This is a genomic window from Streptomyces sp. P17 (assembly GCF_032436805.1).
Lineage (GTDB): Bacteria > Actinomycetota > Actinomycetes > Streptomycetales > Streptomycetaceae > Streptomyces.
This window is the reverse complement of the sequence record NZ_JAVRBF010000043.1, coordinates 1-56,611: the sequence shown is the minus strand read 5'-3', so window position 1 is coordinate 56,611 and position 56,611 is coordinate 1. Positions and strand designations below refer to the sequence as shown.

56 protein-coding genes, 1 tRNA gene and 2 pseudogenes (1 of these 59 cut by a window edge) are annotated in these 56,611 nt (G+C 68.0%); 12 read left to right on the top strand and 47 right to left on the bottom strand.

The annotated features are described in order from the left end of the window. From atpD to RMT89_RS26230, 24 genes are all read right to left on the bottom strand, one after another. On the bottom strand, positions 1-386 hold the start of the coding sequence (gene atpD, locus RMT89_RS26345) for a F0F1 ATP synthase subunit beta (protein ID WP_315886264.1). It extends 1,051 nt beyond the left edge of the window; only the first 386 of its 1,437 coding nucleotides appear in the window; its start codon is at positions 384-386; its stop codon lies off the left edge, out of view. Then, positions 386-1,303 carry a F0F1 ATP synthase subunit gamma gene (locus RMT89_RS26340; protein WP_315886263.1) on the bottom strand — a complete coding sequence of 306 codons (918 nt, stop codon included), beginning with the start codon at positions 1,301-1,303 and terminating at the stop codon, positions 386-388. The genes atpD and RMT89_RS26340 overlap by 1 nt, the downstream gene beginning before the upstream one ends. Before the next feature lie 21 nt (positions 1,304-1,324). Next, positions 1,325-2,914 (bottom strand): F0F1 ATP synthase subunit alpha, encoded by a 1,590-nt coding sequence (gene atpA / locus RMT89_RS26335; RefSeq protein ID WP_315886262.1) that lies wholly within the window; start codon positions 2,912-2,914, stop codon positions 1,325-1,327. Between the two features lie 125 nt (positions 2,915-3,039). Further along, positions 3,040-3,855 (bottom strand): F0F1 ATP synthase subunit delta, encoded by an 816-nt coding sequence (locus RMT89_RS26330; protein ID WP_315886289.1) that lies wholly within the window; start codon positions 3,853-3,855, stop codon positions 3,040-3,042. 5 nt (positions 3,856-3,860) lie between these two features. Then, complete coding sequence (locus tag RMT89_RS26325) at positions 3,861-4,409, bottom strand: F0F1 ATP synthase subunit B (RefSeq protein WP_315886261.1); 549 nt, start codon at positions 4,407-4,409, stop codon at positions 3,861-3,863. Positions 4,410-4,447: 38 nt separating this feature from the next. Then, a complete protein-coding gene (locus tag RMT89_RS26320; protein ID WP_285510094.1) occupies positions 4,448-4,684 on the bottom strand; it encodes a F0F1 ATP synthase subunit C in 237 nt (78 codons plus the stop codon). 73 nt (positions 4,685-4,757) lie between these two features. Further along, on the bottom strand, positions 4,758-5,528 hold the full coding sequence (gene atpB / locus RMT89_RS26315; RefSeq protein ID WP_315886288.1) for a F0F1 ATP synthase subunit A: 771 nt from the start codon (positions 5,526-5,528) through the stop codon (positions 4,758-4,760). Positions 5,529-5,801: 273 nt separating this feature from the next. Beyond that, a complete protein-coding gene (locus RMT89_RS26310; RefSeq protein WP_315886260.1) occupies positions 5,802-6,239 on the bottom strand; it encodes a hypothetical protein in 438 nt (145 codons plus the stop codon). Positions 6,240-6,537: 298 nt separating this feature from the next. Then, a complete protein-coding gene (locus RMT89_RS26305; protein ID WP_315886259.1) occupies positions 6,538-7,869 on the bottom strand; it encodes an MraY family glycosyltransferase in 1,332 nt (443 codons plus the stop codon). 129 nt (positions 7,870-7,998) lie between these two features. Beyond that, the gene (glyA, locus tag RMT89_RS26300; protein WP_315886258.1) at positions 7,999-9,237 is read right to left on the bottom strand and encodes a serine hydroxymethyltransferase; all 1,239 of its coding nucleotides are present in this window, start codon (positions 9,235-9,237) and stop codon (positions 7,999-8,001) included. 66 nt (positions 9,238-9,303) lie between these two features. Next, positions 9,304-9,972 carry a protein-tyrosine-phosphatase gene (locus RMT89_RS26295; RefSeq protein WP_315886257.1) on the bottom strand — a complete coding sequence of 223 codons (669 nt, stop codon included), beginning with the start codon at positions 9,970-9,972 and terminating at the stop codon, positions 9,304-9,306. Next, positions 9,969-10,616, bottom strand: coding sequence for an L-threonylcarbamoyladenylate synthase (locus RMT89_RS26290; RefSeq protein ID WP_315886256.1), 648 nt, complete (start codon positions 10,614-10,616; stop codon positions 9,969-9,971). The genes RMT89_RS26295 and RMT89_RS26290 overlap by 4 nt, the downstream gene beginning before the upstream one ends. Before the next feature lie 48 nt (positions 10,617-10,664). Then, complete coding sequence (gene prmC, locus RMT89_RS26285; RefSeq protein WP_315886255.1) at positions 10,665-11,510, bottom strand: peptide chain release factor N(5)-glutamine methyltransferase; 846 nt, start codon at positions 11,508-11,510, stop codon at positions 10,665-10,667. 31 nt (positions 11,511-11,541) lie between these two features. Next, positions 11,542-12,618 (bottom strand): peptide chain release factor 1, encoded by a 1,077-nt coding sequence (gene prfA / locus RMT89_RS26280; protein WP_315886254.1) that lies wholly within the window; start codon positions 12,616-12,618, stop codon positions 11,542-11,544. Between the two features lie 103 nt (positions 12,619-12,721). Beyond that, positions 12,722-12,943 carry a 50S ribosomal protein L31 gene (rpmE, locus tag RMT89_RS26275; RefSeq protein ID WP_315886253.1) on the bottom strand — a complete coding sequence of 74 codons (222 nt, stop codon included), beginning with the start codon at positions 12,941-12,943 and terminating at the stop codon, positions 12,722-12,724. A gap of 137 nt (positions 12,944-13,080) precedes the next feature. After that, a complete protein-coding gene (locus tag RMT89_RS26270; RefSeq protein WP_315886252.1) occupies positions 13,081-14,220 on the bottom strand; it encodes an LCP family protein in 1,140 nt (379 codons plus the stop codon). A gap of 206 nt (positions 14,221-14,426) precedes the next feature. Further along, complete coding sequence (locus RMT89_RS26265; RefSeq protein WP_315886287.1) at positions 14,427-16,184, bottom strand: trypsin-like serine protease; 1,758 nt, start codon at positions 16,182-16,184, stop codon at positions 14,427-14,429. A 126-nt stretch (positions 16,185-16,310) separates the two neighbouring features. Next, a complete protein-coding gene (rho, locus tag RMT89_RS26260) occupies positions 16,311-18,344 on the bottom strand; it encodes a transcription termination factor Rho (protein ID WP_315886251.1) in 2,034 nt (677 codons plus the stop codon). Between the two features lie 402 nt (positions 18,345-18,746). Continuing rightward, on the bottom strand, positions 18,747-19,664 hold the full coding sequence (thrB, locus tag RMT89_RS26255; RefSeq protein WP_315886250.1) for a homoserine kinase: 918 nt from the start codon (positions 19,662-19,664) through the stop codon (positions 18,747-18,749). A 223-nt stretch (positions 19,665-19,887) separates the two neighbouring features. Beyond that, complete coding sequence (gene thrC / locus RMT89_RS26250) at positions 19,888-20,946, bottom strand: threonine synthase (protein ID WP_315886249.1); 1,059 nt, start codon at positions 20,944-20,946, stop codon at positions 19,888-19,890. A gap of 6 nt (positions 20,947-20,952) precedes the next feature. Then, positions 20,953-22,245, bottom strand: a complete 1,293-nt coding sequence (locus RMT89_RS26245) for a homoserine dehydrogenase (RefSeq protein WP_315886248.1) — start codon at positions 22,243-22,245, stop codon at positions 20,953-20,955. 144 nt (positions 22,246-22,389) lie between these two features. Further along, complete coding sequence (gene lysA, locus RMT89_RS26240) at positions 22,390-23,781, bottom strand: diaminopimelate decarboxylase (protein ID WP_315886247.1); 1,392 nt, start codon at positions 23,779-23,781, stop codon at positions 22,390-22,392. A gap of 16 nt (positions 23,782-23,797) precedes the next feature. After that, positions 23,798-25,099, bottom strand: coding sequence for an ArgS-related anticodon-binding protein NrtL (gene nrtL, locus RMT89_RS26235; RefSeq protein WP_315886246.1), 1,302 nt, complete (start codon positions 25,097-25,099; stop codon positions 23,798-23,800). 99 nt (positions 25,100-25,198) lie between these two features. Continuing rightward, complete coding sequence (locus RMT89_RS26230) at positions 25,199-25,651, bottom strand: response regulator (protein ID WP_399498486.1); 453 nt, start codon at positions 25,649-25,651, stop codon at positions 25,199-25,201. Between the two features lie 183 nt (positions 25,652-25,834). Here RMT89_RS26230 and RMT89_RS26225 point away from each other — a divergent pair. Continuing rightward, positions 25,835-25,906 (top strand) — tRNA-Arg (locus RMT89_RS26225). Between the two features lie 218 nt (positions 25,907-26,124). Here the strand turns inward: RMT89_RS26225 and RMT89_RS26220 are convergent. From RMT89_RS26220 to RMT89_RS26160, 13 genes and pseudogenes are all read right to left on the bottom strand, one after another. Continuing rightward, a complete protein-coding gene (locus tag RMT89_RS26220; RefSeq protein WP_315886244.1) occupies positions 26,125-27,498 on the bottom strand; it encodes a tyrosine-type recombinase/integrase in 1,374 nt (457 codons plus the stop codon). Further along, entirely contained in the window at positions 27,495-27,668 is a 174-nt protein-coding gene (locus RMT89_RS26215; RefSeq protein WP_315886286.1) for a helix-turn-helix domain-containing protein, read from the bottom strand. Before RMT89_RS26215 ends, RMT89_RS26220 begins: the two co-directional genes overlap by 4 nt. An 11-nt stretch (positions 27,669-27,679) precedes the next feature. Then, positions 27,680-29,010, bottom strand: a pseudogene (gene repSA, locus RMT89_RS26210) (replication initiator protein RepSA). A gap of 50 nt (positions 29,011-29,060) precedes the next feature. After that, positions 29,061-29,753: a DNA methylase gene (locus RMT89_RS26205; RefSeq protein WP_315886243.1), complete on the bottom strand. Its 693-nt coding sequence runs from the start codon at positions 29,751-29,753 to the stop codon at positions 29,061-29,063. Next, positions 29,750-29,941: a hypothetical protein gene (locus tag RMT89_RS26200; protein WP_315886242.1), complete on the bottom strand. Its 192-nt coding sequence runs from the start codon at positions 29,939-29,941 to the stop codon at positions 29,750-29,752. The genes RMT89_RS26205 and RMT89_RS26200 overlap by 4 nt, the downstream gene beginning before the upstream one ends. A gap of 93 nt (positions 29,942-30,034) precedes the next feature. Continuing rightward, on the bottom strand, positions 30,035-30,352 hold the full coding sequence (locus RMT89_RS26195; protein ID WP_315886241.1) for a SpdD-like protein: 318 nt from the start codon (positions 30,350-30,352) through the stop codon (positions 30,035-30,037). Positions 30,353-30,376: 24 nt separating this feature from the next. Further along, entirely contained in the window at positions 30,377-30,532 is a 156-nt protein-coding gene (locus RMT89_RS26190) for a hypothetical protein (protein WP_315886240.1), read from the bottom strand. A gap of 4 nt (positions 30,533-30,536) precedes the next feature. Then, positions 30,537-30,746 (bottom strand): mobile element transfer protein, encoded by a 210-nt coding sequence (locus RMT89_RS26185; RefSeq protein ID WP_315886239.1) that lies wholly within the window; start codon positions 30,744-30,746, stop codon positions 30,537-30,539. 20 nt (positions 30,747-30,766) lie between these two features. Continuing rightward, entirely contained in the window at positions 30,767-31,429 is a 663-nt protein-coding gene (locus RMT89_RS26180; RefSeq protein WP_315886238.1) for a DUF2637 domain-containing protein, read from the bottom strand. Positions 31,430-31,503: 74 nt separating this feature from the next. Continuing rightward, positions 31,504-31,674 (bottom strand): hypothetical protein, encoded by a 171-nt coding sequence (locus RMT89_RS26175; protein WP_315886237.1) that lies wholly within the window; start codon positions 31,672-31,674, stop codon positions 31,504-31,506. A 9-nt stretch (positions 31,675-31,683) separates the two neighbouring features. Continuing rightward, the gene (locus tag RMT89_RS26170; protein WP_315886236.1) at positions 31,684-31,869 is read right to left on the bottom strand and encodes a hypothetical protein; all 186 of its coding nucleotides are present in this window, start codon (positions 31,867-31,869) and stop codon (positions 31,684-31,686) included. A 96-nt stretch (positions 31,870-31,965) separates the two neighbouring features. Continuing rightward, the gene (locus RMT89_RS26165; protein WP_315886235.1) at positions 31,966-33,324 is read right to left on the bottom strand and encodes an FtsK/SpoIIIE domain-containing protein; all 1,359 of its coding nucleotides are present in this window, start codon (positions 33,322-33,324) and stop codon (positions 31,966-31,968) included. Between the two features lie 2 nt (positions 33,325-33,326). Continuing rightward, positions 33,327-33,686: a hypothetical protein gene (locus RMT89_RS26160; protein ID WP_315886234.1), complete on the bottom strand. Its 360-nt coding sequence runs from the start codon at positions 33,684-33,686 to the stop codon at positions 33,327-33,329. Between the two features lie 160 nt (positions 33,687-33,846). On the opposite strand from RMT89_RS26160, the gene RMT89_RS26155 reads away from it, so the two are divergent. Both RMT89_RS26155 and RMT89_RS26150 read left to right on the top strand, forming a co-directional pair. Continuing rightward, a complete protein-coding gene (locus tag RMT89_RS26155; RefSeq protein ID WP_315886233.1) occupies positions 33,847-34,578 on the top strand; it encodes an XRE family transcriptional regulator in 732 nt (243 codons plus the stop codon). A gap of 41 nt (positions 34,579-34,619) precedes the next feature. After that, entirely contained in the window at positions 34,620-35,090 is a 471-nt protein-coding gene (locus tag RMT89_RS26150; protein WP_315886232.1) for an NUDIX domain-containing protein, read from the top strand. Here RMT89_RS26150 and RMT89_RS26145 read toward each other — a convergent pair. From RMT89_RS26145 to RMT89_RS26130, 4 genes are all read right to left on the bottom strand, one after another. Then, entirely contained in the window at positions 35,078-35,638 is a 561-nt protein-coding gene (locus RMT89_RS26145) for an HD domain-containing protein (protein WP_315886231.1), read from the bottom strand. The two genes, RMT89_RS26150 and RMT89_RS26145, sit on opposite strands and share 13 nt — an antisense overlap. Positions 35,639-36,497: 859 nt before the next feature. Next, entirely contained in the window at positions 36,498-36,743 is a 246-nt protein-coding gene (locus RMT89_RS26140; RefSeq protein WP_315886230.1) for a hypothetical protein, read from the bottom strand. A 272-nt stretch (positions 36,744-37,015) separates the two neighbouring features. Then, positions 37,016-37,963 (bottom strand): hypothetical protein, encoded by a 948-nt coding sequence (locus RMT89_RS26135; RefSeq protein WP_315886229.1) that lies wholly within the window; start codon positions 37,961-37,963, stop codon positions 37,016-37,018. An 848-nt stretch (positions 37,964-38,811) separates the two neighbouring features. After that, the gene (locus RMT89_RS26130; RefSeq protein WP_315886228.1) at positions 38,812-39,660 is read right to left on the bottom strand and encodes a TIGR04255 family protein; all 849 of its coding nucleotides are present in this window, start codon (positions 39,658-39,660) and stop codon (positions 38,812-38,814) included. Between the two features lie 349 nt (positions 39,661-40,009). Here RMT89_RS26130 and RMT89_RS26125 point away from each other — a divergent pair, with 349 nt between their 5' ends. After that, a complete protein-coding gene (locus RMT89_RS26125) occupies positions 40,010-41,311 on the top strand; it encodes a restriction endonuclease (RefSeq protein WP_315886227.1) in 1,302 nt (433 codons plus the stop codon). Between the two features lie 934 nt (positions 41,312-42,245). On the opposite strand, the gene RMT89_RS26120 is transcribed toward RMT89_RS26125, so the two are convergent. Together RMT89_RS26120 and RMT89_RS26115 are read right to left on the bottom strand one after the other, a co-directional pair. Further along, positions 42,246-43,805: an ISKra4 family transposase gene (locus RMT89_RS26120; RefSeq protein ID WP_315886226.1), complete on the bottom strand. Its 1,560-nt coding sequence runs from the start codon at positions 43,803-43,805 to the stop codon at positions 42,246-42,248. 39 nt (positions 43,806-43,844) lie between these two features. Then, entirely contained in the window at positions 43,845-44,324 is a 480-nt protein-coding gene (locus RMT89_RS26115; protein WP_315886225.1) for a hypothetical protein, read from the bottom strand. A gap of 332 nt (positions 44,325-44,656) precedes the next feature. On the opposite strand from RMT89_RS26115, the gene RMT89_RS26110 reads away from it, so the two are divergent. The 5 genes from RMT89_RS26110 (at position 44,657) to RMT89_RS26090 (ending at position 48,358) form a co-directional block, all read left to right on the top strand. Further along, on the top strand, positions 44,657-44,860 hold the full coding sequence (locus tag RMT89_RS26110) for a hypothetical protein (RefSeq protein WP_315886224.1): 204 nt from the start codon (positions 44,657-44,659) through the stop codon (positions 44,858-44,860). Beyond that, entirely contained in the window at positions 44,857-45,282 is a 426-nt protein-coding gene (locus RMT89_RS26105; protein ID WP_315886223.1) for a PIN domain-containing protein, read from the top strand. Before RMT89_RS26110 ends, RMT89_RS26105 begins: the two co-directional genes overlap by 4 nt. Positions 45,283-45,673: 391 nt before the next feature. Continuing rightward, positions 45,674-45,937: a DUF4365 domain-containing protein gene (locus RMT89_RS26100; RefSeq protein WP_315886222.1), complete on the top strand. Its 264-nt coding sequence runs from the start codon at positions 45,674-45,676 to the stop codon at positions 45,935-45,937. A 182-nt stretch (positions 45,938-46,119) separates the two neighbouring features. After that, positions 46,120-47,403 (top strand): ISL3 family transposase, encoded by a 1,284-nt coding sequence (locus RMT89_RS26095; RefSeq protein ID WP_315886221.1) that lies wholly within the window; start codon positions 46,120-46,122, stop codon positions 47,401-47,403. Positions 47,404-47,554: 151 nt separating this feature from the next. Beyond that, on the top strand, positions 47,555-48,358 hold the full coding sequence (locus RMT89_RS26090) for a hypothetical protein (RefSeq protein WP_315886220.1): 804 nt from the start codon (positions 47,555-47,557) through the stop codon (positions 48,356-48,358). Positions 48,359-48,634: 276 nt separating this feature from the next. Here RMT89_RS26090 and RMT89_RS26085 read toward each other — a convergent pair whose 3' ends face one another. From RMT89_RS26085 to RMT89_RS26075, 3 genes are all read right to left on the bottom strand, one after another. Then, a complete protein-coding gene (locus RMT89_RS26085) occupies positions 48,635-50,095 on the bottom strand; it encodes an IS1380 family transposase (RefSeq protein ID WP_315886219.1) in 1,461 nt (486 codons plus the stop codon). 117 nt (positions 50,096-50,212) lie between these two features. Then, the gene (locus RMT89_RS46065; RefSeq protein WP_399498487.1) at positions 50,213-50,782 is read right to left on the bottom strand and encodes a DUF2637 domain-containing protein; all 570 of its coding nucleotides are present in this window, start codon (positions 50,780-50,782) and stop codon (positions 50,213-50,215) included. A 178-nt stretch (positions 50,783-50,960) separates the two neighbouring features. After that, a complete protein-coding gene (locus tag RMT89_RS26075) occupies positions 50,961-51,842 on the bottom strand; it encodes an arginase family protein (protein WP_315886217.1) in 882 nt (293 codons plus the stop codon). A gap of 280 nt (positions 51,843-52,122) precedes the next feature. On the opposite strand from RMT89_RS26075, the gene RMT89_RS26070 reads away from it, so the two are divergent. After that, positions 52,123-53,877: a beta-ketoacyl-[acyl-carrier-protein] synthase family protein gene (locus RMT89_RS26070; protein WP_315886216.1), complete on the top strand. Its 1,755-nt coding sequence runs from the start codon at positions 52,123-52,125 to the stop codon at positions 53,875-53,877. 107 nt (positions 53,878-53,984) lie between these two features. Here the strand turns inward: RMT89_RS26070 and RMT89_RS26065 are convergent, their stop codons facing one another. Further along, positions 53,985-55,055, bottom strand: coding sequence for a Ku protein (locus RMT89_RS26065; protein WP_315886215.1), 1,071 nt, complete (start codon positions 55,053-55,055; stop codon positions 53,985-53,987). Positions 55,056-55,118: 63 nt separating this feature from the next. Between RMT89_RS26065 and ligD the strand changes: the two genes are divergently transcribed. Both ligD and RMT89_RS26055 read left to right on the top strand, forming a co-directional pair. Continuing rightward, positions 55,119-56,006, top strand: a complete 888-nt coding sequence (gene ligD / locus RMT89_RS26060; RefSeq protein ID WP_315886214.1) for a non-homologous end-joining DNA ligase — start codon at positions 55,119-55,121, stop codon at positions 56,004-56,006. 108 nt (positions 56,007-56,114) lie between these two features. Next, a pseudogene (locus RMT89_RS26055) lies at positions 56,115-56,611 on the top strand (hypothetical protein); the annotation flags it as partial.

Below are 56,611 nucleotides of genomic sequence, written 5' to 3'. Positions count from 1 at the left end.
GGCGCCTTGCGGTGGATGGACCAGCGCTCGCCGTCGTAGGACTCGTCGACGTTCAGCACCTCACCGAGGGTGTTGAACACCTTGCCCTTGGTAAAGTCACCGACCGGGACGGTGATGCCCGCGCCGGTGTCGGTGACCGCGGACTGGCGGACCAGGCCGTCGGTGGGCTGCATGGAGATCGTCCGGACCAGGCCGTCACCCAGGTGCTGGGCGACCTCCAGGGTCAGGGTCTTCTTCTCGCCGGCGTTGGCCGGGTCGGCCACCTCGACGTGAAGGGCGTTGTAGATCTCGGGCATTGCGTCGACGGGGAACTCCACGTCGACGACCGGGCCGATGACCCGGGCGACGCGGCCCGTGGCAGCGGCCGTCTCAACTGTCGTCGTCATTACCTGTCACTCCCCGCGGTCGCGTCGGCCAGTGCTGCAGAGCCACCGACGATCTCGCTGATTTCCTGGGTGATTTCGGCCTGGCGGGCCGCGTTGGCAAGCCGGGAGAGGTTCTCGATGAGATCTCCGGCGTTGTCGGTGGCCGACTTCATCGCGCGCCGCGTGGCGGCGTGCTTGGAGGCGGCCGACTGGAGGAGCGCGTTGTAGATACGGCTCTCCACATAGCGCGGCAGCAGGGCGTCGAGGACGTCCTCCGCCGAGGGCTCGAAGTCGTACAGCGGAAGGATCTCGCCCTTCGGCGCCGCCTCCTTCGCGACCTCTTCGAGGCTGAGGGGCAGCAGACGGTCGCCGAGCGCCGTCTGCGTCATCATCGAGACGAACTCGGTGAAGACGATGTGGAGCTCGTCCACGCCGCCGTCGGCCGTGTCCTTCTCGATGGCCTCGATGAGCGGTGCCGCGACCTTCTTGGCGTCCGCGTACGTCGGCTCGTCGGTGAAGCCCGTCCACGACTCCGAGACCTTGCGCTCACGGAAGTTGTAGTGGGCGAGCCCGCGCCGTCCGACGATGTACGTGTCGACCTGCTTGCCCTCGCGCTCAAGGCGCTCGGTCAGCTGCTCCGCCGCCTTGATGGCGTTGGAGTTGAAGGCACCGGCGAGGCCACGGTCGCTGGTCAGCAGCAGTACCGCGGACCGGGTGACCGTCTCGGCCTGCGTGGTCAGCGGGTGCTTGGTGTTCGACCCCGTGCCGACCGCCGTGACCGCGCGGGTCAGTTCCTGCGCGTACGGCGTGGACGCCGCCACCTTGCGCTGCGCCTTGACGACGCGCGAGGCGGCGATCATCTCCATCGCCTTGGTGATCTTCTTGGTCGCGGTGACGGATCGGATGCGACGCTTGTAGACCCGGAGCTGGGCTCCCATGAGTCAGGTCCCTTCCTTACGTCACTTGGCGGCGGCCGGAGCGTCCTCGCCGAGAAGCCTGCCGTCCGAGGTCTCGAACTGCTTCTTGAAGTCGGCGATCGCGTCGGCAACAGCGGTGAGGGTGTCGTCCGACATCTTGCCGCCCTCCTTGATGGAGGTCATGAGGCCCTGCTCCTTGCGGTGCAGGTACTCCAGCAGCTCCTTCTCGAAGCGGCGGACGTCGACGACCGGCACGTCGTCCATCTTGCCGGTGGTACCGGCCCAGACGGAGACGACCTGGTCCTCGGTGGACATCGGCTGGTACTGAGCCTGCTTGAGCAGCTCGACCATGCGCTGACCGCGCTCCAGCTGCGCCTTCGACGCGGCGTCCAGGTCGGAACCGAAGGCGGCGAACGCCTCCAGCTCACGGAACTGGGCGAGGTCGACACGCAGACGGCCGGAAACCTGCTTCATCGCCTTGTGCTGCGCGGAACCACCGACTCGGGAGACGGAGATACCGACGTTCAGCGCGGGGCGCTGACCGGCGTTGAACAGGTCCGACTCCAGGAAGCACTGGCCGTCGGTGATGGAGATGACGTTGGTCGGGATGAACGCCGAGACGTCGTTGGCCTTGGTCTCGACGATCGGGAGGCCCGTCATCGAACCGGCGCCCATGTCGTCGGAGAGCTTCGCGCAGCGCTCCAGCAGACGGGAGTGCAGGTAGAAGACGTCACCCGGGTAGGCCTCACGGCCCGGCGGGCGGCGCAGCAGCAGCGACACGGCGCGGTAGGCGTCGGCCTGCTTCGACAGGTCGTCGAAGATGATGAGGACGTGCTTGCCCTCGTACATCCACTGCTGACCGATGGCCGAACCGGTGTACGGCGCCAGGTACTTGAAGCCGGCCGGGTCGGACGCCGGGGCGGCGACGATGGTCGTGTACTCCAGCGCGCCGTTCTCCTCCAGCGCGCGGCGGACCGACGCGATCGTCGAGCCCTTCTGGCCGATGGCGACGTAGATGCAGCGGACCTGCTTGTTCGGGTCGCCGGTGCGCCAGTTGTCGCGCTGGTTGATGATCGTGTCGACGGCCAGGGCGGTCTTGCCGGTCTGGCGGTCACCGATGACCAGCTGACGCTGGCCACGGCCGATCGGGGTCATCGCGTCGACGGCCTTGTAGCCGGTCTCCATCGGCTCGTGCACCGACTTGCGCTGCATGACCGTGGGGGCCTGCAGCTCCAGGGCGCGGCGACCGGACGTCTCGACCTCGCCGAGGCCGTCGATCGGGGTGCCGAGGGGGTCGACGACACGGCCGAGGTAGCCCTCGCCGACGGCCACGGAGAGAACCTCACCGGTACGCGTGACCGGCTGTCCCTCCTCGATGCCGCTGAACTCACCGAGGACGATGGCGCCGATCTCGCGCTCTTCCAGGTTGAGCGCGAGGCCGAGGGTGCCGTCCTCGAACTTCAGCAGTTCGTTGGCCATGGCCGAGGGAAGACCCTCGACCTTCGCGATGCCGTCGCCGGCAAGGGTGACCGTACCGACCTCCTCGCGCGAGGCCGCGTCCGGCTTGTACGACTGGACAAACGTCTCCAGCGCGTCCCGGATCTCCTCCGGCCGGATCGTGAGCTCCGCCATCTGGGTTCCCTGCTCTCCTTGTTGGGCCCGAAGTTTCACTTGGGGGTCTGGGGGCGACCCCCAGGATTCTTCATGTACGGCCCAACCAGGGCCGTCGTAAGTACGTACTGCTTATGAAGTTGCTGCTAGCTCGCCATGCGGCGGCCGGCGTCCTCGATGCGGTCGGCGAGGGAGCCGTTGATGACCTCGTCACCGACCTGCACCCGGATCCCGCCGAGGACCTCGGGGTCCACGTCGAGGTTCAGGTGCATCTGACGGCCGTAGAGCTTCGCCAGCGCGGCGCCGAGGCGCTGCTTCTGGCCGTCGCTCAGCGGCACCGCGGAGGTGACCACGGCGACCATGCGGTCCCGGCGCTCGGCTGCGAGCTTGGACAGGGACTCAAGGCCCGACTCCAGGCTACGTCCACGCGGCGCGGTCACAAGGCGCGTCACCAGACGCTCGGTGGCCGCATCGGCCCGACCGCCGAGCAGGCTGCGCAGCAGCTCGCCCTTGGCCGCCTTGGTGGCGGAGCGGTTGGTCAGCGCGGCACGCAGCTCGGTGTTCGAGGTGACGATCCGGCCGAACCGGAAGAGCTCGTCCTCGACGTTGTCGAGCGTGCCCGCCCGCTGCGCGGCGGTGAGGTCGGCGGTGTCCGCCAGCTGCTCCAGCGCGTCCACCAGGTCGCGGGTCTGCGACCAGCGGGAGCGCACCAGACCGGCCAGCAGGTCGACGGTCTCGCCGCCGACCTGGCCGCCGAGCAGCCGCTGGGCCAGCTCGGCCTTGGCCTCACCGGCCTGCGCCGGGTCGGTCAGGACCCGACGCAGCGACACCTCGCGGTCGAGCAGCGCGGTGACGGCCGCCAGCTCGCCGGCGAGCTGCGCCGCGTCCACGGACGTGTTGTCCGTCAGCGCGTCGAGACGCTCACGTGCGGCTGCCAGGGCCTCGCGGCTCGCTCCGTGCATACCCGTCATCGGGTCGCCTCGGCCTTCTCCTCAAGTTCGTCGAGGAAGCGGTCGATGACACGGCTCTGGCGGGCGTGGTCCTCAAGGGACTCGCCGACGAGCTTGCCGGCCAGGTCGGTGGCGAGCTTGCCGACGTCCTGGCGCAGCGCGGACGCGGCGGCCTTGCGGTCGGCGTCGATCTGGGAGTGACCCGCGGCGACGATCTCCTCGCGCTGCCGCTGGCCTTCCGCACGCATCTCGGCGATGAGAGCGGCACCCTGCTCCTGCGCCTCCTGGCGCAGACGCGCGGCCTCGTGCCGGGCCTCTTGGAGCTGTGCCTTGTACTGCTCAAGGACGCTCTGGGCCTCGACCTTCATGGCCTCGGCCTCTTCGATACCGCCTTCGATCGCCGCGCGGCGCTCCTCCAGAACCTTGTTGATGTTCGGAAGCAGCTTCTTCCAGAAGAAGAAGAACACGATGGCGAAGGCGATGGTGCCGACGAGCAGCTCGGGGCCGGGCGGGACGAGCGGGCTCTGCTCCTCCTCGGCCGCCAGCTGTACCAGGTTGGCGATCACATCAGTGCCTTTCGTCGATTCGTGTCAGTAAGGGTTGATCACTTACCGAACACGAACGGCATAACGATGCCGATGAGGGCGAGAGCCTCACAGAAGGCGAAGCCCAGGATCTGGTTGGCGCGGATCAGGCCGGCAGCCTCGGGCTGACGGGCGAGGGCCTGGGTGCCGTTGCCGAAGATGATGCCGACGCCGACGCCGGGGCCGATCGCGGCCAGGCCGTAGCCGATGGAGCCGAGCGAACCGGTGACGGCAGCGAGGGTCTCAGTGGCAGCCATGCTGATTCTTCCTTCTCTTTACGGACCGGTGGGAGTTGGTCACCGGACGATCAGGGGGTGGGTGGGGCGGGGCTCAGTGGTGCTCGGCGAGAGCGCCCTGAATGTACGAGCAGGCAAGGAGCACGAAGACGTACGCCTGGACCGCCTGCACGAAAAGCTCGAAGAGGATCATGATGATGGTCATCACGAAGGAGACGCCGGCCGCCGGGATCATCCAGCTGTTCAGCAGGTACCAGGAGGCGACGGTGAACATGACCAGCATCAGGTGACCGGCGAACATGTTCGCGAACAGTCGCACCGCGTGCGTGAACGGGCGGACCAGGACGTTGGAGAAGAACTCGATGACGACGACGAGCGGCAGGACCGCGCCGAGCGACTTGTCGTAGCCGGTGAGGTTCTTGAGTCCGCCGACGAATCCGTGCTTCTTGAAGGTCAGCGACATCCACACGATGTAGACGACGGCCGCCAGCACGATCGGGTACGCGATGATCGACGACACCGGGAACTGGGCCAGCGGAATCACGGACCAGATATTCATGATCCAGATGAAGAAGAACAGCGAGACCATCAGGGGGACGTACTTCTCGCCCTCCTTCTTGCCGAGGGTCTCGTAGACGATGCCGCGGCGCACGAAGTCGTAACCGGCTTCGCCGACCATCTGCAGTTTGCCCGGAACAACCTTGGCCTTGCCGAAAGCGGCCCAGAAGAAGCTGACGACAAGAAGCGTGGTGATGAGCGCGAGCAGCATCACCTTGTTGAACTCGAACCCCCCGACCGTTGCGATCGGCTGGAAGAGGAACGACTGCAGGCCCGGAGCCGGAAAACCACACCCGTTGTCGGACATGATCCGACAGCTCCAGTCAAAGGCGAGCTGGGTCTGGTCAGCACTCACCACGGGCTCCTTCGGCGTGACGCATGGGTACGGCAACCTCGTTGTGTCGGCGCGGCGCGCAGCCGCGGGTCGGCACCGGACTGGTGTTACGGATGTGAGGGCGGCTCTGGGGCATCAAGCCTCGCGATCGAGCAGGCGTCAGCTCAGATGCCCGCGCCCGCGATGCCGCAGTTGGCACCGGACGATAGCAGGAGTTCCCCCCGGCCTTTATCGCGCCCCTACCTCTCACGACGACGGGCCCGTCTTCTCGTTCTTCTCACTCTTCGAGGAGTCCGGGTCGACGTAGAAGATCTTGGCCTTCATGTGCGCGCGTGCCTGCGCGGCCATCCACACGACGGTCGCGACGACGAGCGCGATCGCGAACGCCTTCGCATGGAAGAGAGACGTGTCCTGGAAGAGGGCGACGAAGATCAGAAGCAGCAGGAGCTGAGCGACATAGAGCATCAACCCCATGGCCTGGAACAGCTGCGGGAGCGTTTTTGCCGTCCACTGCAGAACGTAGAGGCCGATTCCCATGAACAGGATTGCCAGCAGAGTGCCGACCGCCGCACCGAGAGCGCCCTTGCCGCCGGCCACCGCAGCGCTGACGGCGACGACAATCGCGCCGGCAGCCGCTGTGGGCACAGCGATCTGCAGAAGATTCCGGGCGTCATTGGACGGCATGGCGGCAACTCCGCTTTCACAGGGGGCAGGGGTGTCGTCATGGACGAGCGTAGTCCCGGGCTGAGAGGGAACCTCACTCCGATGGACCGTCGTACTACGGCCCTTCGGCTCCATCCGGGGTTCTCGTGAACCGTATCACAAACTATTTGATGAGGTCTTTACCTGCGGGGTGTGCCCGGTGTCACACATGAGAGTGACAGCGCGCGTATGTGCAGGAACGGCGCCTCTTTGTCTGGTATTGCACCGCTTCATTCCCCCACGATTTGGCAATGCTCTAGTCAGATTCTTACCTTGTCGGTCAGCGCGACGAGCCGGCCTTCCGCCGCTCCAAGAAGCGCGACCGGGCCCCGAGAGCGGTAGCCCCATTGACCCGGGACACCCCGGCGGCCACCGGAGCACGCGGCTCCTCCGTCGCGTCCGTCACGGTCTGCGGAGTGGCCGCCGCCGGTTCCGCTACGGCGACGCCACGCCGGTAGCGGGGCGGCACGAAGGCCTGCGCCCAGCGAGGAGCGCGCGGGGTGAACCGCGGGAGCAGGAGCAGAACCAGGCCGATGGCGCTGAGGAACACCACGCCCAGCACGATCCACATGGACGCCGAGTTCACCGAGTAGGCCAGGGCCCCGAACGCGATCAGCGCCGACCAGAAGTACATGATCAGGACGGCCCGGCTGTGCGAGTGGCCGATCTCCAGCAGCCGGTGGTGCAGATGCCCGCGGTCCGCCGCGAACGGGGACTGGCCCCGCCAGGTGCGCCGGACGATCGCCAGCACCAGGTCGGCGGCCGGGATCGCGATGATGGTCAGCGGCAGCAGCAGCGGGATGTAGACCGGCACCGTCTGGTGCACGGCCGCCTTCTCGGAGCCCGCGAACAGCTTCAGCGCGTCCGGGTCGACCTGTCCCGTGATGGAGATCGCACCCGCGGCGAGCACCAGGCCGATCAGCATCGACCCGGAGTCGCCCATGAAGATCCGCGCCGGGTGCATGTTGTGCGGCAGGAAGCCCAGGCACATGCCCATCAGGATCGCGGAGAACAGCGTGGCCGGGGCGGCGGCCTCGATGCCGTACGACACCCAGACCCGGTAGGCGTAGAGGAAGAACGCGGCCGCCGCGATGCACACCATGCCGGCCGCGAGACCGTCCAGGCCGTCGACGAAGTTCACGGCGTTGATGGTGATGACGACCAGCGCGACGGTGAGCAGGGTGCCCTGCCACTGGGTCAGCGCGACCGAGCCGACGCCCGGGATCGGCAGCCACAGGATCGTCAGACCCTGCATGACCATGACGCCGGCGGCGATCATCTGGCCGCCCAGCTTGATCAGGGCGTCGATCTCGAACTTGTCGTCCAGGACACCGATCAGCCAGATCAGCGCGGCGCCCGAGAGCAGGGCGCGCGGCTCGTTGGAGTTCTCGAAGACCGTGCTGAGGTTCGCGAGATGGTCGGCGACCAGCAGGCCCGCGCACAGCCCGAAGAACATGGCGATACCGCCGAGGCGCGGAGTGGGCTCCCGGTGCACGTCACGTGCCCGGATCTCCGGCATCGCCCCGGCCACGATCGCGAACTTCCGCACCGGCCCTGTGAGCAGGTACGTCACCGCGGCCGTGATGCAGAGCGTCAGCAGGTATTCACGCACGGGCTTCCCCACAGGTCTCGCTGGCCATCTCAGCCCCACACCCTAGCGATGCGCGCATATGGTTGGGGACTTCCGGGTAGCGACGATGGTTGCACGTGTGGCTGTGCACGCGAGTGCGTCTACCCCGGCTCAGCCGGGATACGGCGGAAATCCCCTGGTGAGCTCCCGTACTTCTGCACGGGCGCGCACGGCGTCGGCCTCACCGCGCAGCACCCCCGCCATGAGGACGGCGATGTGAGCCATCTCCTCCTCCCCCATGCCCTGGGTGGTCAGCGCCGCCGTGCCCAGGCGCAGGCCGCGGGCGTCGCCGTACGGCAGGGCGCAGCAGTCCAGGACGATCCCGGCGGCGGCGAGCAGGCCGCGGCCGGTGCGGCCGTCGACGCCGAGCGGGGCGGGGTCGGCGGTGATCAGGTGGGTGTCGGTGCCACCGGTGGTGACGACCAGGCCCTCGGCGGCCAGGCCGGCGGCCAGCACGCGCGCGTTGGCGACCACCTGATGGACGTACGCGGTGAAGGCCGGTGTTGCCGCCTCGCCGAACGCGACGGCCTTGGCGGCGATGGTGTGCATCTGCGCGCCGCCCTGGGTGAAGGGGAACACGGCCCGGTCCACCCGCTCGGCGAGCTCCGCGCCGCACAGGATCATGCCGCCGCGCGGACCGCGCAGCACCTTGTGGGTGGTGGCGCACACGATGTCGGCGTACGGCACCGGATTGGGCGCCGCTCCCCCGGCGACGAGACCGATGGGGTGGGCGGCGTCGGCGATGAGATAGGCGCCGACCTCGTCGGCGACCTCGCGGAAGAAGGCGTAGTCGATGTGCCGGGGGTAGGCGATGGACCCGCACACGATCGCCTTGGGCCGGTGATTGCGCGCCAGCGTCCGCACCTGGTCGTGGTCGAGGAGCCCGGTCTCCGCGTCCACACCGTACGGCACGAAGTCGAACCAGCGGCCGGAGAAGTTGGCGGGCGAACCGTGGGTGAGATGGCCGCCGTAGGGCAGGCCGAGGGCGAGGACGGTGTCACCGGGGCGCAGCAGGGCGGCGTACGCGGCGAGGACGGCCGAAGAGCCGGAGTGGGACTGCACGTTGGCGTGCTCGGCGCCGAACAGCGCCTTGGCCCGGTCCACGGCGATCCGCTCGGCGACGTCGACGATCTCGCAGCCGCCGTGGTGCCGGGCGCCGGGATAGCCCTCGGCGTACTTGTTGGCGAGCGGTGAGCCGAGCGCGGCCAGCACTGCAGGGGAGGTGAAGTTCTCGGCGGCGATCATCTGCAGGGTGCTCGCCTGTCGCTCCCGTTCACCGAGCAGGATCTCCGCAATCTCGGGATCCTGCCGACGCAGGACATCGGCCTCAAGGACAGGGGTGACCGACATGGTGGGCTCCGGGGCGTCGACGATGACGTAGCACCAATGTAGGCCCGGTGTTCACCGCCCGCTCGCTTACGTCCGGGCCGGTACTCCGGTCAGCGCCGTCACCACGGGATCCAGGGCCTCGTGTATCTCGTCCCCGATCGAGCGGAAGAACGGCAGCGGGGCGCCGTAGGGGTCGAAGACCTCGTCCGCCTCCGCCGTCGGTGCGAGGAGCCACCCGCGTAGCGCGGCCGCCGCGCGGACCAGCGCGCGGGCTCGTTCCACCACGCCGTCCTCCAGCGGGGGCAGCGTCGCCGGGTCTATGGCCCGCACCAGACGGGTGAACTCCTTGAGGGTGAAGGTGCGCAGGCCCGCCGAGTGGCCCATCGAGACCACCTGGGCGCGGTGGTCGCGGGTCGCGGTCAGGACCAGGTCCGCGCGGATCACATGGTCGTCGAGGAGCTCCCGGCCCACGAACCCGGAAGGGTCGGCGCCGAAGTCGGCCAGGACCGTCTCCGCGTTGGCCTCCATGGGCGCCCCCTCATGGCCCCATGTGCCCGCGCTCTCCACGATCAGCCCGCCCCACAGCGGGTCGCCGAGCCGGTCCGCGAGGGCATGACGGGTCAGCCGCTCGGTGATCGGCGAGCGGCACACGTTGCCGGTGCTGACGTGGAGGATGCGGAAGCTGTCCCTCGGGAGTCCGAAGGTGGTGGTCTCTTCCCCGTTGCCTATGCCACGCCCCGCGTCAGGGGCTGTCAATTCGCCACCTCAAGGTCGGGTACGACCTTGCGCAGCTCGTCCGCCGAGATCGCGCCCTCGCGCAGCAGCAGCGGGACCTCGCGCGTCACGTCGACGATCGACGACGGGACGTTGCCGGGCGTGGGACCGCCGTCCAGGTACACGGAGACGGAGTCGCCGAGCATGCCCTGGGCCGCGTCGCAGTCCTCCGGCGCCGGGTGCCCGGTCAGGTTCGCCGAGGACACCGCCATCGGGCCGACATCGGTCAGCAGCTCCAGCGCCACCGGGTGCAGCGGCATGCGCACGGCGACCGTGCCCCGGGTGTCGCCCAGGTCCCACTGGAGGGACGGCTGGTGCTTGGCGACCAGCGTCAGCGCGCCCGGCCAGAACGCGTCGACCAGCTCCCAGGCCAGCTCGGAGAAGTCGGTGACCAGACCGTGCAGGGTGTTCGGGGAGCCGATGAGGACAGGGGTGGGCATATTGCGGCCGCGGCCCTTGGCGTCCAGCAGATCGCCCACGGCCTCCTTGGAGAACGCGTCGGCGCCGATGCCGTACACCGTGTCGGTCGGGAGGACCACGAGCTCGCCACGGCGGACGGCGGACGCGGCCTCACGCAGACCGGTCGTGCGGTCGGTCGCGTCGTTGGTGTCGTATCGCCGTGCCATATCAGCGGGCCTCCTCGTACACGTACTTCTGAAAGGACTTCGGGGTGCTCACGGCAGCGCCTTGCGGGCCGTGGCGAACCGGGGGCGGTTGTTGAGGTCCGGGTGGTCGGCCGCGTCGGCCCAGCCCCGCTCCTCGGTGAAGATCCACGGCACCTGGCCGCCCTGGGTGTCGGCGTGCTCGATGACGACGACACCGCCGGGGCGCAGGAGACGGTGTGCGGTGCGCTCCAGGCCGCGGATGAGGTCGAGGCCGTCCTCCCCTGAGAACAGGGCGAGTTCGGGATCGTAGTCCCGCGCCTCGGGAGCGACGTACTCCCACTCCGTGAGCGGGATGTACGGCGGATTGGAGATGACCAGGTCGACCTGGCCGTCGAGGTCGGGGAAGGCGTCGAGGGCGTTGCCCTGACGCAGGTCGACCCTGGACCCCTCCACGTTCTTGCGGGTCCACCGCAGGGCGTCCTCGGACAGCTCCACCGCGTGCACCCGCGAACGCGGGACCTCCTGGGCGAGGGCGAGCGCGATGGCGCCCGAGCCCGTGCACAGGTCGACGATGAGCGGCTCTACGACGTCCATGGCGCGTACGGCGTCTATGGCCCAGCCGACGACCGACTCGGTCTCGGGGCGGGGCACGAAGACACCGGGCCCGACCTGGAGTTCCAGGTACCGGAAGAACGCGCGGCCGGTGATGTGCTGGAGCGGCTCACGCTGCTCACGGCGGGCGATGACCTCCCAGTACCGGGCGTCGAAGTCGGCGTCCCGCACCGAGTGCAGCTCGCCCCGCTTCACGCCGTGCACGAACGCGGCGAGCTCCTCCGCGTCGTTGCGCGGCGAGGGCACGCCGGCGTCGGCCAGCCGCTGGGTGGCCTGCGCCACCTCCGCGAGCAGCAGGTTCACGCTCGTCCTCCGGTACTCAAGTCTCCGTGCCTTACGCGGCTGCGAGCTTGGCGGCCGAGTCCGCGTCGACGCAGGCCTGGATCACCGCGTCGAGGTCGCCGTCCAGGACCTGGTCCAGGTTGTACGCCTTGAAGCCGACGCGATGGTCCGAGATGCGATTCTCCGGGAAGTTGTACGTACGGATCTTCTCGGAGCGGTCGACGGTGCGGACCTGGCTGCGACGGGCGTCGGCGGCTTCCTTCTCCGCCTCCTCCTGCGCCGCGGCGAGCAGCCTGGAGCGCAGGATACGCAGTGCCTGCTCCTTGTTCTGCAGCTGGCTCTTCTCGTTCTGGCAGGAAGCGACCACTCCGGTGGGGATGTGCGTGATGCGCACGGCGGAGTCCGTGGTGTTGACGGACTGTCCGCCAGGGCCGGAGGAGCGGTAGACGTCGATGCGGAGGTCGTTGGGGTTGATCTCGACGTCGACCTCCTCGGCCTCCGGCGTGACCAGCACACCGGCCGCGGAGGTGTGGATACGGCCCTGGGACTCGGTCGCCGGCACCCGCTGCACACGGTGCACACCGCCCTCGTACTTCAGCCGTGCCCACACGCCCTGCCCGGGCTCCGTGGCGCCCTGGCCGCCCTTGGTCTTCACGGCGACCTGGACGTCCTTGTAGCCGCCGAGCTCGGACTCGGTGGCGTCGATGATCTCGGTCTTCCAGCCGACGCGCTCGGCGTAGCGCAGGTACATGCGCAGCAGATCGCCCGCGAAGAGCGCGGACTCGTCACCGCCGGCACCCGCCTTGATCTCCAGAATGACGTCCTTGTCGTCACTCGGGTCACGCGGGACCAGCAGCAGCCGCAGCTTCTCCGTCAGCTGCTCGCGCTGCTTGTCCAGCACCTTGACCTCGGCGGCGAACTCCGGGTCGTCGGCGGCCAGTTCGCGCGCGGTCTCGCTGTCGTCGCCGGTCTGCTTCCAGGAGCGGTACGTGGCGACGATCGGGGTGAGCTCGGCGTAGCGCTTGTTCAGCTTGCGCGCGTTGGCCTGGTCGGAGTGGACCGACGGGTCGGCGAGCTTCTTCTCCAGGTCGGCGTGCTCGGCGACGAGTTCCTCGACGGCCTCGAACATCTCAGGGCTCCTGTACGTACGTGGGTGAAGGGCGGGCGACCAAAAACGCCGGTCCCGGCACGCCTGTGGAGGGCGCGGCCATGGACCGGCGAAATGGGGCTCGCTACTTCTTGGAGCCGGCAGCCTTGCCGAAGCGGGCCTCGAAGCGGGCCACACGGCCACCGGTGTCGAGGATCTTCTGCTTGCCCGTGTAGAACGGGTGGCACTCGGAGCAGACCTCGGCGCGGATGGTGCCGCTGGAGATCGTGCTACGGGTGCTGAACGACGCGCCACAGGTGCAGCTGACCTGCGTCTCGACGTACTCGGGGTGGATGTCGCGCTTCAAGGTGTCTCCTAGTTTCGGGAGGGCGCCGGGTCGCAGCCGCGGGATGCGGAAGCGTGAACCGGAGCCGACGTACCAGTCTGCCAGGACTGGGGCCATCCCCCAAAACGGGGGGTCGCCGTGATCTATTCCCGGCGTCCCTAACTGGAGCGGACGACGCCCTTCGCCTGGCCCGTGGCCGTTCCCTCGGTGGCCGCCTTCGGGATCGCCCGGTCGTTCTTCAGGGCCTTCCAGACCATCTTGGCCTTGGCTTCCTCCACCAGGACCCGGTTGGCGTTGGCCGGGTCGTACTGGACCGGCATCGTGACCATCGTCATGTTCGAGGAGCTGATGCCCTTCAAGCCGTTGGCGAAGGACATGAGCTTGTTGACCGAGCCCAGGTCGGAGTCGGTGGTGACGGTCTTGGTCGCGGTGTCGGCCAGGTCGTAGAGCTTCTTCGGGTTGCCGAACAGGCCGACGTTCTTGACCTGGTCGATCAGCGCCTTGATGAAGGCCTGCTGGAGCTGGATACGGCCGAGGTCGGAGCCGTCGCCGACGCCGTGCCGGGTGCGCACCAGGCCGAGCGCCTGCTTGCCGGTGAGCGTGTGGGTGCCGGCCTTCAGGTTCAGACGGCTGTCGGAGTCGCTGATGTCCTCGGTCGTGGTGATCTTGACGCCGCCGAGGTCGTCGACCAGCTTCTGGAAGCCGCTGAAGTCGAGCTCCAGGTAGTGGTCCATGCGCAGATCGGTCATCGACTCGACGGTCTTCACCGCGCAGGCCGCGCCGCCGGTGGTGTACGCCGAGTTGAACATCACGCCGCTCGCGGCGTCATGGGTGTTGCCGTCGGTGTCGGTGCACTGGGGGCGGTCGATGAGGGTGTCGCGCGGGATGGAGACCACGCTGGCCTTCTTGTGGCCCTTGTAGACGTGCACGATCATCGCGGTGTCCGAGCGGGCGCTGCCGTCGTCGGCGCCGCCGCCGAGCGCCTGGTTGCTGCCGGAGCGGGTGTCGGAGCCGAGGACGAGGATGTTCTCGGAGCCGTTGTCGGCCTTGTCCGGGCGGTCGGTGCCGAGGGCCTGGTCGATGTCGACGCTGTTGATGTTGCCGTTGAGCTTGAAGTACAGGTAGCCGGCTCCGGTACCGCCCAGGACGACGATCCCGGCGGCGGTCCAGGCCATGACCACCATGCCCTTGCGGCGCTTGTCGCGGGGCTTGCGGCGACGGCCCTTGGCGCGGTGGCGCGGGCCGGCGGTGCCGGCGTCATCCGGTATGCCGGACTCCGGCGTGCTCTCGGCTGACATGTGCTCCTCGGTTCTCGTCCGGTCGGTTACCCCCTGCTTTCAGGGCCAGGCGTGGTCGGAAAGACCCGTACCGCACCATCGTCGCTCCGCCTGGTCAGACGGCGAAACTCGGCAAAGGGTTGCACAACGCGCTGTGGCCACCCTGTGTATGGGTGGCCACAGCGTGTAAGGGGACTATTCCGGGCGTACGCCTCTCACCTGCGGTTTCAGCCGAAGATGTCGTACTGCTTGAAATCGGTACCGACGGAGATCCTTGTGGCAAAGATCTCGCTGGTCGCCTTGCCGGTGCCCTTGTACAGGTAGAGCGTGCCGCCGGGGGTGCGGGCCAGGACGTCGGCCCTGCCGTCACCGGAGACGTCGCCGACCGTGGCGACCTTGTCGTACGTCGCGCTGCTCCAGGTGCGCACCTTGACCCGGGAGGCGAACGGCGCGGAGGCCGAGCCGGTGCCCCTGTACAGGTAGACATAGCCGTTGCTGCGCGTGCGGGCGATCAGGTCGGCCTTGCCGTCACCGTTGAAGTCACCGTGCCCGACGAGGACGTTGTACTGGCTCCAGCCGGTGCCCGTACCGACCTGGACGCGGGTCGCGAAGGTGCCGTCGCCCTTGCCCGGGTAGAGCCAGAGCTTCCCGGCGGAGTCCACGGACAGCAGGTCGGGCAGGTAGTCGCCGGTGACATCGCCGGGGGTGACGATGCGGGTGCGGGTCTTCCAGTTGTCGGCGACCTTCGTGGTGGCCCAGGAGCCGCTCGCGGGCACCCAGTGCTTCCAGAAGACGTCACCGTCGGAGCTGCGGCGGACCAGCAGGTCCTGGTAGCCGTCCCGGTTCAGGTCGTTCTGCAGGACGACGTTGTAGGCGCCCCAGTTGCCCCAGGACTCACGCGCGCCGAAGGAGGTGCCCTGGGAGTCCTTCTCGTAGCCGGTCTTGGTGGAGGCGTTGCGCACCCACAGGTCGGCCTTGTGGTCCCCGTTCAGGTTGGTGTCGTCCACGCGCGGGTAGGTCGCGCCGACGTACGTCTTGACCTTGGCGAAGACGCTGTAGGCGCCCTTGGCGACACAGTCCAGCACGCCCCAGGAGACCACGCCCACGATGCGGTTGCCCACGACGAGCGGGCCGCCGGAGTCGCCGTTGCAGGCGGAGGTGGTGCCGCTGTCGCTGCCGCCGGCGGGTTTGCCCGCGCAGACCATGTCGCCCTTGACGAAGTCCGCGCCGTAGTAGCCGGCGCAGGTGGTGTCGGACTGGATCGGCAGGGTGGCCGTCTTCAGCGTCGGGGAGATGTCCTGGCTGGTGGAGCTGGTGCGGCCCCAGCCGTAGACCTTGGCGCTGGTACCGGCCGTGTAGGCGGCGGTCTCGGTGGACGTCGCCATCCGGATCGGGGTCGCCTTGACGGGGTTGGCCAGGGTGAGGACCGCGATGTCGTTGTCGAGGGTCCGCGAGCTGTAGGAGGGGTGGTTCCACTGGCGCTGGACCGCGGTTTCGGTGCCGTTTTCCACATCGGCCAGCTGAGACGTGCCGGTGACGACGGCCCCGTACGCCTTCCAGTTGTAGCCCTTGACGCAGTGCGCGGCGGTGAGGATCTTCGTCGGCGAGACGACCGCGCCGCCGCAGAAGAAGGAGACGCCGTTCGCCTCGTCCTGGTACCAGAGCTGGGCCATCCACGGCGCGTTCGTGATGGTGGTCGTGGTGCCACCGATGATCTTCGCGTCGACCGTGGAGGAGCTGCTGTACGACGACTTGGCGGACGAGACGCCGGCGGTGTCCTCATTCGCGGCGGCCCCCAGGACGCGCTGCTCCAGCTCGGCGGGCGTGGCAGAGCCGACGCTCGACATGGCCGGCGGGTTCGGCTGCGCGGAGGCGGCGCCCGCGGACGAGCTCAGCAGCGCGGCGGCGACAGCAGCGGCGACACCGGCCGCCGCGAAGGGCAGGGCAATCCGCAGCCGACGTCTGTGCCGCCCGCCCCCGGACATGGCTGTACCCACGAATGTCCCCCTAGGGATCACAAGTTCGAAGAGCGCGATCGTACCCCGGCCGGAAGACGGCGAAGAGGGCCACCCTTGAACCAAGGGCGGCCCTCTTCGTGAACGACCGGACGACTAGTCGCCGTTGCCCGGCGTCGGCGTCGTCTTCTGGATCTGCATCAGGAACTCGGCGTTCGACTTCGTCTGCTTCATCTTGTCGAGGAGCAGCTCCACCGCCTGCTGCTGGTCGAGGGCGTGCAGCACCCGGCGCAGCTTCCAGACGATGGCGAGCTCGTCGGGAGCGAGGAGGATCTCTTCCTTACGGGTACCGGACGCGTCGACGTCCACCGCCGGGAAGATCCGCTTGTCCGCGAGCTTCCGGTCGAGCTTCAGCTCGGCGTTGCCGGTGCCCTTGAACTCCTCGAAGATGACCTCGTCCATGCGGGACCCGGTGTCCACCAGGGCGGTGGCGAGGATGGTCAGCGAGCCGCCGTCCTCGATGTTGCGGGCCGCACCGAAGAAGCGCTTCGGCGGGTACAGGGCCGTCGAGTCGACACCACCGGACAGGATGCGGCCGGAGGCAGGCGCGGCGAGGTTGTACGCACGGCCCAGACGCGTGATGGAGTCCAGCAGGACCACCACGTCGTGACCGAGCTCCACAAGCCGCTTCGCACGCTCGATGGCGAGCTCGGCGACCGTGGTGTGGTCCTCGGCCGGGCGGTCGAAGGTCGAGGAGATGACCTCGCCCTTGACCGACCGCTGCATGTCGGTGACCTCTTCCGGACGCTCGTCGACCAGGACGACCATCAGGTGGCACTCGGGGTTGTTGTGCGTGATCGCGTTGGCGATCGCCTGCATGATCATGGTCTTGCCGGTCTTCGGCGGGGCCACGATCAGACCGCGCTGGCCCTTACCGATCGGCGACACGAGGTCGATGATGCGGGTGGTCAGCACGCCCGGGTCGGTCTCCAGACGGAGCCGGTCCTGCGGGTACAGCGGCGTCAGCTTGTTGAACTCCGGGCGACCGCGGCCGTGTTCGGGCGCCATGCCGTTGACGGAGTCAAGACGCACCAGCGCGTTGAACTTCTCGCGGCGCTCGCCTTCCTTCGGCTGACGCACGGCACCGGTGACATGGTCACCCTTGCGCAGGCCGTTCTTGCGGACCTGGGCGAGGGAGACGTACACGTCGTTGGGGCCCGGGAGGTAGCCCGACGTACGGATGAAGGCGTAGTTGTCGAGGATGTCGAGGATGCCCGCGACGGGGATCAGGACGTCGTCCTCGTTGATCTGCGGCTCCGCGCCGCCCATCTCGTCGCGGCCACGACGGCCACGGCGGTCGCGGTAACGCCCGCGACGGCCCCGGCGGCCGCCCTCGAAGTCGTCGTCGTCCTGCGGGGCGTTGTCGCGCTGGCGGTCCTGGCGGCCGCCGCCCTGCTGCTGGCCCTGCTGGCGGTCCTGACGGCCGCCCTGCTGGTCGTCGCCCTTGCGACGGTCGCCGCGGTCACGGTCACCGCGCTCACCGCGGTCACGGTCCCGGCCGCGCTCACGGCGGTCACGGCGGCGGCCCTCGCCGCCCTCACCGGCGTCGCCCTGCGGCTGCGCCGGCGTCTCGGCCTTCGGCTCGCTCTGGGCCTCGGCGGCGATCGTCTCCGTCGCGGTGGCCGCGGGGGCACCGGCCTCGGCGGTGGCACGGCGGCGACGGCGCTCGGCGGGGGCGTCCGCCCCACGCTCGGCCTCGGCAGCGCTCCCGCGGGAGGGGCCGCCGGCCGGCTGGCCGGGGATCTCGATCTGCTGCTGCGCCACGGCCTTCTCGGCGGGCGCCTCGGCCTTCTCCGCCTTCTTGGCGGGCGCCTCCTCGCCGGTACGGGCCTTGGAGGTGGCCCGGCGCTTCGGCTTGGTCTCGGTGGCGTCGGCCTTGGGGGCCGCGGCGCCTCCTCCCGCCTGCGCTTCCTTGATGACCTCGATCAGCTGGCTCTTGCGCATACGCGCGGTGCCCCTGATGCCGAGGCCGGATGCGACCTGCTGCAGCTCGGCCAGCACCATGCCCTCAAGGCCGGTACCGCGGCGCCGCCGGGAGCCGGCACCGGTGGCAGGCGCGGAGGCGTCCGTGGCGGGCGCGGCAGCGGTCTCCTCGACACGTGCGCCCATCAGATCGGTGGTGTCGCTCACGAAGGGTCCTTCCCTGGAGCGGACGTCGGCCTGTCTGGCTCGGCGACCGGTTGTGCTGTCCGGCTTCGGTCCTTGTCGTGGACCGGCCGGGGCGGTGGTCCGCCCAAAGCGGCGGAAGAGATATCGGTGATGGCGCTTCCCAAAGCCGTGACGAGTGTCCGTGTCACGTGGCTTGGTCGCACCGGTTCCGGAGCGTGCCCGGCGAGTCGCTCAGCGCCCGCGTACGAGGTACTGCCCGCGTACGTCGTACGGAACACAGTGCGGCTTGGGAGGCTCCCGGAAGAATGTCTGTCCCGGACGGGGACACAAAGCACCTCGCCATGGTGGGGTCGGGTGCAGACTTGAGGTTAACACTACCGGATCCAACAAACATTCCCCCTCTCGAAATCCGGCAACCGTGTGTCAGGGAGCAAGCGGCAGCACGCTCGCTCCCTGGGCGTCGAGCTCAAGCCGGTTGGCGGCCCAGCCCTCGCCTGCCAGATCAGCCACCTTGTCGGCGCTGTCGTCATCGGCCAGCGCCAGCACGGTCGGTCCCGCTCCGGAGATCACCGCGGGGATCCCGTCGGCCCGCAGCCGCTCCACCAGTGCGGCGCTCTCCGGCATGGCCGGGGCGCGGTACTCCTGGTGCAGACGGTCCTCGGTGGCGGGCAGCAGCAGCTCGGGGCGCCGGGTGAGGGCCTCGACGAGCAGGGCGGCACGGCCCGCGTTGGTGGCGGCGTCGACATGCGGCACGGTGCGCGGCAGAAGGCCGCGCGCGGTCTCGGTGAGGACCGGCTTCCCGGGCACGAAAACCACCGGAACGATGGAATCGGCGGGATCCATCCTGATTGCCCGGGCGGCCCCGGACTCCATCCAGGAGAGCGTGAAACCGCCGAGCAGACAGGCCGCGACATTGTCGGGGTGGCCCTCGATCTCGGTGGCGAGCTCCAGCAGCGCGGCGTCGTCGAGCCGGGACTCACCGCCTATGGTCACGGCACGCGCGGCGACGATGCCGGCGCAGATGGCGGCGGAGGAGGAACCGAGGCCGCGGCCGTGCGGGATGCGGTTGGCGCAGACGATCTCAAGACCGCGCGGCTGTCCGCCGAGCAGGTCGAAGGCGGTGCGCAGGGACCGCACGAGCAGGTGCTTCTCGTCACGCGGGAGCGTCTCGCTGCCCTCGCCCGCGATGTCGATGTGCAGCCCGGAGTCGGCCACCCGGACGACCACGTCGTCGTACAGCCCCAGCGACAGGCCGAGGGCGTCGAAGCCCGGGCCGAGGTTGGCGCTGGTGGCGGGGACGCGCACCCGGACGGCGGCGGCGCGGAAGGCTGGACCGGCCATCGCTCGATGACTCTCCTTGAGCTGCGTGATTGTCGAAGACATTCGATACGTACGTGAGGACCCTCGGGCCGTGGAGACGGCGCGGCGCCCCGCCGGATGCTCGGGCATATGCGGCGGGCGGGTTCGGTACAGCCTATCGAAGGAAGGTTCAGTGGCGACATAGGGCGCACAGGAGGCGCACGATGCGTGTCGTAAGCCCCCTGTGCACCCCCCGTGCCGCTGATCAGGCCAGGCCCAGCCGCTCGGCCGCCGTGGCCGCGTCGACGGGGACGGTGACGGGCTGCGGGGCGCCCGCGACGGCCCAGTCGGGGTCCTTCAGACCGTTGCCGGTCACGGTGCACACGATCGTCTGGCCCGGGTCGACCAAGCCCAGCTCGGCGGCCTTCAGCAGACCGGCGACGGACGCGGCGGACGCGGGCTCCACGAAGACGCCCTCCTGGGCGGCCAACAGCCGGTAGGCGCGCAGGATCTCACGGTCCGTCACCTCGTCGATGAGGCCGCCGGACTCGTCCCGCGCCGCGAGCGCGTACTGCCACGAGGCGGGGTTGCCGATCCGGATCGCGGTGGCGATCGTCGACGGGTCCTTGACGACCTCACCGCGCACGATGGGCGCGGAGCCGGACGCCTGGAAGCCCCACATGCGCGGGGTCCGCTTCGAGACACCGTCGGCGGCGTACTCCGTGTAGCCCTTCCAGTACGCGGTGATGTTGCCCGCGTTCCCGACCGGCAGGACGTGGATGTCGGGGGCGTCGCCGAGCATGTCCACGATCTCGAACGCGGCCGTCTTCTGGCCCTCGATACGTACCGGGTTGACCGAATTGACCAGCGCCACGGGGTAGTTGTCGCTGAGCGCGCGGGCGAGGTCGAGGCAGTCGTCGAAGTTTCCGTCGACCTGGAGGATCTTCGCGCCGTGCACCAGCGCCTGGCCCATCTTGCCGAGCGCGATCTTGCCCTGCGGCACGAGAACGGCCGAAACCATTCCCGCGCGTACGGCATAGGCGGCGGCGGAGGCCGACGTGTTGCCGGTGGAGGCGCAGATGACCGCCTTCGCACCCTCCTCCTTGGCCCGCGTGATGGCCATGGTCATACCGCGGTCCTTGAAGGAGCCGGTGGGGTTGGCGCCCTCCACCTTCAGGTGGACCTCGCAGCCCGTGCGCTCGGAGAGCACCTGCGCGGGCACGAGCGGCGTGCCGCCCTCGCGGAGCGTCACGACCGGCGTGGTGTCGGATACCGGGAGACGGTCCCGGTACTCCTCGATGATTCCGCGCCACTGGTGGGTCATTGCTGGTTACTCTCCTTCAACCCGCATGATGCTGGCGACACCGCGCACGGTGTCGAGCTTGCGCAACGCCTCGACGGTGCCGCCGAGGGCCGCGTCGGACGCACGGTGGGTCACGACGACGAGGGACGCCTCGCCGTCCTTCCCCTGCTGGCGAACGGTATCGATCGAGACACCGTGCTCGGCGAAGACCGTCGCCACCTGGGCGAGAACTCCCGGTTTGTCGGCGACGTCGAGGCTGATGTGGTAGCGCGTGACGACATCGCCCATGCCGGAGACGGGCAGGGCGGCGTACGCGGACTCGCCGGGTCCGGTGGTGCCGCTGAGCCGGTTGCGGCAGACGGCGACGAGGTCGCCGAGGACGGCGGAGGCGGTCGGGGAGCCGCCCGCGCCGGGGCCGTAGAACATGAGCTGGCCGGAGGCGTCCGACTCGACGAAGACGGCGTTGTACGCGCCGCGCACGGAGGCGAGCGGGTGCGTGAGCGGGATCATCGCGGGATGCACGCGCGCGGTGACCGACCGACCGTCCTCGGCCCGCTCGCAGATGGCGAGCAGCTTGATGGTGCAGCCCATCTCCTTGGCGGAGGCGAAGTCGGCCGCGGTCACCTCGGTCATGCCCTCGCGGTAGACGTCGTCGAGGCGCACGCGCGTGTGGAAGGCGATTCCGGCGAGGATGGCGGCCTTGGCGGCGGCGTCGAAGCCTTCGACGTCGGCGGTGGGGTCGGCTTCCGCGTACCCAAGGGCCGTGGCCTCGTCGAGGGCCTCCTGGTACCCGGCCCCGGTCGAGTCCATCTTGTCGAGGATGAAGTTCGTCGTGCCGTTGACGATGCCGAGCACGCGGTTGACCTTGTCGCCGGCGAGGGACTCGCGCAGCGGGCGGATCAGCGGGATGGCACCGGCGACGGCGGCCTCGTAGTAGAGGTCCTTGCCGTGGGCCACGGCCGCGGCGTGCAGGTCGGCCCCGTCCTGGGCGAGGAGGGCCTTGTTGGCGGAGACGACGGAGGCGCCGTGCTCGAAGGCGGTGGTGATGAGGGAGCGGGCCGGCTCGATCCCGCCGATGACCTCGACGACGACGTCGATGTCCCCGCGTTTGACGAGCGCGGTGGCGTCGGTGGTGATGAGCCCGCGCGGGATGCCCTCCCGCACCTTGTCGGGCCGCCGCACGGCCACGCCGGCGAGCTCCACGGGGGCGCCGATGCGGGCGGCGAGGTCGTCGGCGTGCGTCGTCATGATGCGCGCCACCTCTGAGCCGACCACTCCACAGCCCAGCAGCGCCACCTTCAGCGGACGCGTACGCATCATCCGACCTCGTTTCCTTTACCTTCTACGGTTGGACCAGTCTCACTCACCGGACCGGAGTTTCTATCCCCGGTCCGGATCGTGAGACGACTATTTCAGTATGTTGGCGGGGGAAGGCAGAAGATCTTCCACCACGGTCTTCAGGGGTCAGCCGACGTCGAGACGCAGGAGGTCCTCCTCCGTCTCCCGGCGGACGATCACCCGCGCCTCGCCGTCCTGCACGGCCACGACGGGCGGCCGCAGCACGTGGTTGTAATTGCTGGCCATGGACCGGCAGTAGGCACCGGTCGCCGGTACGGCGATCAGGTCGCCCGGTGCCAGATCGGCGGGCAGGAACGCGTCCCGCACGACGATGTCCCCGCTCTCGCAGTGCTTGCCGACGACCCGGGCGAGCATGGGCCCGGCGTCGGAGGTCCGGGAGACCAGGGCGACGCTGTACTCCGCGTCGTACAACGCCGTACGAATGTTGTCGGACATGCCGCCATCGACGGAGACGTAGGTACGCAGTCCGTCGAGCGGCTTGATGGTGCCTACTTCATAGAGCGTGAAGGCGGTGGGCCCGACGATGGCGCGGCCCGGCTCGACGGAGATGCGCGGGGTGCGCAGCTTGGCGGCCTCGCACTCGCGCGTGACGATCTCGGTGAGCGCCTTGGCGATCTCGTGCGGCTCGCTGGGGTCGTCGTCACTCGTGTACGCGATACCGAGCCCGCCGCCGAGGTCGATCTCGGGCAGCTCGACGCCGTGCTCGTCACGGATGTCCTTGAGCAGCCCGACGACGCGATGGGCCGCCACCTCGAACCCGGACATGTCGAAGATCTGCGACCCGATGTGGGAGTGGATGCCGATGAGTTCGAGCGAGTCGAGCTGGAGCGCACGGCGCACGGCTTCCGCGGCCTGCCCGCCGGCCAGCGGAATGCCGAACTTCTGGTCCTCGTGGGCGGTGGCGATGAACTCGTGCGTGTGGGCCTCGACCCCGACGGTGATACGGATCTGCACGCGCTGCCGCTTGCCGAGTTCCCGGGCGATGTGAGCGACGCGGACGATCTCCTGGAAGGAGTCGAGGACGATCCGTCCTACGCCGCTCTCGATGGCCCGGGTGATCTCCGCGACCGACTTGTTGTTGCCGTGGAAGGCGATGCGGTCGGCGGGCATACCGGCGGACAGGGCGGTGGCGAGCTCGCCCCCGGAGCACACGTCCAGATTGAGCCCCTCCTCGTGCAGCCACCGGACGACGGCGCGGGAGAGGAAGGCCTTGCCCGCGTAGAAGACATCGGCGTCGGTCCCGAAGGCGGTACGCCAGGCGCGGGCGCGGGCCCGGAAGTCGGCCTCGTCGACGACGTAGGCGGGGGTGCCGTGCTGTTCAGCGAGCGTCTGCACGTCGACACCGCCGACGGTGACCACGCCGTCCTGGTTACGGGTGACGGTCTGGGCCCACACCTTGGGGTCGAGGGCGTTCAGATCGGCCGGCGGGGCGGAGTAGTGGCCCTCGGGCAGAACATCGGCGTGACGGGGCCCGGCGGGGTGTGCGGAACGGCTCATGACTCTTGTGGCTTCCTCAGAGGTGTTCGGGTGCGTCGATGCCGAGCAGGGACAGGCCACCGGCCAGCACCGCCCCGGCGGCTTCGGCAAGAGCGAGCCGGGCACGGTGGGCGGCCGAGGGTTTCTCCGCACCGCGCGGCAGCACGGCGGGCAGAAAGGCGAGGGCAGCATCGGCGACGGTGACGAGGTGCCGGGCGAGACGGTCGGGGGCGTGCCGGGCGGCGGAGACGGCGAGGATCCGGGGGTGATCGGCGAGAGCTGCGACGAGGGGGTGGGCCTTGGGGAGGTGGGTGGGGCCTGGCGCGGTGGTGAGGCCGGGGTCGGAGGCGTTGCGCGTGGCCGTATGGGTTCGGGCGTGGGCTTCGGCGGCGTCGGTGGGCCCCGGTGCCGCGGTGAGGGCAGGGTCGCCGGCGCCACCCGTGGCCGTGCGGGGGTGGGCGTGGGCCCCGGCGGCGTCGGTGGGCCCCGGTGCCGCGGTGAGGGCAGGGTCGTCGGCGTTGCGCGTGGCCGTATGGGGGTGGGGGTGGGCGTCGGCGTCGGTGGGCCCCGGTGCCGCGGTGAAGCCGAGGTCGGCGGCGTTGCGTGTGAGCGCGCGGGTGCGGGCGTGGGCGTAGCGGACGCGGAAGAGGGGGTTGGCCTCGCGCTGGACGAGGTGCTCGTCGGTGATGCGGGGCCGGTCGTGGGCGGCCGGGTGGAGCAGCGCCCAGCGGGCGGCGTCCCGGCCGAGCGGGACCGGATCGGCGGATGCGGGAACGGGCCGTACGTTGATATCGAGCGGCGCCGGGGCGTCGGGCCTGCCGGCGGCATCGACGCGCACGCCGAGCACGTCCTGCCACTCCGGCTCGGGCGGGGCCTCACAGCTGGTCCGCACGAGGGCACCCTGCGACCGCAGAAGCCGGCGGACGACGTCCATGACGACGACGGCGCGAACCTCGTGCGGGCAGTGCAGCTGCACGACCTGCCCGGTGGGCCCGTCGGCGAAGCCGTACCGGGGTCCGCGCCGCAGGATCTCCTCGACGAGTGCGGTGGGCGCCGTGGCGCGAAGACTGAAATTGATGAACCCGGGCCCGGTGACGACGACGTCAGTGACCCCGTCCACCCCGACGAGGTGCGGCCGCAGAATCTCGGCGACGTGCCGGGGCGTCCGCCCGGCCGGGCGGGCGAGCTGAAGCGCGATGTTGGTGGCGTAGTCCCCACACCCACCGGGCCCGGGCACGGTCACCAGCGCCCGCTCCGGCACGGCCACCCGCAGCTCCCCCTCGTCGACAGCACGACGCACCGCGCGCAGCACGGTACGGGAGAGCTCGACGGGGGTCACGGGACAAGCGTATGGGAGAAGGGGGGTGGGTAAGCGAGCGGGTTTGGCCGATGGTCCGGGATGTGGACGGCGGGGTGGGACGGCCCCACACACGACCGCTCAGCCGCCACCCCGCCGGGAGTCCCCCGCACTGGCTCTGGCCCCGGCCCCCAGGACGCCCCCGAACAACGGACCGCCCTCCTCCTCGTCCTCGCCCTCTCCCCGCTGCTTCCGCTCGATCAGCTTGCGTACGAGGCTGACGAGTTCGGCAGGTTCGAAGGGCTTGGCGAGGAAGGCGTCGACACCGACGTCGAGGCCGCTGTCGACCTCGTACTGCGTACAGGCGCTGACGATGGCGAGGGGCAGATCACGGGTTCGGGGATCGGCACGGAGCCGCGCGGCGGTGCGCAGCCCGTCAAGGCGGGGCATGACGACATCGAGGGTGACGACGTCCGGACGCACCTGATCAACGACATCCAGACACTCGGCACCATCGGCCGCGGTCACGACCTCAAAGCCCTCCAGCTCGAGATTGACCCTGATCAGCTGCCGGATGACCTTGTTGTCGTCCACAACAAGCACCCGGCCCGACGCGCCTGGCACAAGTTGAGAGTAGGTCCGGACCGGCCACCGCGTCCGGGTTTTGCCCACTTCCACCCCGTGCGGGCGACCACACCCGCCGGAAAACCGGTTCATGAACACCCCGGACGAGCTGGTAGGGTTCTACCCGTCGCCGCCAAGCAAGGCGCCCGACACGCCCCCGTAGCTCAGGGGATAGAGCAACGGCCTCCGGAGCCGTGTGCGCAGGTTCGAATCCTGCCGGGGGCACCCTTTATGAGGTGCCCAAAGACCCCGCCATCAGCGCTTTTGCTGAGGACGGGGTCTTCGCGTATGTGCAGCCGTATGCAGCCCTGAGCGGCCCTATGTCGGGGTCCGTGGACTATTCGTGGACACGATCTTGATGCATCGTCCCTGGTCAGCCACAGGAACGGCGAAGGCCCCCGGACGGATCCAGGGGCCTGAAGCCTAGCGCGGCACATGTGGGATCACTCGTACTCGCGCAACAGCTCTTCGATCTTGCGGTTGGCGATCTCCTGCCGACCGTCGATGCACTTGGCGTAGCGGCTCAGCAGGACCTCAACGCTGTTGCCCGCGCGCTCGGCTACCTCGGTCGCGTCAACGCCGGAGTTGAGCCACGTCGACAGCGCCGAGTGCCGAAGGTCGTACGGGCGGGCGGCGAGGGGCGAGGCCAAAACGGCCGGCGGGAGCGCCAGCGCGCGAGCCTCCTGCCACACCCGGAAGTACGTCGAGGAGCCGACCACTCCCCCGCGCTCGTTGGTGAACAGGCGTCCGTCATCAGCTACGCCGAAGGTGTCGATGTGATCCCGCAGGATCGCGACGAGATGGGGTGGGATCGGCACGGGCCGGACCTCTTCCACGGGCCGGTTCTTCAGGCCGCGATCGTCGTGCGTTTCGCCTGAGTCGGTCCACCGCTTGCCGACGCTCGGACGAGTGCTATTCAGCAGCGCCGTCCCCCAGCCCCCTTCCGGCAACTTCAGGTCCGCCTCTTTGAGACCAACAGCTTCGGCCGGACGGAATGCACCGTAGTACATGCAGGCAAAGAGGCCGACAAGTCGACGACCACGCGCCCGGCCATAGCCGCCGATGTAAGAGACTGCGGCCAACATGGCCCGAGCTTGTTCGGGGTTGGCGACCACGCGGGGGTCAACTTCCTTGACAACCTTCGGCTTCTTCCAGCGAACCGAGGTAATCGGATTCTCTTTGAATTCGCCGAGGTCCACCGCGTAGTGCATCGCGTTGACGAGCGTCCGCCGCTTGCGTCGCACGGTTTCCGCAGCCGCCGCCGTCCCGTCGAGCTTCAGCTTCAACGAGTCCAGCACGACCCTGCCGATCGCTGCGTCGCCGAGGTCCGAGAGCGGACGCGAAGCTTTGGCCACCCAGTGCAGCGTGTTCGCGATCTCTGTCGGCAACTCGCGGTCGTCAGGACCGGGCAGGACGAAGGCCCAGTTCCGGAGAGCCTTCCTCAGCAGTTCGTCGGCCGGTCGTCCCGGACGGTCGTCGAGAAGCGCCACGGTCACCGCGGTCAGCGACTCGTTGATCCCGTCGCGCGTGGTCGGCGCAGCGTGCGGCCACTTCATGGCGAGGTACTTCAAGGCGAAGGCGTACCACGTCATCGAGGGCGCCTTTTCGACCATCGAATCCGGCAGTCCGGCCACCGTGTCGAATTCCTCGCCGTCACGCATGGCGCGGAGAAGCTTGGAACGGTAGTTGTCGGCAAGTCCCTTGGTGCGGAACTGCTCCGAGAACACGTTCCCGGCGACAATCCACCTGACGTCATAGGACGTCTTCTTGGTGTTCCTCTTCCGTACGCCCCAGACCTTCACGTCGAGCGACTTCATGCCGCCGCCCTTTCCCGACTGTTCAGCCAAGCCGTGAATTCACTCCGCCACACCCTCAGTTCGCCATTAGGCAGCTTGAAGGCCTGTGGAGCCTGCCCGAGTTCGCGCCAGCGGTAGAACGTACGGCGTGAGATGCCCTTGAGCTCAACGCGGATCTCATCGACTGTCATCAGCTCGTCCTTCACACCAGTTCTCCTTCCAAGGCTTCGCGGGCGGTTTCGCGGTTGAGTTGGAGATCTCGGGCGATGGATGCGGCGAGGGCGGATTCGCCGGGGGTGTGGCCGTGGCCGGCGTATTGCCAGGAGGCGAGGACGAGCACGGTGTCCGGCTCGTGGCCGTCGAGGCCGAGGGCTTCGCGTTCCTGCGCGGCGCGGTAGTCGGCGCGGATCTGCCGCAACACGCTGAGAGTGGTGGAGTAGCGGCGGGACTTGGAGCTGAAATGACCGCGGAAGCCGAGCATGTGCGCCCACGCGGTCAGCCGGCGATCCGGGTAGGCCGCGTCGAGGTCGAAGCAGGCTTCGATGAGGCGGCGGGGGTGGTCGGGCAAGCCAAGGAGGACGATGGCCTCGCGGTTGCCGATGCGCCGGTCGACGGTACCGGTGTTCTCGGCGGCTTTGGTGGCGTACTTGGCGACGTAGGAGGCCACGGCCTGTTCGGTGATCTCGGAGCCGTCGCCGAACGCCTTGATGGGCCGGATGTCGAGCTGTCGCCCCCAGCGCAGCTTCCACCCGTCGGGGAAGCCGGCGGCTGCCCGCGCGGGGACCTCGGCAGTGACGTACGGATGCGCCGCGGCGGCGCGGATGGCACGGGTGAGCAGTTCCGTGCTCGCCCAGGAGGGCGGTGCGGTGTCGGGGCCGTCGGGTCCGTCAAGGCGGATCACGGCGTGGAAGTGGACGGCGCCGCGCTTTTGGAACTCGGCGACCTTGCCGTAGGACAACCGGGCGACCTCTTTGAACACTTTCTGTGTGATGCCGACCTGGGCGGCGATCTCGCGGCGCAGCCGGTTGACGAAGCGGTGCCACAGCTCGCCTGCCGGTTGTTGAACAGGACTGCCCCGGCGTAGTCGTACGCGTCGGGATCGAGCGGTGTGCCGAGCGCCGGGTCGTCGTCGCGGTGGGCAGTGCCGCAGCGGCAGACGCCGTGTGTGGGGCGGTTGTGGACGGGGCCGAAGGACGGCGCGGTGAGGGTGGCGAAGACGCGGGGCCGGTGCCGAATCGTGGCGGGGATCTCATGCCGGGTGTCGCCGACGAGCCCGGCGCGGATGAGGTGGAAGGTGTCGCCGGCGTACGTCCAGGCGCAGGACGGGCAGCGAGAGGCACGGCGGTTACCGCAGGCGATGCGCAGCCGGCCGCCCGGTTCGGTGTCGGTGGTGTAGTTCCGCAGCGTCTCGCCAGTGGCCTTGTCTTTGGTGATCGACCAGCCGGTGAGGTGGATCGGGTCGGAGCAGCCGCCGGTTCGGCGGGTCTGGTCCTGCCAGCGGTCGAAGTCGGCCGAGCCGGCCACCCGCAGCATGTCGCCGAGGGTGGCCGCATCCAGACCGGCCGCCGGGGTGGCGGTGTCGATCACACCAACACCTCCTGACGGGCGGTCAGGAAGGCAGTGCCGATCCACCGCGTGTAGGCCGGAGGAATGGACTCGGTCAGTTCCTCATGCACGTCGGTCCACGTGATGCCCATCGCCTGCTGCATCTCGGGGACGGTGGCCTTGCCGCCACCCTTGCCGTACGCGGCCACATACGGGCCCTCGCGGCGGACGCCGTGGCGGTGTCCCCGCACGTAGCCGCGGTGACGGGGGTGCGCCGGTTGCACGGCACCCCAGCCGCCCAGCTCGAAGTTGCGGTGACGCAGGACACCGAGCCCGAATATCTCCCCGCACAGGGTGAGGTCTTTGCGGATCTTCGCTTTGCCGTTGGGCTGTTCGATCACGTACGGCAGACCGGACCGATCGAGCAGGGCGCGAGTTGGGGCTACGAGGTCTTCGTGCGTTCCACCCCAGCCCTGGGAGGCATTAGTGCCCACGGTCAGGGCACAGCCAGCCTGGCAGGGTGGGGAGGCGTGCACGAGGGTGTACCGCTCGATGTCGCCGGTGTAGATCAGGTGGGCGAGGTATTCGAGGGCGTCGCCTCGGTGGTAGTCGAAGGGGTAGTTCGGGCGGTCGGCGATGTCGCAGCCGTCGACCTCGAACCCGGCGAGGTGGTATCCCCAGCCGGCGCCACCGGCGCAGGAGAACAGGTCCAGGACGTGAGGGCCGTTCATGCGGCGACCGCCCAGTCCGTCAGGCGAGGCCGGCGAGCCGGCGCGGTGCCGGTGCCGTGGCAGGCCGGGCAATGGGTCGTGATGGTGCACAGGTGGCCTCGGCGGTCGCGTCCGCCGAGGGTGACCTTGGCGGAGGCGAAGCCGTCGCAGTCGCGGCAGACGCGCGCGTTCGGGGCGTTCTTCGGCATGATGGGCCTTGCCTTTCGGGTCCAGTGGATCGGGAAGGTGGAAGGCGCCCGGAGCGGCGGAAGTTTGGCGACCGAAGCCGCTCCGGGGGCCGGTCAGCGTCGGTTTGCGTCGGAGGCCAGCAGCGAGCGCAGGACAACGGCGCACACGGCGACCGAGGCGCCGGTGATGGCGACCGCGAGGAGCATGGAGACCAGGACGGCGCCGACGACGAGGACCACGGCGGTGCCGCCGCCGACGAGGGCGATCACGGTGCCAGGGGTGAGCTGGACCACCGGTCGGGACGGCGCCGGCGCCGGCGCGGCGGGCGGCGGGGTCTGGGCAGCCGGAGTTACGGCAGTCGGCTCGACCACGGCGGGCGGAGCCGCATGGCCGGTCGGGATGGGCATGGTCGGGATCTTGGGGCGGAGCATCGGTCAACTCCCCTCTGGAGATGGTTACTTGACGAACGGGTCGATGGTCGGGGCGAGGAGGCTGCCGGCGAGGATGTAGCCGCCGATCAGCAGGACGAGCACGAGCCAGAGCGGTGGGCGGATGAGCTTGACGCCGACCACGGCCAGGCAGGCGATGAAGAACCACAGCGGCACGGACATGGCGTTAGCTCCTTCGGTTCTCGTACTTGCTCTTGATCTGGCAGCGGTGGCCCTTGGCCGCGATGCAGACCGCGCCGTAGCTGACGTACTCGGCCGACCAGCCGCACTGGTCGGCGGTGCAGGAGGCGATGTAGCCCTTCTCGCCGTCCCGGGTGAGGGCGCGGCCGATCTCGACGGGGCCGTAGCGCACGAGGCGCTGGAAGAGGAAACCCATGGCTTCAAGTCCTTTCTGAATCAGGTGAGTTGAGCGGCGATGGCGTCGGCCATGGCGGGTGGGACGTTGAGGCGGGCGCGCAGGGTGTCGAGGTCGATCGGCGAGCCAGTGCGCGCCTGGTGGTCGTCGGCGAGCCGGCGGGCGTGCGCCACGAGCGCCGGCGGGGCCTGGACAGCGGGAGCGGCGGGGGCTTCCGGCAGCGCCGGGACCGGTTCGGCGGCGGGGATCGGCTCGGGTTCGGCGACCGGCTCCGGGGCGCGCGTCACCGTGGCCGGCTCAGGGGCATCCGCAGAGTGGTCGTGGTCGCCGGTTGCCGGTTGGGGTGTGGGGCTGTGGGCGAGCAGGGTGCCGCCGAGGAAGGCGAGCGCGGGCCAGCCGGCGACGCCGAGGCGGAGCAGGGCGGGCGGGTGGTTCAGGTCGAGGAAGCCGGCGGTGGCGACGTTCGCGCCGAGCGAGGCGACCAGGGCGACCAGGAACCAGCACCAGGCCAGCCGGGACGGGCCGTCGGTGCGGAGTCGGCGCCACGCGGCGACCAAGAGCAGGTCGACGGAGACGGGGTAGGCCCAGGCTTTCCAGCCGGTCTGTCCGGCGGCTTGGGCGAGGTCGTGCAGGTGGGCGAAGGACAGGGCACCGGCGATCACGGCCTGTACGAGGACGGCGTCCGGGCGGATCTGGCGGTTCATGTCGTCACCTCCCTTTGCGGGGTTGGACCAGGGCGGGGCGGGGATCGAGTCCGGCCGCCCAGCCCCGGCGGGGTTCAGTCGGTGGAGGCTTCGCCGGAGCCGAGGCAAGCCAGGCAGATCCCGGTCTGTTGGCCGACGGGGCGGTGCTTGCGGCCGACGTGGACGGTGCGGGAGACCTCGCCAGTGCCCTTGCACGGCGGGCACTGTTTCGTCGCGGGCTTGGCGGTCTTGCGCGCGGCCACCATCGGGTCCCCCTACTTCGGGTAGCGGCGGGGGTAGCCGGAGCCCGCCTCAGTCGTGTTGCCGGTGTGCTGCGCATGGAGTGCGCCGCGCACGGTCTGCGAGAAGTCGTCCGAGCCCGACGTGCGTTCGTACTCGCTGATGTCGTTGCTGAGCTTGGTCAGCCGGTACAGGTCGTCGGTGAACGATTCACGGCTCATGGGATCTCCTTCGATCGATGGCCAACCCGTTTCGGGCATGGCTCGGGTAGGGACCTGGCGCGATGCGGTCGCGCCGACCGGATGGGTGGGGAGGGATCAGGCGGCTTCGGCGAACGGCTCAGCCGCCGCGGGCGCCTTGACCGGGTCGAGGTCGAGCAGCGGGCGGAAGCGGGCCAGCTCCGGGATGTCGGGGGTGAGGCCGGCGTGCCTGTTGCAGGCGGTCACGGCTTCCCGCATCGACGTGTGCGGGGCCCGGATACGGGTCCAGTCGCCGTTGGAGTGGCCGACCACGGCCATGCCGGGCCGGTCGTTGCGGATCTGCGTGGCGGCGAACACGGCGTGCGGGGAGACGTCGCCGAACGCCATCTTCGCGGACGATTCGTCGTTGACCCGGTGCGCCATTCGGCCGGTGAGCTGGGCGCGCAGCATGGTGATGCCGTCGCCGAGTTCGGAGCCGAAGCGCTGGCCGTAGATGTCGAGGAAGATGCCGGCGGCGCGGCCGAGCTGGGCCAGGCGGACCAGGGCGACGATGATGCGCTCACGGCGCTTCTTCTCCGCCGTGGTGGTGAACAGGGCGAGTTCGGCGATCTCGTCGATGGTGAGCACCACCGGCACCGGCCGCAGGTACTCGGGCAGGCCCCAGATGTTCGCGGTGATCTCCGCATCCGGGGTGTCGGCGCTGATCCGCTGTTCCCGACGGATCACCTGATACGTCGCCTCCATCCGCGCCACCAGCGCTTCAAGCAGGTCGGCCGCATCGTCCGGGTTGTCCGCGAGCGCGGAGAACCGGCGAGCCAGCGGGGACAGTTCCACGCCGCTCTTGCAGTCGATGCCGACCAATGCGACGTGCTGCGCGGCGAGTTCCTTGATGACCCGACGTTGCGTGACGGATTTGCCGGAGCCGACCGCGCCGAGGGTGACCGAGTGCGGTACTTCCTTGTAGTCGCGGTAGTGCACCGAGCCGTTCTCACACAGTGCGACCGGGATACGCAGTTCGCTCCGCTCGACCCTCGCCGGCATCTGCACGCGCTTGAGCACGTCGTAGCCGGTCGTCGCGATCTCGACCACGCCGGGCTTGATCTCGCGGGAGGTGACCTGGTGGACGCCGAAGGCGTGCCGCAGCCGGTCGACGGCGGCCGAGTAGTCGAAGGTGTCCTGTCCCGGCATCATCCGGATCCGCAGCCGCAGGCCCGTCCGGGTCGGCTTGATCCACATCAGCCGGGGGACGCGCTGGCGCGGTGTCTGCCACTTGAAGAGCCGGGCCAGCCACAGCCGGAACCGGGAGGCCGGGACCGTCAGGTCACAGGCGTCCATGACCGACGCGTAGCGCAGGCGGACCTTGGCCGTGGCGTAGACGACACCAAAGGTCATCCAGAACCAGGCGGGAAAGCGCCACCGAAGCAGCAGCGCCAACCCGGCAACGTCCACCACGAGGGCGATCAGCAGCCACCGCATGATCAGGCCGCCTTCAGGTTCTTCGAGCCGCCGGCGTCCACGGCAGTCACCGCGACCGCACGGAAGCTGATGCCGTGCCGCTTCTGGCCGTTGAACTCGTTCTCCCACGGCCGCGCCACCAGACCGGTCAACGCCACCGGCGTACCCATCGCCAGCTCACCGGAGATGGCCGACTCACCCACCGTGACCTTGACGACCTCAGCGTTGCCGTTCATCACGAACAGCACGTCCAGCGTCACCAGGAACTCACCGGTCTGCCTGTCCGCAGCCCGCTCCTGGGTCTTCTGGTTCGCGTACTTCGGCTGCGGAGGCTGAGCCACCATCAACGTCGCGCCGGCGGTGTCCACGGGAATCTGCTGCATGGTCTGTTCTCCTGATCTCTCGGAGAGTTGGAACCGATCGTTCGTCGGTGAGATCAGGAGACCGCGAAAGGTAGTGGACGTATCACGGTCCGTATGGACGTTTGGGGACGTCTGAGCTATCGTCAAAACGTCCCAGAGACGTCCCAGGAGAGGTCACGTCATGGCGAACGAGCGTCTGCGTGCGGCGATTTCGGCAAAGGGCGAGACGATCCAATCGTTGGCTCAGCACGTCGGAGTGGACCCGAAGAGCGTGGAACGCTGGATCACGACAGGCCGAACGCCGCACCGGGGGCACCGCTGGAAGGCCGCGAACTTCCTCGGATCAGACGAGGTCTACCTCTGGCCCGCTGTCGAGAAGCAGGCAGAGACAGCGAGCACATCGGAGCTGATCACGTACTACCCGCACCGGGGCGCTGTCCCGGCATCCCTGTGGTCATCACTGATCGAGAAGGCAACGGATCAGGTAGAGATCCTCGTGTACGCGGGGTTGTTCCTCTTCGACAGTCACCCGGATCTGCCGGACCAATTGGCCGAGAAGGCGAAGGCCGGGGCACAGGTTCGCATCCTGCTTGGCGACCCCGACTCAGCCATGGTGCGCCAGCGAGGCGAAGAGGAGGGCATCGGCGATGATCTGGCCGCACGCGCCCGGATCACCCGGCGCTACCTCCAACCGGCGATGACCACGCCCGGCGTCGAGGTCCGGTTGCATGACACGATCCTCTACAACTCGATCTACCGGTTCGACGACGACGTGTTGGTGAACCCGCACGTGCTTGGCGCTCCCGCCGGACAGAACCCAGTCCTGCACTTCCGCTACCTGCCCGGCGCCCGAACGTTCCGCCACTACATGCGGAGCTTTGACTACACCTGGGACCGCGGACAGCCCGCGTAGCCCGCCCCCTCAATGGTGGTTGGTCATGCGAGAGTGGAGGCATGGCCCGTATCGACTACTTCAACGATCCGAACGCTCCGAAGGCGAACAGCATCGTGCCATCGGTTACCACCGTGGCACGGAATGAGGCTGGAGAAGTCCTCTTGATCCACAAGACGGACAACGATCTCTGGGCACTTCCTGGGGGCGGAGTTGACGTCGGTGAATCGGCCCCCGATGCGGCGGTGCGCGAGACGAAGGAGGAGACCGGATTCGACGTCGAGGTGACCGGCCTGGTCGGCCTCTACACGAACCCGGCACACGTCATGGCCTACGACGACGGCGAAGTCCGCCAGCAGTTCTCGATCTGTTTCACGGCCCGGATCGTCGGCGGCGAGCTAAGGACCAGCAGCGAGAGCAAAGAAGTCGCGTTCGTCGCGCCGAGCCGGCTCGATGAGCTGAACATCCACCCGTCCATGCGGATGCGCATCGACCACGGCTTGGCCGACCGACCCAAGCCCTACGTGGGCTGATCACCAAGGCGGGCACGCGCACGCGCGATGGCCGCGCCAAGGTACGGCCGAGCCTTGCTGATCGCAGTGTGCACTTCACTGCCCGGTTCGTACCGTTCCAGGATCTCGTCAATGCGCTGATCAAAGTCGAAGGACTGTCCTGCGGGGCCGGTCGTCATGTCCGCGTAGATCAACGCGTCCAGGACCGGGGAGTCCTCACGCTGGTACACGGCCAGCTCAGCAGTGAGATCACGCTGTTCGGCTTCGTACACGGCGCCGGAGTGGTGGGCAACGAGGCGCACGAGACGCGCTGAGGCGCCGAGCTGCTCCAGGTGGCGAGCACCATCGAGGGGATGAAACCCGGTTTGCCGTAGCTCCGGGGCATAGCCGATGTCGTGCAGCCAAGCAGCGGCTACAAGCAGATCACGATCCTCGTCGGACACAGCCGCAGATACCTCACGCGCACGGGCCGCCACGGCTTGAGTGTGCAGCCAGCGATTCCCGAGCGGGGGCAACAGAGTCTCGGCCAGTTCGGCCGCGCCTTGCGGCGTGTCCAATGCAGAGTGCATGTAAGGCACCGTAGCCGAGTCTGGCCAATCGCCGACAGCCCGGCGCCGGCCGTTCCGGATCATGGCGCGGACAGAGTTTCCCTACTTCATCAAGGCTCGCTGCGCTCGCTCGGCCGGCGGTCAACGGCGCTCATCGATCATCGCCAACCCGACCGCCGCACACTCCGCCCAAGCGCATCAACGGCCGCTTACGACCCGCATGCCACCGCCACCACGATCCGGCCTCGGGAGAGGAAAGACCCAACTGCGGTCGGACCTCAACGCCCCGCTTACGGGGCCACGCCGCACCCCTTTCCACCCGGTTGCCTACACCAGTAGGTCGGATCAAACCGAGGGCCGCACCAACGCGGCGGCGCCGGCCGGTCGCCGCCGCGCCGCCTCCATGTCTTCGCCACCAGCTGCACGTCGCCGCCCGCCCGTCGCCACACGCAGCGGCCACATTCCAACACGGGCACGGGGGACGAACGGTGATCCCCAACGGTGCAGGCCAAAGACGCTTTGTGTTACCGAAAGAGGCCGGATCGTGGCGGCGGCGGCACGCGGACCGACGCTGCCAGATGCGCGGGCGTTCATACGGCCCGCTAATCCCGCACCAGGCCACCGGCCGGACGGCGGACGCGGCCATGACGTGGGAGAAACCCCGTCGTGGCTGGGGCGGTCGGCTCCACGACTTTAGCCAGCCACTTTGGCGCGAGCCTCGAAGATCATGGCCCCAACGTCGTGCTTTAACGGGCAGGTCAACAGACTGCCCGACTCGCCGGAAGCTTACGGGGCCATGATCACTCGCGCCAAAGCAGCTCCCGGCCAAAGTCGCTCCGCCGACCTGACGCGATCGTCCAAGCGTGCTGGCCCCCTTGCGTCACTTAAACAGCGCGATAAGGGCCAGAATCACCGCCACGACTGCGAGTACCGTGTTCGCGATCGTCAGGTTGTAGGACTTTCGAGCAAGGGCATCACTTGCCCGCGCGGAAGCCATCAAAGCGCGCCGATCAAGCTCGGCCAAGTAGAAGGACGTCCCGGGCGATGTGTTGGCGGCTACTTCGTCATGACGTCTCACGACCTCGTCGTCAGACCATGATCTCAACTCTTCCAGCGAGTACCCCATGGGTGCCTCCCAAGCAGTTCTGTACAGCAGCGCGGTAGAGCAACCGTCGTGATCGTCGCCATCCATCATCGACCTCAGAAGATCGGCGGGCTAGCCGGGCAAGGTCTTGTCAAGTCCATCGCTGATGTCTGACATCAACGGCTGACACCAACAGCGACGAACGGAGCCGGACGGGAATGGTCCTCAACGACCATCACTCCGGCGCGAAGCTGGGACTCCTCCAGCTACCAGGGGTTCCGTGATCGACCTGGGAAAGATACAGAGTAAGAGGGCTACCAGAGGTGAGGCCGCAAGAGTTCGGGAACGCGCAACGGAATGGATTCCTTATAAATCCTAGCTTTCATCACGTCCAGCGTGGTGAAGTGCAGTGGAGACAAACTAATTCTCTCCCTCTTGAGGACTTTACGGAAGGGAGGGGCCCAGTCGCGCCAAATTTTCTTCTGTTTGGCATTCAATTCAGTCTGCTGCACGACAATCAACTGAATAGAGCTAGGACTGAGCCGTGTTCCGGTTATGAGAACACGCAACTGTTCAACCTGCTCCCACCAATCCGGATCACCTCTGTTCGTACTCTTGATATATTGCCCGATACTCTTCACCATGTCGCCACTCACGATGTCGTGCAGAGAAGGTCGCCGAATTCTCGCAGCAACATGCTCAGAAAAATCCAGCAAGTCTTGCTCGCTAGCAAAGGCTGACAAGGGTGAGTTGACGACGAGTAAATGCTTACTGACGGGCACGCTTACCCGAAGATCAACCACCCAGAAACCCTCAGCTGGCGGTTTGCTGAGGGACACAAAGTGAGCAACCTCGTGCCTCTCGATCGCAGTACGCTGATTGTCCGATACGGAAGGCATGAGCATTACGGGACTCACCTGCACCAACGGGTGACGGGCCCCAGGACCATAGGCCGCAACGTCGCAGGTTTGACTCGTGACGATTACCCATTGATATCGCAGATCATCAACAGATACATGACACCATTCTGCCGAGCTCGCTTCGACCTCTCCGTCATTATCCGTCTCAATACCGGTCACAGCGTCGAGACCATACGGAGCTGCCCAGGACAAGGTAGAGCCTGGCAGCAAGTGACCCTGCTGCCAGGCATCTAGTGCCTCAGTGAAGCCTTCGGGCCAGACTTCCGGAACAAGTGAATCCAGCGTCGCGAATTCACTCCCCGACTCGTCCTCACCCTTTTCCTTCTCGGCAGATTCTGCCATTACTTCTCCGGTATTGCCGCACTAGTTGTTCGGGTGCTCGCCCGAACGAGAACGGGTGCCTGGCTTAGCTTTCGTCACTCTTCCGGCGAGCCGGCGGGAAGGAGGCTCAAGAACCGCAGCCTCCTCAGGCCCAGCAGACTCCATCCAACTCACAGCATGCGAGCGGGCACTGTAGTCGCCCTTGCGAGCCCTCTGCTCCAGGAGCTCTCCCATGAGGGAGTCAAAATTTCCAGCCCTCAGGGTTCGTCGCCGCTTAGGATCTGCGGCGATCCACTGTGGGAGATCATTGCCAATCACATCCTGCAGATCGACGGCAGCTTGTAGCAGCTCCCACAGCCGTCCCTGACTGTCCAAGCGGGGCGCTACGTTGCGACCGCGCCAGGAATAAAAGGTACGACGCGCCACGCCAGCCGCTGCCAGCACATCCCTGATAGGCAGGCCCAGAATTCTCACAAGCTTGTCGACAGCGTCAACGGCTGTTTGATCTGCTCCGTCAGTCGATAGCGAGTCAGCGTCAGATACATCCTCGCTCACCGGATTTACAACTGGCCCAACCCAAGCCAGTTTCCGTCCAGGAAGTCGCTCGACCCTGAGCCGAAACTCAGATGCTTGCGATGCCGCAGCATTCAGGCTCAACATGAGCATTGGCATACTCGGCGCAAGCGTTGTTTCCCAACTCTCCAAAACGTTACGCAGAACGGTATTCTGGAGACCAGGAAGCTGCAGAGAAGTCCCCTCAGTAACCAGCACTGCGTCACCGCTTTGGGTCAGTTCTGCTATTTCGATAGCCTGTCCAGTGTGCCGCTCTCCAGAACCCCTTGCCACTATCGTCGCACTCACGATTCCCCCTAATCGCTATCGGACTTACCGGCTACACGGTTCGGCAGCTCTTCCCAGTAGGTTGGCTCAATCGCCTGTTTCAACAGAGACAGGGCCGTCCTGTTAAGGCGCTTAGCCTTTTCCATGACGTCTGCACTGGAGAATCGCTGCATGGATGCATCAAATACATCAATGTCCATCAGGTAGCTAACAGCATTCTGGGCTGCAGCGTCTCGAAACGCTCCATGCCTAAGCAGTGCCCCTTGAGCATCTCCAAGAGACAACTCCAATTGCTGCTGAGCAGCCACCACTTTTTCACCCAGCACTGGGTCAAGAACTGGCCCGAGGAACGAATCAGAAATTCGCCCCCTCCAAGCGAGTGCGCTCGTCGCATTGGGATCAATCAAGCGATTGACATACCGGACACCCAGGCGCTGCAGCAGTTGAGGCTTTAGGTGTGTCTCAGCTCCACGCAGGAGTGCATGCAACGCAGGCTGCAAGCTGACGCTCCAACGTTCATACTGGCTAGTTTGGACTACCAGCGAGTCCGGCAGAATAGTGGCTAGCGTTTGCCCCTCTCCTTGACTGAATTGCCATCCCTTTGATCGAACCTGCACCTGTGGGCTGGCCCCGGATGGGCCGAATTCAACCGTGAGTTCATTCTTTTGAGCTGGCTCCATTGATGGATATGAGATGCCCTGCTGCTCCATCAACTCCTTGATTGCGAGCGCCTGCTCAATTGATACAGATTCACCCACGCTTGCGAATCTGATTTCTGCGATCGCAAGTTCAACAGGAGCCGTGCGCAAGAGAGTGCGACCTGCCGATGGCAAGCCAGCCAGCGGCAGGTCGGCGTCTGAATCGTGCAACGAAGTCACATGCCTCGCCTCCCTGCTCCAGAGTCTGACCTGCACACTAGCTGCACACTCTCAGACTACCCCGTGCGGGGCCTGTCAGCACCTCACAGTCTCGGATGAATCGTCCTCCTCCTAGGCGTGGCAATGGGCGCCCAAGGAGGAGGAGAGAGCAGGTTGCGGCACAGTCGAGACCAAGGGTCCATCCCGACGCTCACCCAGCTAGCACAGTCCTCACCGTTGCCCAAGGCTCGCTGGTTGCGCTGCAGGAGTCGCATCTCTTCGCACGGGCACTGACCCAGTCTCCTTCCAAGCACCCCACCAACCGCAGCGTGCAATGATCACTCCTTCTAGGGGACCAGGAGGGGTGGTCATGGGAGAGAGGCTGCGCGTCGGGCAGGTGCTGCGCTACTCGAGTGCCAAAGATCCAACCGAACCTGTGCTCAACGGGTACACGAACTTCCACTACGCGACAGATACTCCCGGGCACAAGAAGGCACTGCTCGAGTCCGGCATCAACGGCATGGCGAAGGTCTCGGCGAGCGGGCGGCAACGACGGCCAGCGATCCTGATCCGCTCCAGCCCGTGGAAGGCCGGCAGCGAACAGACACCGTGGCACGACGTGTTCGACCTGGACAACGGCCACGTGCGCTACTTCGGTGACCACAAGGCCGGACTCACCAAGCCCCCCGGAACCACCACCGGAAACGCCGCCCTTCTCGACGCCTTCACAGGGCATCAGGCACCCACACCAGAGGAGCGAGCCGGCGCAGCCCCTCTGCTGCTATTCCGTGCCGTGTCACGCAACGGCAAGGTCAAGGGCTTCGTCGAGTTCTGTGGACTAGGGGTCATAGAACGGGCCGAACGGATCATTCAATGGGCAGGACACGAGCACACCACGTTCACCAATTACGTGTACGACATTGCCCTGATCGACCTGGCGACCGAGAACGATCAGGTCGATTGGGACTGGATCACTGCGCGGCGCAGTCCGGCGGTTTCCGATCATGAGGCTCTCGTCAAGGCACCCCGTGCCTGGCGGGAGTGGGCCAAGCGGGGGCACTCCGCTCTGCCACGGATTCGCCGGCGCGTTGCTCGAGCGCGCGTCACGAAAGTGCGTGATCAGCGTGCTGCGCCAGGCAGCCAGCGAGACGACGACCTCCGATTCATCTATGAGCAGTTCGACGAACGCAAACACGATTTTGAGGCAGTCGCTTCCGTTGTCGCCGCTCGTGTACTGAAAGGCTCAGGGCACAACTACCGCGAGGGATGGATCACCCGGCGCTCCGGAGACGGTGGCGCGGATTTCGTCGGGCGCATCGATCTCGGGATAGGACTCGCCGGTACGAGCCTTGTCGTCCTGGGCCAAGCCAAGTGCATACGCCCAGACAGCCTTGTATCAGCTGAACAGATCGCACGTGTCGTCGCACGCCTGCGCCGCGGCTGGATCGGCATTTACGTCACCACCGGAGCCTTCTCGGAGCCAGCTCAGCTCGAGATGGTGGAGGACCAGTACCCCATCGTCCTCGTCAACGGGCTGGACTTGGCGCGCGAGTTGCGCAGCATGGCCCGCGACGATCACGGCAACGACCTTGCTGCTTGTCTGGACCACATCCTCTACGCCCAGGGCGTACCGATCACCAGCCGGCGCCCCGAGGAGATCCTTCTCGAATGAAGGGCCAGCGCGTTTGCGAGCAAAGATCGGCTATCACCGGCCGCGTCCGGGGCTGAGATCCATTCGTGGACAGATCGCCTGCGACTAGCCGATTCAGGGGCGGTGAGCAGCAAGACGCGGTGAGCCGAAGAACTCTCAAGGGCCGTTTACAGCTCAACAATTACCACTCGGAATATTCCGTGCTATGCCGCAAGCCCTAGGGTGCCGCGTCACACGTACAGGCCTACGCTTGAAGTACGCCACAGCCACGCGACCTAGCCATCTCAAGCGCATCAGTCATCACTCTACGCTGAGGGGATGCGGTCTAAAATGTCGGGTGAAACGCTCTACAAGTTCCCAGTAAAGGGCGCAATGTACTTCCCGGGCCCGAAGTACTACGGCGAGGGGGAATGTACCCTCACAACCGACCGACTGACAATTCACGACTATAGAGGACACAGCCAGCACCTACCCCTATTGGCCATCACAAGCGTTGAACCAAAGCGAGGCCTTTTTCGGGGAAAGGACGTCCAAGTCGGGATCAATGGCCCAAGCCTCGTTATCACTTGTGAATCTAGAGCTGCTGTGCCTGAGGTATGCCGGATGATAAACGAAGCGATCGAGTGGTGAGCCGCCCTGTCTCTGAACGCCGCAACCCACGGGGCTCGTCTCCGCTCATCGAGCCAGAGGCTACGGGCTGCCACACCGTGGACTATTTGTGGACAGGCTCCGCTCAGTACAGCACCGATGACAGCCTGACCAGCTACTTTCCCGAGGACCGAAAGGCCCTCCGGAGCCGTGTGCGCAGGTTCGAATCCTGCCGGGGGCACTCGCCAGTCAGACAGCAAGAATCATGCTCTGACCTGTGCGGATGCCGACATGAGAGAGCGGGAGTCAGTCTCACTGACTCCCGCTCGGGTGCGTTGCTTCTTGAGTGATGGGTGGGTGGCTGCGGTCACGCCGCGAGGGCGAGTTGTCCCTGGTAGCGGACGGCGTGGGTGTGCAGGTGGTCAAGTTCGGTGAAGTAGCGCCAGTACCGCTCGAAGTCGCCGTTGTCGATGACGGCGCGTAGGAGGAGGACCGCCTCGGCGCCGGTCAGGCTCCATCTCGCTCCGGTCGCGTCCAGGCGGTCCTTGACGAGGAAGCGGCAACTTCCTTCGATCACTCCGGTCGCGATGGGCCAGCCCATGGCGAGGGCGAGGTGGTAGCGCAGGTAGGGGTCCTTGGCCTGCAGGTAGGCGGCGGTGCGGGCGACGGCGGGCAGTTGCTTCGCCTCATGGGGACGGGTGCGCAGGTGCTGGCGCAGTGCAGCGACGACGCGGGGGCTGTGCCCGTCCAGCACGGTGCGGGCGGCGTCGGCGACCCAGGCCGCGCGCGCTGCGTGGCCTGGGTGGAGGTCCTCGGCGGCCCGCCACAGATATTCGATCACATGCACGATATCTACGATCGTGTCGACATGGACGCCGCGGGCGGCCGCTTCCCTTGCGATGCACTCGAGTTGGTGGTTGGCGCCGTCGACCAGGACGATCCAGCGGCGCCGGTGATCGGGGTCTCGCTGTTCGGCGTGGTCGAACATGGCGGTGACCATGGCCGCGGTGGAACGCTGAAGGGAGCCTTCCAGGTGCCGGCCCCGTGCTCGCGGGCCGTGGGTGCGGGCGGCGCGTTCGGCAGCGGTGGCCGGCAGGACGTCCGCACCGGTGCGTGGGACCGGGTCGGCGTCGTAGACGGCGAAGACGGTCGCCATCCGCCGGTGACCGGTGTGCTCGCGACTGGACAGCTGGGCCGAGGGCGGCTGCGGGCCGTCGGCTGCCCGTGCGGCGCGGACCGGCTCCCGCAGATCGGACGGGATCATGTTCACGCCGGTCGCGTCGCAGCTGAGCACCAGCAGCCGGTCCCCCTCGCTGCCGACCGCCGGGGCGGGGGCGGGCACGTCCTGCTGGTAGAAGGCGGGGATGTGGGTGGCGATGCGACACGCGATCTCCATCAACTGCCGGGTGCCGAGCCGCCCGCCGGTGGTGCGCTCAAGGTGAGCACCCGCCCGGCGCAGGGGTGTCTCAGCGACCTCGAGGGCGACGGCGCGCTGTAGCGGGTAGGAGTAGACCTGCCGCGGCAGGGCCAGGGCGGCGTCGCCGGGGTGCAGGTTGGCCGCACCGGGGCGCGATAGGCGATCCGGGTCGCCTCCACCCGGCCCAGCGTGGTGGCCAGCAGCCGGCGGTGGCTCCGTTCGGCCCGAGGGCGCACCACCGCGTCGCTGCCGGTGACCACCTCCACGCGCACCTCGGCGGCGGCGCGGGCGTCCAGCTGGTCCTGCAGCATCTGCCGCAGCACTTCCCGCCCCGCGGCGGTGATGTAGTCCTCCAGTCCTTCGGCGGTGGCCGAGGCCATGGCCGGTGCGGACAGATGGGCGAGCATCTCCTCCATCCGGGTGCGAGTGGCGGTGAACGGGTCGGGGGCCTGGGGCGCGGACGTGTAAGGTGCCACCGGGTCTTCTTCCTTGCGCGGTCTGGCTGTTCACCCGACCAACAAGAAGGAGGCCCGTTCCCGTATCGGCAGGTCACCCGCGCGCCGCGGCACCTCCACGCGCCAGGGTGAACAGGCCGCCCGGGGTCTGCACCACCCGCCCGGCGGCAGCGGCCTTCTTCAACTGGTGGCGCACCCGCTCCACTTCACGGGGCACCGCCTCCAGCCCGAGCCCTTCCACCACCTGCCGACACCGCACCGGACCGGCGTACGCGGCCAGCACCCCCAGCATCCGCCCAGTGAACTCGCCAGTCCCCTCATCGGCTTGACTGCCGACGGTCCCCGACACCTCCGCTCGCGGGGCCGGGATCCGACCCCGCCCCGGCCCGGCCTCGCCGTGCGCCGCCGGGAGCTCGCCCACGACCTGGCACGCCGTCGCCACCCGGGCCAGTTCCTGCTCGCACACCACCAGCAGCCCGGCGATCCGCTCGGCCTCCCCGCGCAACCGCTCCGCCTCCCGACGGCAGGCTGCCTCCCGCTCCCGCAGCAGCGCGAGCACCTCGTCGCAGCCCATCCGACCCCGCCTCTCTCACGCCAGCTGATCAACAGCTACCGCAACGAGAACACCGGTCCACCAGACACGCACTCGTCACTCAAGAGGAAACGCACCCCGCCGGGGGTGGCTGCTATCTGCTAACGCCCTGATCATGGGCGGTTTGGGGTGCTAGCGGGGTGCTATGGATAGCACCCTCCCCCGCTATCAGTAGCAGGTGGAGCTAACGCACGACCGTAAGGGGTGACCGCTAGCACTGCCGCTAACGTTAGCGGTGTCCGGTGCCGTCGCTCGCAGTCGTTCACGGTGCCGAGTCAAACCGCCGGCGGGGTCGGCATGGCTACCCTAGGACCATGACGACACGGGAAGAGCTGCATGCGCTCATCGACCGCGTGCCGGAGGACGACATCGAGAGCGTGGCGCAGAGCCTGCGGCCGTTCATAGGGCCCGCTGCCCGTCCGGCTCGCCCCTCGTTCATCGGCATGGGCCGCTCCGGGCACTCCGACACATCCGAGCGCGCTGACGAGATTCTGCGGGAGACAGGGTTCGGCGAGTGATCGTGGTGGACACGGGCCCGCTTGTGGCCCTGGCGGACGCCGACGACGGTCACCATGCGGCGTGCGCGCGCTGGTACGACAGCGTCCATCCCCGCAACCTGGTGATCCCGGCGCCGGTCATCGCGGAAGCCTGCCACCTCATCGGCACGCGCTGCGGTGCTCAGGTGGAGGCCGCGTTCCTGGACGCGCTCGCAGCCGGGCAACTCGGCACCGTCACGGGCGTCATGCCGGACGACATCGAGCGCATGGCCCACCTCGTGCGCCAGTACGCCAGTCTGCCCCTGGGAGGCACAGACGCGTGCGTGGTCGCCATCGCGGAACGCTGGCAGGCCAAGCAGGTGGCCACCGTCGACCGGCGGCACTTCACCGTCGTACGGCCCAAGCACGTGCCCGCGTTCGAGTTGCTGCCGTACGACCTGTAGCCCCGTGCTGCAGGCCCTCTGCGGCCTGCGCCCGACACACCTCCGACACACCCTGTGTCACAGCGTGCACCCCGGCGGACTCCGCCGCAGGTCAGAGGGGTAATGAGGGTGCGATCGGACAATCTCTCCGGAGCCGTGTGCGCAGGTTCGAATCCTGCCGGGGGCACTCGCCAGACCACATGAGAAAATTCGTATGTGACCTGCGCGGATGCCGACACGAGAGAGCGGGAGTCAGTCTCACTGACTCCCGCTCTCTCTCGTTGTCTCTCACCGTTCACGCACCATCTGCGATACACGCGATACACCCCCAGTGTCCGCAGACGGCGGCGGCCGACCACACCGCCTTCGTGAACCATCGGCGCTTCTAGGCACTTTCTGCCATCATCCAACAATGGCCGCAAATCAGGACCCATCGCATCGCTCGGCCAGAAAACGCATGCTACCCACGAAGCAGACCGAGCGAGCTGCCGTCAACGCGACAAGGGCATTCTTGGAGGATCATGAGTGCGTCGTCCAAGAGGTGGATACCGGAAACGACTACGGGAAAGATCTTCTCGTAGACCTCACCGAGAATCTTGAGATAACTGGCGAGTCCATAGCCATCCAAGTAAAGGGGGTCTTCGAATTTAGTGGGGGTGCGGCGGTGACGGCCTGACGTTCGGTCACCGAACGTGACGGGCCTGGGGTGTGGGTGGCCTGGACGCAAGGAGCCCGCGGGTCTTTGTGATCATGGTTGTTGTCTAGGCAACCGATCATGAAGAACCCACGGGCTTGAGCATCGACGATACCGGGACCAACGAGGCTGCGACGCGACTGCTTGGGCTGGAGGGGGTGAGTGTGACGCAGGTCAAGGACGACAAGGCAGGCGGATCGACGGTATACGTCGTGACGAACGAGGAGTCCGCGAGGGCCTGCCCCTCGTGCGGGGTTTTCTCCACCCGGCTGAAGGACTACCGCACCACCGCCCCCAGACACCTGTCCTGCGGCGGGCGCCCGGTGAGCATCCGCTGGCGCAAGGCACGCTGGCACTGCACCGAACTCGACTGCGACCGCCGCTCGTTCACCGAGTCCATAGGCCAGGTACCCGCGCGGATGCGTACGACTGGGGCGCTTCGGCGGGCGGCCGGGGCCGCGGTGTGTGACAGCGGACGATCGGTGGTGCAGGCCGGCCGGGATCTGGGCCTGTCCTGGCCGATCGTGCAGCACTGCTTCGAGGGCTACGCCGCGAAGGTCCTGCCCGAGGAGCCGCCGGGGACCGAGGCGATCGGGATCGACGAGACCCGGCGGGGCAAGCCGGTGTGGAAGCAGAACCCGGACACGCACAAGTGGGAACTGGTCGCGGACGCCTGGCACATCGGCTTCGTCGACGCCATCGGCGGACGCGGCCTGTTCGGCCAGGTCGAGGGCCGCAACGCCACCTCGGTCGCCGACTGGCTCACGGCCCAGCCCGCCGCCTGGCGCGAGCAGGTCCGCTACGTCGCCATCGACCTGTGCTCCACCTTCCGCGCCGCCGTCCGCCGTGCCCTGCCGCACGCGGCGGTGGTCGTGGACTGCTTTCACATCGTGCAACTCGCCCAGCGCCACCTCGCCGACCTGCGCCGACGCCTCACCTGGAAACAGCACGGCCGCCGGGCCCGCAAGGGCGACAGCATCTACACCGTCCGCAAGCTCCTACGCCGCAACAAGGAAGACCTCACCGACCAGCAACGCGAGTTCCTCAAGACCGAGTTGGAGTACATGGGGACCTACGGCCGACAGATCCATGCGGCCTGGCAGGGCAAGGAACTCCTGCGCGACCTCCTGGGCCTGACCGTCACCCGCAGGCACGTCACCCCCGACCACTCCGCGATCTCCGCCGCCCGCCACCGCTTCTTCGTCCACGTCGCCGACCACGCTCACCTGCCCGAACTCGTCACCCTCGCCGAGACCATCGAGCAGTGGTGGGACGGCATCGAGACCTACCTGACCACCGGCATCACCAACGCCGCCTCCGAAGGCAACAACCGCCTCATCAAGCTCGAAGCGCGTAACGCCTTCGGCTTCCGGAACCGAGCGAACCAACGCCTCCGCTCACGCTGTGCAACCACCCGGCGAAGCCGACGGGAGGCACACCCCCACTAAATTCGAAGACCCAGTAAAGGGGGGCGCAAGTTACTTCCGATCAGGCAATTGGGGAATTACCGCCAAGCCAGCGGATTTGCGCTTGTGGCTCGATTCATCCATACCTATCTTCGGATTCGTACACGATCCCGCCACGAATGAGATTCACTGGATGAACCTCAGCGCCTACGTGCGCGAGGACATGGTGGCTTACCGCGAATTTAGACCGACGGGGAAAAGTGGGCGCGGCGCATCGAACGAACTGACGGGCCACTTCGTAATTTTCCCGAAGAAACAAGTAATCACGCATGACACGTGGCCGCACTTCAGGGAATCGGCACGTACTTACTTGGTGAGATCCGGGGGGCACACTCTTCTCAACCTAATAGACGCCGATCCAGGGAAGCAAGAAGCAGCTGTTGCGGACTGCTTCGCGCTGGGACGCGGAGACATGCGTGCGCTCTTGATGGTAAGGCAATTGATCGAACGCCTTCCCGGCCCAGCTCTGCGCCTAGCCGTGAGAGTTCTCTCCCACTGCATCAGCCACCCCGATATTTTCTGGCACGAAGGTAACTGGATCCCGCAACGCACTCGGAAATCAATTGCCTCGACGTTCTCATGGGCACCTTGGGAAATCTTCCACACGATCAGGGAAGTGGATACGCAAGACGAGCCAGGCAAGTGGGAAAGAGGGTCCAGCGGGCAATGCCTTTTCCTGCTTCTACTCGAAGACAAAGAACTTATCGTGAAACTACCCGCGGCGGTACAGATAGCTTGTTCAGCAGACGAGACGCAAGTTGCCGTCATCATGCTTTACCTATATCAATACCGCATGGCGACTGAATCGAAGCCGAAAGAACAGCTACTGCAAGCGATCGAAGAGATCGTAGCAGCCAACCCGAAACTCGCGGGAGAAATCCTGACTTGGGAACTTTGTGGGATCGTCACTGAGCACGGATGGGCAGACATCTTCTAGCACCAGTGATTTAGAGAAAGCGAGGGGCTTTCCCTAAATCACTGGGTACGAGCAATGGATGCTAGTCTCCGTCTTCTCTCAGCGCCGAATCGATTCGGGCATTAGCCTCGATTCTTCCAAAGGCTGGCATCGTCGCGATGGTCGGCTGGCTGCCCGATATGTCCCGTGCCGTGTCGGGGCTGGCCGTCGCGTGACGCTGCGGGGGCGTCGGGTTCCACGGGCCCGAGGGTGATGCGGTCCTCTCCTCTCCGGTGTCGTCGGGGCGGGGCCGGCCCGTCAGGTGAGGGCCGGAAGCTGGGTGGCCCGCTGCCAGGCGGTGGTGAATGCGTGTGCCCAGGGCCAGGTGCGGTCGAGGTGCAGGGTGCGCGTGCGGGCGTGGGCGGTGAGCCGGGCGGGAAGGTGATACAGCTTCATCCGGATGGTCTCCGGCTCCGCGGCGGCGAGTTCGGGCTCGTCGTGCAGGAGGAGGAGCCGCGTCCAGGCGTCGAGGTCGGCGGCGATCGTGGCGGCCAGCACCCAGGCGGCGTTCAGCTGCCAGGACTTGGAGGGCAGCAGCCCGAGGCCGACCCGCTTGATCGTTTTCACGCAGTCCTCGACCTCGGCGTGATCACGGTAGAGGGCGTCGACGAACCACGCCTGCCCGGAGGCCGGAATCCCGGAAAGCCCGTGGTGGGCGGGGATGTTGGTGGCGATGATCTGGTAGCGCCAGCCGGTGCGTTTCTCGAAGGCGGTCAGCTTCTTCTCGTCCCGCCGGGACGGTTTGACTCGGCGCACGATCAGCCGCATCCCGGTGGGCCAGCCGGTCAGGTCGCGCACCCCGGTCAGCTCGGCGACCTGGTAGGAGAGCCACTGGCCGTCGGGGCCCTTGATCTTGTGGACCTCGCCGTCCTGCCGCAGTGCGGCCGTCCACACGTTCTCGGGCAGCAGTGCGATGGCCTGCTCGTCGGTGGTGTTGATGGCCCAGCCGGTCACCCAGCGCACCCGGCGCCGGCTGGTGGTCAGCGCCTGCAGGTGCTCCAGCAGGGCGTGGCTGAAGGCCGCACCGTCGATCCGGACCAGCAGCTTCGACCACAGCGGCAGCGGGAGTTGCCGCAGCGCGGCGGCCAGCACGCTCTTGTGGTCGGCGACATCGTTGGAGGCGGCGTTGCCCGGCCGCAGCAGCATCGCCACGCACTCGCGGGTGTTGGCCACCCACGCCCCCAGCGGATGATGACCGTAGGAACCCTTGAACGTACCGGCCGCGCCCTGCTTGCTGCTGGTGCAGGTCACCATGGTGGCGTCGAGATCCAGGACGTACCAGCCGGTCAGCACCCGTCCGCACACCGCAATCCAGGGAAAACCGCCGGGCCGCAGCGCGATCAACGTCCACACCATCCGGCGTATCGCGGCGCGTACGCGCTCGATGCGCGCCACCACCGGGCCGTCGATCGCCTCCAGCGTGCGCCGCAGGGTGCTGTCGGAGACCGGGCGCGGGAACAGCGCCCGCCAGTGCTGCTGAAGTTGCTCGGCCTCCAGCACGTTCCTCGCCCCGTGCGCGATCGCGCACGCGAGCTGGACCAGCGCCATGCCCCGGTCCCGCCACCCCGGCCCGGAACCGCGCGGCAGGGCGGCGGCAAGGGCCCGGGTCAGGCCGACCCGGTCGGCGACCTTGCGCAGCAGCACCACGCCCGCGTGGCCGATGAGGTTCTTGCCGTCGGCCCGTACGACGAGCCGGTGATCCCAGCCGGTAGTCTTCACCCGTTGGGTGCCTCTCCCGAATGATGCTCTTGATCTAGACAGTCCAGATCATCGCAGGTGGGAGGCACCCTTCTGCTGTCGGGGCGTCAGTTCACAGCCGTAGCTGAATTCATGGGGTCAGTGGCAGTTCGCGGTGTCGGGCGTCCACTCGTCGGGCACGCTCAAGCAGCGGATCACCGTGAACCCGATCACCGTCGGCATCGCCTTCGCTGTCCTCCCCACCGCCGAGTTCCGCCTCCACCCGGCCCGCAGGACGGTGCGCCAACAACTCCACCGACAACAGCAGCGCGACCGGCGGCCACCCCGCCCTGAGCACCGGCTTCCAAGCCAGCGACGGCGCAGCCGCGATATTGGCCGCCAGGGACACCACGATCCCCAGCAGAAACGCCAGCCACACCACATATCGCGCCCGGCGCCCCCACGCCTCGCCGGCTTCAGCAAGCCGACCGTCGCCAGCAGCAACAACCCGTCCACCGACAGCGGCCACAAGGACGCGCTCACCTCATCCGCGCCACCCTGCAGGGCGAAGTCCCGCTGATGGACGTGCGGGGCATACGCCGCAACCCCCGCCACCACCAGCGCACAACCACACCGCAGCCAGGCATCAAGATCAGGCGACTCGCCGCCCGGCGCTGGCCTGCGCCCGGGACAGCCCCCACGTCCGAGTCGCCCATCACACCGACCCATCCCACGCCGCAGGACGAAACCGCCCCTCCACCACAAGCCGCCCACCAGGAAACCGCTGGTCAGCCCTGCAACCATCTGCATGTGGCCCCGCCGGGGGCACCCTGTGTGAGGTGCCCGAACGACCCGTCATCAGTGGAGACGCTGAGAGCGGGGTCTTTTTGTGTGGGGCGGCGGCCGTTCAGTGGGCGGTCGCTCTCGTGGACAGTGCTCGGTGCAGGCAGGCCGTGAAGCGGGTCGTGATGGTGCCGGTGGGGTCGAGGTGGGGGTTGAAGATCGTGACGTCCAGGCCTTGGCAGCGGTGGTCGGAGAGTGCCGTGGTGAGTACGTGGTCGAGTTCCTGCCAGGTCAGGCCGTCGGGGACGCGGTAGTCGACGGCTGGCATGACCATGTCGTGGAGGACGTCGGCGTCCAGGTGGGTCCAGTAGGCGGTGGGGAGGTGGGACAGGGCCTGCCGGGTGGCTGCTTCGATGCCCATCTCGCGGACCTTGGTCAGGTCCATCGCGTGCAGGCCCGGTGGCAGTGGCTGCATGCCCGCCGCTGTGGACTCGGGCTCGTCGCGGTAGGCGAAGGCGACCACGTCCTCGTCCTTGAGCAAGGGGCCGCGGCCTTCGAGGTTCGTGAGGACGGCGGGGCCGCGGCCCGTGGCCAGGGCCAGTTCCATCGAGGCCGCCTCGCCGTTCGGTTCGGCGGACGGCTGGTAGAAGTCGGTGTGGCCGTCCAGGAACAGCAGACCGTGGCGGCCACGGCGGCGCAGGGCCAGGAGGTTGCCGAGGAGGATCGTGCAGTCTCCGCCGAGGACGACCGGGAAGAGGTCCTGGTCCAGGGCGGCTTCCACGGCGTCGGCCAGTTCGATCGAGTACTGCGCGATCGCCGTGGGGTTGAGCACGCCCGTCTCCGGGTCGCGCCTCGGGTCGAAGTACGGGGGCTCCAGTCTGTCCGAGCGGGCCACGTCGAATCCCTCCAGGAGTCCTGCCCGCCGTAGTGCCGTCGGCAGGTTCGCCACGCCGCTGGGGCGCAGGCCGAGTACCGACGGTGCCTCGATGATCGCCAGGCTCTGCACGGCTGGATCTCCTCTCGGGTGTCATGACTGACATAACCGACATGACTGATATGACTGATCGTCATATGCGACCGTGACGTTCCGCACATCCTCTTCGGGAGCCGTCTCGGCAACTCCTGCTGCAGATAAAGCAGTTGAGCGGTGACTATCTCCCGCCCGCGTTTATGAATCGCAAAGGAACGGGAAGGTCATAGATTCAACTATGGCCTCCGGCGCACCCGTCCAGTTCACTCGGACAAGTCCGGCAGAACCATTCGGGTCACAGGAAGCTTGTACAGATATGCACCAAGTTCCCATACGTCCGCACTCCGTCAGCGTCGCCGAGGTCATCCCCGGGGATCTGGTCGCCCTGTCGGGTGAAGACGTCGTACGGCAGCGGTGGTTCGTCGTGATGCACACCCTGCCCGAGTCGCCGGAGACGATCCGGGTGACCCTGCGGCCGCCGCTCGGTGGGGTCGACCGGGACGAACTGCTCGCTCGGGGGCGGGAGGTGACGGTCGCCTGCCGACGCCTGGACGTGGCGGAGGTTCCGCTGGTGACGTCGGTGCCGCTGGACGGCGTCGCGTTCCGGGACGGGGACCGGGTGACGTCGCTGCGGGCCGTTGACCCGCTGGCCGACGAGGTGACGTACGAACGCCGGTGGGGCGTGTGGCATCGGGATCTCGACGCGGACGGCGGCGAACCGGTGCCGGACGACGAGGTGCGGCGGTGGGCCGGTGACGCGGACCGGGAGGGGTTCGTCGTACGGCATGAGGCGCGGCCGGCGTCCGAGGCCGCCCTCGTGCCACGGGCTCGGCGGGTTGTCGTCACCGGGCTCGGGGCCGTTTCGCCGCTCGGGGTCGGGGTCGGGGAGCTGTGGCAGGGGCTGCTCGAAGGGCGGCACGGGATACGGGAGTTGGACGGGGAGGAGTTCGCGCAGCTGCCGGTGCGGGTGGCGGGGGTGGTGCCCGTCGATCCGGCCGAGCTGTTGCCGCGGGCCGCCGCTCGGCGGATGAACCGGGCCGCGCAGTTCGCCGTACTGGCCGCACGGGAGGCCTGGGCCGATGCCGGGTTCGTCGAGGGCGGGACCCTGGAGAGCGGGGTCGATCCGGAGCGGGTGGGGGTGAGCCTCGGGGCGATTCTCGGGGACGCGTCCGTGCTCGTCGGCGGGGACCGCAAGCTGCGGGAGAAGGGTCCGCGGGGGGTCTCTCCGCTCACGACGCCGATGACCGTGCCCTCGCAGGCCGCCTCGCAGGTCTCGCTCGACCTGCACATCACGGGCGAGGCACGGACCGTGACCAGCGCGTGCGCCTCCGGCACGGAGGCCATCGGGGAGGCCGTCGACCGCATACGGTACGGCCGTGTCGACGTCGCCCTCGCGGGCGGCGCCGAAGCTGTCGTGACGCCGGCGATCATGGCGTCCTTCGCCTCCATGCGGGCGCTGGCCTCGGGGGGTGTCGACGAGGGCTCGCCTTCCCGGCCGTTCGGGAAGGGCCGGGACGGGTTCGTCAACGGGGAGGGCGCGGGGGTGCTCGTACTGGAGGCCGAGGAGCATGCCCTGGCCCGGGGCGCGCGGATCTACTGCGAGGCGGCGGGGTGGGGACTGTCCGCCGACGCGCATCACATGGCCGCGCCCGATCCGTCCGGGAACGGGGTTGCCCTGGCACTGCGGCGGGCGGTACGGGATGCCGGGGGGCATGTGGTGGACGTCGTACACGTCAACGCCCATGCCACGGCCACCGTGGAGGGCGATCTCGCGGAGGCCGGGGCCTTGCGGGCGGTGTTCGGTGGGCGGGCGGTGCCTGTCACCGCGCTCAAGGGGAATCTCGGGCATCTGCAGGGGGCCGCGGGCGGGGTGGAGGCCGTGGCCGCGGTGCTCACGCTGCATCACGGGGTGGTGCCACCGACCGTGGGGAGCGTGGAGGTCGACGAGGCGATGGGGCTGGATGTGGTGAGGGAGGTGCCTCGGGAGCTGCCGGCGGAGGGGGATCTGGTGCTCAGCAACTCGTTCGGGTTCGGGGGGCACAACGCGGTGTTGGCGCTGCGGCGGGTGTAGGGGGCCGGCGGGCCAAGAGCGGACCCGGGAACGGATCCAAGAACGGACCCAAGAACGGACCCAAGAGCCCAACCAAGAACGGCCGCTCTGAACCGCCCCCGTGACACTCACGCCGTGCGCTTGCGCGCCGTCGCCTTCTTCGCCGCCGTCTTCTTCGCCGTGCTCTTCGTCGCCGTGCTCTTCGTCGCCGTGCTCTTCGTCGTCGCAGCCGTCTTCTTCGAAGTGCTCTTCGCCGTCGATGCCGTCGACGCCGTCGACTTCTTCGCGGCCGTCGTCTTCTTCGCCGCCGTCTTCTTCGTCGTCGCGGCCGTCGACTTCTTGCCCGCCGTCTGCTTCGGTGTGGACCGGGCCGTCTTGCGTTGCGGGAGCCGGGTGACCTCCGCCGGCTCCTCGCCCCGCGACTCCTTCGCCGCGCGGACGCTCTTCTCCAGCGCCGCCATCAGGTCCAGGACCTTGCCGCCCTTGGCCGGTTCGGGTGCCTCACGGGGGGTCTCGCCGGCGGCCTTCGCCGCGATGACCTCCTCCACCGCCTCGCGGTACTCGTCATGGAGGTCCTCCAGCTCCACCTCGCCGAGGGTGTCCATCAGGGCGTCCGCCAGGTCCAGTTCCTTGTCCCGGACCGTGACTCCCGCGTCGGGCGCCACGCCCTCCGGTGCACGCACCTCGTCCGGCCAGAGCAGGCCGTGCATGGCGATGGCGTCGCCCACGACCCGGAGCATGCCCAGGCGTTCACGGCCGCGCAGGGCGAACTTGGCGATCGCGACCTTGTTGCTGCGCTTGAGGGCCTCGCGGAGCAGCGTGTACGGCTTCGCCGCGGGCGCGCCGCTCGCCGCCAGGTAGTACGCCGCGTCCATCTGGAGCGGGTCGATCCGGTCCCCCGGGACGAAGGCCACGATCTCGATCGTCTTCGCCGTCGGGATCGGCAGTTGCGCGAGGTCCTCGTCGGTGATCGGCACGACGGTGCCGTCCGCGTCCTCGTACCCCTTGCCGATCTCCGACTGGGTGACCTCCCGGTCCTCCAGCTCGCAGAACTTCCGGTACCGGATGCGCCCGCCGTCCTCCGTGTGGATCTGGCGGAAGGAGATCGAGTGGCTCTCGGTCGCGTTCACCAGCTTGATCGGGATGCTGACCAGACCGAACGAGATGGCGCCGTTCCATATGGATCTCACGTGCAGCACCCTTTCGTCGGGTTTGAACTCGCTTCACGGCTCTTCATCCCATTTCCATGGGATTCTCATCGTATGACGCCGATCACAGAGGTGGAGGGGCGACGGCTCGCGCTCAGCAACCTGGAGAAGGTGCTGTATCCGGCGACCGGCTTCACCAAGGGCGAGGTGCTGCACTACTACGCCACCATCGCCGAGGTGCTGCTGCCCCATCTGCGTGACCGGCCGGTCTCCTTCCTGCGCTACCCGGACGGGCCGGACGGACAGGTCTTCTTCACCAAGAACGTGCCGCCGGGTACACCCGAGTGGGTCACCACCGCCGAGGTCCCCCGTTCGGAGGGGCCGGCCCGGATGGTGCTCGTGCAGGATCTGCCGAGTCTGATGTGGGCGGCGAACCTGGTCACCGAGTTCCACACCCACCAGTGGGTCGCCCAGGCGCCCGGGGACGCCGACCGGGTCGTCTTCGACCTGGACCCCGGCACCCCGGCGACGGTCGTGGAGTGCTGCGAGGTCGCCCTGTGGCTGCGCGAGCGGCTCGCGGCGGACGGGATCGACGCGTACGCGAAGACCTCCGGGTCGAAGGGGCTGCATCTGCTGGCCGCGGTCCGGGGTTCGTCCTCCGACGAGGTGTCGGAGTATGCCAAGGGGCTCGCGATGGAGGCCGAGAAGGCCATGCCCCGGCTCGTCCTGCACCGGATGACGCGCAGCCTGCGGCCCGGGAAGGTCTTCGTCGACTGGAGCCAGAACGCCGCCCGGAAGACCACGGCCACCCCCTACACCCTGCGCGCCCGCCCCGAGCCCTGGGTGTCCGCGCCGGTCACCTGGGCGGAGGTCGAGGAGTGCCGGTCCCCCGCCCAGCTGTCCTTCACCGCACCGGACCTCGCCCCCCGGATCCAGGACTACGGCGACCTGCTGGCCCCGCTCCTCGCCCCGGACCGGGCGGGGACGCTGCCGCGGGACTGACCGACCCCCACCCCACCCCCCAACCGCTCACCGCTTTCCCCCCTTACCCAAGGAGCCGCATGCCTCTCCGCCGCGCCCTCCTCGTCGGCCTGTCCGCCCTCAGTCTCGGTGCCGCACTCCCCCTCACCCCGCCTCCCAGCCCGCCACGCACCCGCCACGCACCGGACCCCGGACTCCGAGGTCATCACCGACTGGAGCCGTACGGCCGTCGAGGTGGTCAGCGTCGACGCCCGACGGCCCACGGCGGAGCCGTTCATCTGGTACGGCTTCGTCTCCGCCGCCGTGTACAACGCGGCCGTCGGTATCGAGGGCCGCTACAGGCCGTACAAGTGGAACGTACGAGGACCGCGGGACGCCTCCTCCGAGGCGGCCGCCGCCGCTGCCGCCCGCCGGGTGCCGCTGACGTACTTCCGGGCTCGCCCGCCCGGATCGACGCCGCCTATGCCGCCTCGCCGGCGAAGATCCCCGACGGGAGCGCCGAGGACGAGGGCGTCGCCTTCGGGGAGCGGCATACTTCCGGGCTCGCAGGCCCGGATCGACGCCGCCTATGCCGCCTCGCCGGCGAAGATCCCCGACGGGAGCGCCGAGGACGAGGGCGTCGCCTT

Excerpts from the sequence above, each read along its gene's own strand:
- RMT89_RS26100 (WP_315886222.1), top strand. The coding sequence starts at position 45,674 with ATGGCCGCAAATCAGGACCCATCGCATCGCTCGGCCAGAAAACGCATG.
- RMT89_RS26145 (WP_315886231.1), bottom strand. The coding sequence starts at position 35,638 with ATGCACTCTGCATTGGACACGCCGCAAGGCGCGGCCGAACTGGCCGAG.
- RMT89_RS46065 (WP_399498487.1), bottom strand. The coding sequence starts at position 50,782 with ATGGGTCGGTGTGATGGGCGACTCGGACGTGGGGGCTGTCCCGGGCGC.
- RMT89_RS26110 (WP_315886224.1), top strand. The coding sequence starts at position 44,657 with ATGACGACACGGGAAGAGCTGCATGCGCTCATCGACCGCGTGCCGGAG.
- RMT89_RS26140 (WP_315886230.1), bottom strand. The coding sequence starts at position 36,743 with ATGGGGTACTCGCTGGAAGAGTTGAGATCATGGTCTGACGACGAGGTC.
- RMT89_RS26200 (WP_315886242.1), bottom strand. The coding sequence starts at position 29,941 with ATGCCGAAGAACGCCCCGAACGCGCGCGTCTGCCGCGACTGCGACGGC.
- RMT89_RS26165 (WP_315886235.1), bottom strand. The coding sequence starts at position 33,324 with ATGCGGTGGCTGCTGATCGCCCTCGTGGTGGACGTTGCCGGGTTGGCG.
- atpA (WP_315886262.1), bottom strand. The coding sequence starts at position 2,914 with ATGGCGGAGCTCACGATCCGGCCGGAGGAGATCCGGGACGCGCTGGAG.
- RMT89_RS26205 (WP_315886243.1), bottom strand. The coding sequence starts at position 29,753 with ATGAACGGCCCTCACGTCCTGGACCTGTTCTCCTGCGCCGGTGGCGCC.
- RMT89_RS26195 (WP_315886241.1), bottom strand. The coding sequence starts at position 30,352 with ATGCTCCGCCCCAAGATCCCGACCATGCCCATCCCGACCGGCCATGCG.
- RMT89_RS26290 (WP_315886256.1), bottom strand. The coding sequence starts at position 10,616 with ATGGCACGGCGATACGACACCAACGACGCGACCGACCGCACGACCGGT.
- RMT89_RS26070 (WP_315886216.1), top strand. The coding sequence starts at position 52,123 with ATGCACCAAGTTCCCATACGTCCGCACTCCGTCAGCGTCGCCGAGGTC.
- RMT89_RS26320 (WP_285510094.1), bottom strand. The coding sequence starts at position 4,684 with ATGGCTGCCACTGAGACCCTCGCTGCCGTCACCGGTTCGCTCGGCTCC.
- RMT89_RS26170 (WP_315886236.1), bottom strand. The coding sequence starts at position 31,869 with ATGAGCCGTGAATCGTTCACCGACGACCTGTACCGGCTGACCAAGCTC.
- thrB (WP_315886250.1), bottom strand. The coding sequence starts at position 19,664 with ATGGCCGGTCCAGCCTTCCGCGCCGCCGCCGTCCGGGTGCGCGTCCCC.
- RMT89_RS26090 (WP_315886220.1), top strand. The coding sequence starts at position 47,555 with ATGAACCTCAGCGCCTACGTGCGCGAGGACATGGTGGCTTACCGCGAA.
- RMT89_RS26125 (WP_315886227.1), top strand. The coding sequence starts at position 40,010 with ATGGGAGAGAGGCTGCGCGTCGGGCAGGTGCTGCGCTACTCGAGTGCC.
- RMT89_RS26190 (WP_315886240.1), bottom strand. The coding sequence starts at position 30,532 with ATGTCCGTGCCGCTGTGGTTCTTCATCGCCTGCCTGGCCGTGGTCGGC.
- RMT89_RS26115 (WP_315886225.1), bottom strand. The coding sequence starts at position 44,324 with ATGGGCTGCGACGAGGTGCTCGCGCTGCTGCGGGAGCGGGAGGCAGCC.
- RMT89_RS26185 (WP_315886239.1), bottom strand. The coding sequence starts at position 30,746 with ATGGGTTTCCTCTTCCAGCGCCTCGTGCGCTACGGCCCCGTCGAGATC.
- RMT89_RS26220 (WP_315886244.1), bottom strand. The coding sequence starts at position 27,498 with ATGAAGTCGCTCGACGTGAAGGTCTGGGGCGTACGGAAGAGGAACACC.
- lysA (WP_315886247.1), bottom strand. The coding sequence starts at position 23,781 with ATGAGCCGTTCCGCACACCCCGCCGGGCCCCGTCACGCCGATGTTCTG.
- RMT89_RS26310 (WP_315886260.1), bottom strand. The coding sequence starts at position 6,239 with ATGCCGTCCAATGACGCCCGGAATCTTCTGCAGATCGCTGTGCCCACA.
- RMT89_RS26175 (WP_315886237.1), bottom strand. The coding sequence starts at position 31,674 with ATGGTGGCCGCGCGCAAGACCGCCAAGCCCGCGACGAAACAGTGCCCG.
- prfA (WP_315886254.1), bottom strand. The coding sequence starts at position 12,618 with ATGTTCGAGGCCGTCGAGGAACTCGTCGCCGAGCACGCCGACCTGGAG.
- RMT89_RS26215 (WP_315886286.1), bottom strand. The coding sequence starts at position 27,668 with ATGACAGTCGATGAGATCCGCGTTGAGCTCAAGGGCATCTCACGCCGT.
- RMT89_RS26340 (WP_315886263.1), bottom strand. The coding sequence starts at position 1,303 with ATGGGAGCCCAGCTCCGGGTCTACAAGCGTCGCATCCGATCCGTCACC.
- RMT89_RS26180 (WP_315886238.1), bottom strand. The coding sequence starts at position 31,429 with ATGAACCGCCAGATCCGCCCGGACGCCGTCCTCGTACAGGCCGTGATC.
- RMT89_RS26245 (WP_315886248.1), bottom strand. The coding sequence starts at position 22,245 with ATGATGCGTACGCGTCCGCTGAAGGTGGCGCTGCTGGGCTGTGGAGTG.
- thrC (WP_315886249.1), bottom strand. The coding sequence starts at position 20,946 with ATGACCCACCAGTGGCGCGGAATCATCGAGGAGTACCGGGACCGTCTC.
- atpB (WP_315886288.1), bottom strand. The coding sequence starts at position 5,528 with ATGTCCGACAACGGGTGTGGTTTTCCGGCTCCGGGCCTGCAGTCGTTC.
- RMT89_RS26330 (WP_315886289.1), bottom strand. The coding sequence starts at position 3,855 with ATGCACGGAGCGAGCCGCGAGGCCCTGGCAGCCGCACGTGAGCGTCTC.
- RMT89_RS26160 (WP_315886234.1), bottom strand. The coding sequence starts at position 33,686 with ATGCAGCAGATTCCCGTGGACACCGCCGGCGCGACGTTGATGGTGGCT.
- RMT89_RS26155 (WP_315886233.1), top strand. The coding sequence starts at position 33,847 with ATGGCGAACGAGCGTCTGCGTGCGGCGATTTCGGCAAAGGGCGAGACG.
- RMT89_RS26270 (WP_315886252.1), bottom strand. The coding sequence starts at position 14,220 with ATGTCAGCCGAGAGCACGCCGGAGTCCGGCATACCGGATGACGCCGGC.
- glyA (WP_315886258.1), bottom strand. The coding sequence starts at position 9,237 with ATGTCGGTCACCCCTGTCCTTGAGGCCGATGTCCTGCGTCGGCAGGAT.
- RMT89_RS26150 (WP_315886232.1), top strand. The coding sequence starts at position 34,620 with ATGGCCCGTATCGACTACTTCAACGATCCGAACGCTCCGAAGGCGAAC.
- RMT89_RS26265 (WP_315886287.1), bottom strand. The coding sequence starts at position 16,184 with ATGTCCGGGGGCGGGCGGCACAGACGTCGGCTGCGGATTGCCCTGCCC.
- ligD (WP_315886214.1), top strand. The coding sequence starts at position 55,119 with ATGACGCCGATCACAGAGGTGGAGGGGCGACGGCTCGCGCTCAGCAAC.
- RMT89_RS26135 (WP_315886229.1), bottom strand. The coding sequence starts at position 37,963 with ATGGCAGAATCTGCCGAGAAGGAAAAGGGTGAGGACGAGTCGGGGAGT.